General features: G+C 55.0%; 53 protein-coding genes (1 of these 53 only partly in view). 27 read left to right on the top strand and 26 right to left on the bottom strand.

All coding sequences use genetic code 11. The features are described 5' to 3' along the window. The first annotated feature begins 1 nt into the window (after window position 1). The 7 genes from IJT02_09400 to queA are packed head-to-tail and all read left to right on the top strand — an operon-like array spanning window position 2 to window position 7,779. Window positions 2–949, top strand: a complete 948-nt coding sequence (locus tag IJT02_09400; GenBank protein MBQ7545141.1) for an AEC family transporter — start codon at window positions 2–4, stop codon at window positions 947–949. 15 nt (window positions 950–964) lie between these two features. Next, window positions 965–3,355: a homocysteine S-methyltransferase family protein gene (locus IJT02_09395; GenBank protein MBQ7545140.1), complete on the top strand. Its 2,391-nt coding sequence runs from the start codon at window positions 965–967 to the stop codon at window positions 3,353–3,355. A gap of 24 nt (window positions 3,356–3,379) precedes the next feature. Next, entirely contained in the window at window positions 3,380–4,111 is a 732-nt protein-coding gene (gene nadE, locus IJT02_09390; protein ID MBQ7545139.1) for an NAD(+) synthase, read from the top strand. A gap of 7 nt (window positions 4,112–4,118) precedes the next feature. Beyond that, window positions 4,119–4,871 carry a YebC/PmpR family DNA-binding transcriptional regulator gene (locus IJT02_09385; protein MBQ7545138.1) on the top strand — a complete coding sequence of 251 codons (753 nt, stop codon included), beginning with the start codon at window positions 4,119–4,121 and terminating at the stop codon, window positions 4,869–4,871. Then, window positions 4,861–5,355 carry a crossover junction endodeoxyribonuclease RuvC gene (ruvC, locus tag IJT02_09380; protein MBQ7545137.1) on the top strand — a complete coding sequence of 165 codons (495 nt, stop codon included), beginning with the start codon at window positions 4,861–4,863 and terminating at the stop codon, window positions 5,353–5,355. The genes IJT02_09385 and ruvC overlap by 11 nt, the downstream gene beginning before the upstream one ends. Then, on the top strand, window positions 5,348–6,724 hold the full coding sequence (locus IJT02_09375; GenBank protein MBQ7545136.1) for a SpoIID/LytB domain-containing protein: 1,377 nt from the start codon (window positions 5,348–5,350) through the stop codon (window positions 6,722–6,724). Before ruvC ends, IJT02_09375 begins: the two co-directional genes overlap by 8 nt. Next, window positions 6,724–7,779, top strand: a complete 1,056-nt coding sequence (queA, locus tag IJT02_09370) for a tRNA preQ1(34) S-adenosylmethionine ribosyltransferase-isomerase QueA (protein ID MBQ7545135.1) — start codon at window positions 6,724–6,726, stop codon at window positions 7,777–7,779. Before IJT02_09375 ends, queA begins: the two co-directional genes overlap by 1 nt. Here the strand turns inward: queA and IJT02_09365 are convergent, their stop codons facing one another. From IJT02_09365 to IJT02_09340, 6 genes are read right to left on the bottom strand one after another with little or no spacing between them, the layout of a single operon-like run. After that, window positions 7,780–8,979 (bottom strand): ATP-binding protein, encoded by a 1,200-nt coding sequence (locus IJT02_09365; protein MBQ7545134.1) that lies wholly within the window; start codon window positions 8,977–8,979, stop codon window positions 7,780–7,782. It lies immediately after the preceding gene. A gap of 2 nt (window positions 8,980–8,981) precedes the next feature. Beyond that, window positions 8,982–9,740, bottom strand: coding sequence for a hypothetical protein (locus tag IJT02_09360; GenBank protein MBQ7545133.1), 759 nt, complete (start codon window positions 9,738–9,740; stop codon window positions 8,982–8,984). After that, window positions 9,740–10,522, bottom strand: coding sequence for a hypothetical protein (locus tag IJT02_09355; GenBank protein ID MBQ7545132.1), 783 nt, complete (start codon window positions 10,520–10,522; stop codon window positions 9,740–9,742). Before IJT02_09355 ends, IJT02_09360 begins: the two co-directional genes overlap by 1 nt. A 10-nt stretch (window positions 10,523–10,532) precedes the next feature. Beyond that, the gene (locus IJT02_09350) at window positions 10,533–11,822 is read right to left on the bottom strand and encodes a hypothetical protein (GenBank protein MBQ7545131.1); all 1,290 of its coding nucleotides are present in this window, start codon (window positions 11,820–11,822) and stop codon (window positions 10,533–10,535) included. A gap of 6 nt (window positions 11,823–11,828) precedes the next feature. Then, complete coding sequence (locus IJT02_09345) at window positions 11,829–12,872, bottom strand: hypothetical protein (protein MBQ7545130.1); 1,044 nt, start codon at window positions 12,870–12,872, stop codon at window positions 11,829–11,831. Further along, window positions 12,869–14,053 (bottom strand): hypothetical protein, encoded by a 1,185-nt coding sequence (locus tag IJT02_09340; GenBank protein ID MBQ7545129.1) that lies wholly within the window; start codon window positions 14,051–14,053, stop codon window positions 12,869–12,871. Before IJT02_09340 ends, IJT02_09345 begins: the two co-directional genes overlap by 4 nt. Window positions 14,054–14,197: 144 nt before the next feature. Here IJT02_09340 and IJT02_09335 point away from each other — a divergent pair, with 144 nt between their 5' ends. Both IJT02_09335 and IJT02_09330 read left to right on the top strand, forming a co-directional pair. Beyond that, window positions 14,198–14,545 (top strand): thioredoxin family protein, encoded by a 348-nt coding sequence (locus IJT02_09335; protein ID MBQ7545128.1) that lies wholly within the window; start codon window positions 14,198–14,200, stop codon window positions 14,543–14,545. 17 nt (window positions 14,546–14,562) lie between these two features. After that, window positions 14,563–15,975 (top strand): hypothetical protein, encoded by a 1,413-nt coding sequence (locus tag IJT02_09330; protein ID MBQ7545127.1) that lies wholly within the window; start codon window positions 14,563–14,565, stop codon window positions 15,973–15,975. Window positions 15,976–16,032: 57 nt separating this feature from the next. Here the strand turns inward: IJT02_09330 and IJT02_09325 are convergent, their stop codons facing one another. Beyond that, entirely contained in the window at window positions 16,033–17,295 is a 1,263-nt protein-coding gene (locus IJT02_09325) for a hypothetical protein (GenBank protein ID MBQ7545126.1), read from the bottom strand. Between the two features lie 88 nt (window positions 17,296–17,383). Here IJT02_09325 and IJT02_09320 point away from each other — a divergent pair, with 88 nt between their 5' ends. The 3 genes from IJT02_09320 to IJT02_09310 all read left to right on the top strand — a co-directional run bounded on the left by IJT02_09320 (window position 17,384) and on the right by IJT02_09310 (window position 20,857). After that, window positions 17,384–18,310 (top strand): sugar ABC transporter substrate-binding protein, encoded by a 927-nt coding sequence (locus IJT02_09320; GenBank protein ID MBQ7545125.1) that lies wholly within the window; start codon window positions 17,384–17,386, stop codon window positions 18,308–18,310. Between the two features lie 71 nt (window positions 18,311–18,381). Next, window positions 18,382–19,896 (top strand): sugar ABC transporter ATP-binding protein, encoded by a 1,515-nt coding sequence (locus IJT02_09315; GenBank protein MBQ7545124.1) that lies wholly within the window; start codon window positions 18,382–18,384, stop codon window positions 19,894–19,896. After that, the gene (locus IJT02_09310) at window positions 19,886–20,857 is read left to right on the top strand and encodes an ABC transporter permease (protein ID MBQ7545123.1); all 972 of its coding nucleotides are present in this window, start codon (window positions 19,886–19,888) and stop codon (window positions 20,855–20,857) included. The genes IJT02_09315 and IJT02_09310 overlap by 11 nt, the downstream gene beginning before the upstream one ends. Before the next feature lie 52 nt (window positions 20,858–20,909). Here the strand turns inward: IJT02_09310 and IJT02_09305 are convergent, their stop codons facing one another. After that, entirely contained in the window at window positions 20,910–22,139 is a 1,230-nt protein-coding gene (locus IJT02_09305) for a M20 family metallo-hydrolase (protein ID MBQ7545122.1), read from the bottom strand. A 66-nt stretch (window positions 22,140–22,205) separates the two neighbouring features. On the opposite strand from IJT02_09305, the gene IJT02_09300 reads away from it, so the two are divergent. From IJT02_09300 to IJT02_09275, 6 genes are all read left to right on the top strand, one after another. Beyond that, window positions 22,206–22,856 (top strand): hypothetical protein, encoded by a 651-nt coding sequence (locus IJT02_09300; GenBank protein ID MBQ7545121.1) that lies wholly within the window; start codon window positions 22,206–22,208, stop codon window positions 22,854–22,856. Window positions 22,857–22,945: 89 nt separating this feature from the next. Beyond that, the gene (locus IJT02_09295; protein MBQ7545120.1) at window positions 22,946–23,260 is read left to right on the top strand and encodes a hypothetical protein; all 315 of its coding nucleotides are present in this window, start codon (window positions 22,946–22,948) and stop codon (window positions 23,258–23,260) included. A 47-nt stretch (window positions 23,261–23,307) separates the two neighbouring features. Next, complete coding sequence (locus tag IJT02_09290) at window positions 23,308–23,856, top strand: glutathione peroxidase (GenBank protein ID MBQ7545119.1); 549 nt, start codon at window positions 23,308–23,310, stop codon at window positions 23,854–23,856. Between the two features lie 12 nt (window positions 23,857–23,868). Continuing rightward, a complete protein-coding gene (gene trxA, locus IJT02_09285) occupies window positions 23,869–24,183 on the top strand; it encodes a thioredoxin (GenBank protein MBQ7545118.1) in 315 nt (104 codons plus the stop codon). Between the two features lie 66 nt (window positions 24,184–24,249). Continuing rightward, window positions 24,250–24,696: a hypothetical protein gene (locus IJT02_09280; protein MBQ7545117.1), complete on the top strand. Its 447-nt coding sequence runs from the start codon at window positions 24,250–24,252 to the stop codon at window positions 24,694–24,696. Then, the gene (locus tag IJT02_09275) at window positions 24,693–24,950 is read left to right on the top strand and encodes a barstar family protein (GenBank protein MBQ7545116.1); all 258 of its coding nucleotides are present in this window, start codon (window positions 24,693–24,695) and stop codon (window positions 24,948–24,950) included. The genes IJT02_09280 and IJT02_09275 overlap by 4 nt, the downstream gene beginning before the upstream one ends. Window positions 24,951–25,002: 52 nt before the next feature. Here IJT02_09275 and IJT02_09270 read toward each other — a convergent pair whose 3' ends face one another. The 5 genes from IJT02_09270 to tig form a co-directional block, all read right to left on the bottom strand. Beyond that, complete coding sequence (locus IJT02_09270; GenBank protein MBQ7545115.1) at window positions 25,003–25,848, bottom strand: class I SAM-dependent methyltransferase; 846 nt, start codon at window positions 25,846–25,848, stop codon at window positions 25,003–25,005. A 142-nt stretch (window positions 25,849–25,990) separates the two neighbouring features. Further along, window positions 25,991–26,629 (bottom strand): YihA family ribosome biogenesis GTP-binding protein, encoded by a 639-nt coding sequence (locus IJT02_09265; protein MBQ7545114.1) that lies wholly within the window; start codon window positions 26,627–26,629, stop codon window positions 25,991–25,993. Then, a complete protein-coding gene (gene clpX, locus IJT02_09260; GenBank protein ID MBQ7545113.1) occupies window positions 26,622–27,944 on the bottom strand; it encodes an ATP-dependent Clp protease ATP-binding subunit ClpX in 1,323 nt (440 codons plus the stop codon). The genes IJT02_09265 and clpX overlap by 8 nt, the downstream gene beginning before the upstream one ends. 2 nt (window positions 27,945–27,946) lie before the next feature. Further along, on the bottom strand, window positions 27,947–28,531 hold the full coding sequence (clpP, locus tag IJT02_09255) for an ATP-dependent Clp endopeptidase proteolytic subunit ClpP (GenBank protein MBQ7545112.1): 585 nt from the start codon (window positions 28,529–28,531) through the stop codon (window positions 27,947–27,949). Then, the gene (tig, locus tag IJT02_09250; GenBank protein MBQ7545111.1) at window positions 28,531–29,904 is read right to left on the bottom strand and encodes a trigger factor; all 1,374 of its coding nucleotides are present in this window, start codon (window positions 29,902–29,904) and stop codon (window positions 28,531–28,533) included. The genes clpP and tig overlap by 1 nt, the downstream gene beginning before the upstream one ends. A gap of 192 nt (window positions 29,905–30,096) precedes the next feature. Here tig and IJT02_09245 point away from each other — a divergent pair, with 192 nt between their 5' ends. The 7 genes from IJT02_09245 (at window position 30,097) to IJT02_09215 (ending at window position 38,623) form a co-directional block, all read left to right on the top strand. Beyond that, window positions 30,097–31,473: a TrpB-like pyridoxal phosphate-dependent enzyme gene (locus IJT02_09245; GenBank protein MBQ7545110.1), complete on the top strand. Its 1,377-nt coding sequence runs from the start codon at window positions 30,097–30,099 to the stop codon at window positions 31,471–31,473. A gap of 92 nt (window positions 31,474–31,565) precedes the next feature. After that, window positions 31,566–33,368 (top strand): DUF262 domain-containing protein, encoded by a 1,803-nt coding sequence (locus tag IJT02_09240; GenBank protein ID MBQ7545109.1) that lies wholly within the window; start codon window positions 31,566–31,568, stop codon window positions 33,366–33,368. Window positions 33,369–33,411: 43 nt separating this feature from the next. After that, entirely contained in the window at window positions 33,412–35,289 is a 1,878-nt protein-coding gene (gene typA, locus IJT02_09235; GenBank protein MBQ7545108.1) for a translational GTPase TypA, read from the top strand. A gap of 92 nt (window positions 35,290–35,381) precedes the next feature. Next, complete coding sequence (locus tag IJT02_09230; protein ID MBQ7545107.1) at window positions 35,382–36,386, top strand: hypothetical protein; 1,005 nt, start codon at window positions 35,382–35,384, stop codon at window positions 36,384–36,386. A gap of 28 nt (window positions 36,387–36,414) precedes the next feature. Next, window positions 36,415–37,341: a WG repeat-containing protein gene (locus IJT02_09225; GenBank protein MBQ7545106.1), complete on the top strand. Its 927-nt coding sequence runs from the start codon at window positions 36,415–36,417 to the stop codon at window positions 37,339–37,341. Window positions 37,342–37,350: 9 nt separating this feature from the next. Continuing rightward, complete coding sequence (gene citX / locus IJT02_09220; protein MBQ7545105.1) at window positions 37,351–37,860, top strand: citrate lyase holo-[acyl-carrier protein] synthase; 510 nt, start codon at window positions 37,351–37,353, stop codon at window positions 37,858–37,860. After that, a complete protein-coding gene (locus IJT02_09215) occupies window positions 37,847–38,623 on the top strand; it encodes a tyrosine-protein phosphatase (GenBank protein ID MBQ7545104.1) in 777 nt (258 codons plus the stop codon). The genes citX and IJT02_09215 overlap by 14 nt, the downstream gene beginning before the upstream one ends. Before the next feature lie 36 nt (window positions 38,624–38,659). On the opposite strand, the gene rsfS is transcribed toward IJT02_09215, so the two are convergent. Together rsfS and IJT02_09205 are read right to left on the bottom strand one after the other, a co-directional pair. Continuing rightward, entirely contained in the window at window positions 38,660–38,974 is a 315-nt protein-coding gene (gene rsfS, locus IJT02_09210) for a ribosome silencing factor (protein ID MBQ7545103.1), read from the bottom strand. A gap of 25 nt (window positions 38,975–38,999) precedes the next feature. Beyond that, entirely contained in the window at window positions 39,000–40,181 is a 1,182-nt protein-coding gene (locus IJT02_09205; GenBank protein ID MBQ7545102.1) for a galactokinase, read from the bottom strand. A 101-nt stretch (window positions 40,182–40,282) separates the two neighbouring features. Here IJT02_09205 and IJT02_09200 point away from each other — a divergent pair, with 101 nt between their 5' ends. Further along, a complete protein-coding gene (locus IJT02_09200; protein MBQ7545101.1) occupies window positions 40,283–40,510 on the top strand; it encodes a hypothetical protein in 228 nt (75 codons plus the stop codon). 56 nt (window positions 40,511–40,566) lie between these two features. Here IJT02_09200 and mglC read toward each other — a convergent pair whose 3' ends face one another. From mglC to IJT02_09175, 5 genes are all read right to left on the bottom strand, one after another. Next, complete coding sequence (gene mglC, locus IJT02_09195) at window positions 40,567–41,793, bottom strand: galactose/methyl galactoside ABC transporter permease MglC (protein MBQ7545100.1); 1,227 nt, start codon at window positions 41,791–41,793, stop codon at window positions 40,567–40,569. Window positions 41,794–41,811: 18 nt separating this feature from the next. Then, window positions 41,812–43,347, bottom strand: a complete 1,536-nt coding sequence (locus IJT02_09190; GenBank protein ID MBQ7545099.1) for a sugar ABC transporter ATP-binding protein — start codon at window positions 43,345–43,347, stop codon at window positions 41,812–41,814. Continuing rightward, the gene (locus tag IJT02_09185) at window positions 43,344–44,321 is read right to left on the bottom strand and encodes a galactose ABC transporter substrate-binding protein (protein ID MBQ7545098.1); all 978 of its coding nucleotides are present in this window, start codon (window positions 44,319–44,321) and stop codon (window positions 43,344–43,346) included. The genes IJT02_09190 and IJT02_09185 overlap by 4 nt, the downstream gene beginning before the upstream one ends. A gap of 64 nt (window positions 44,322–44,385) precedes the next feature. Further along, the gene (locus tag IJT02_09180) at window positions 44,386–45,399 is read right to left on the bottom strand and encodes a galactose ABC transporter substrate-binding protein (GenBank protein MBQ7545097.1); all 1,014 of its coding nucleotides are present in this window, start codon (window positions 45,397–45,399) and stop codon (window positions 44,386–44,388) included. A 39-nt stretch (window positions 45,400–45,438) separates the two neighbouring features. After that, window positions 45,439–46,539 (bottom strand): CAP domain-containing protein, encoded by a 1,101-nt coding sequence (locus IJT02_09175; GenBank protein ID MBQ7545096.1) that lies wholly within the window; start codon window positions 46,537–46,539, stop codon window positions 45,439–45,441. Window positions 46,540–46,711: 172 nt separating this feature from the next. Here IJT02_09175 and IJT02_09170 point away from each other — a divergent pair, with 172 nt between their 5' ends. After that, entirely contained in the window at window positions 46,712–47,743 is a 1,032-nt protein-coding gene (locus IJT02_09170; protein ID MBQ7545095.1) for a hypothetical protein, read from the top strand. A gap of 46 nt (window positions 47,744–47,789) precedes the next feature. Here IJT02_09170 and IJT02_09165 read toward each other — a convergent pair whose 3' ends face one another. From IJT02_09165 to IJT02_09140, 6 genes are all read right to left on the bottom strand, one after another. Next, entirely contained in the window at window positions 47,790–50,423 is a 2,634-nt protein-coding gene (locus IJT02_09165; protein MBQ7545094.1) for a carboxylesterase family protein, read from the bottom strand. An 82-nt stretch (window positions 50,424–50,505) separates the two neighbouring features. Next, window positions 50,506–51,942 (bottom strand): NAD(P)/FAD-dependent oxidoreductase, encoded by a 1,437-nt coding sequence (locus IJT02_09160; GenBank protein ID MBQ7545093.1) that lies wholly within the window; start codon window positions 51,940–51,942, stop codon window positions 50,506–50,508. Window positions 51,943–52,051: 109 nt separating this feature from the next. Continuing rightward, window positions 52,052–53,254 carry a DUF2029 domain-containing protein gene (locus tag IJT02_09155; GenBank protein MBQ7545092.1) on the bottom strand — a complete coding sequence of 401 codons (1,203 nt, stop codon included), beginning with the start codon at window positions 53,252–53,254 and terminating at the stop codon, window positions 52,052–52,054. Window positions 53,255–53,321: 67 nt separating this feature from the next. Beyond that, the gene (gene fusA / locus IJT02_09150; protein MBQ7545091.1) at window positions 53,322–55,388 is read right to left on the bottom strand and encodes an elongation factor G; all 2,067 of its coding nucleotides are present in this window, start codon (window positions 55,386–55,388) and stop codon (window positions 53,322–53,324) included. A 99-nt stretch (window positions 55,389–55,487) separates the two neighbouring features. After that, window positions 55,488–56,177, bottom strand: a complete 690-nt coding sequence (locus IJT02_09145) for a response regulator (GenBank protein ID MBQ7545090.1) — start codon at window positions 56,175–56,177, stop codon at window positions 55,488–55,490. 10 nt (window positions 56,178–56,187) lie between these two features. After that, window positions 56,188–57,671, bottom strand: partial view of a response regulator gene (locus IJT02_09140; GenBank protein ID MBQ7545089.1) — the 3' portion only. Its footprint extends 1,564 nt past the window's final position; 1,484 of the gene's 3,048 nt are visible here — the last part of the coding sequence; its start codon lies beyond the right edge, outside the window — the gene reads right to left on this strand; it ends in the stop codon at window positions 56,188–56,190.

Here is a 57,671-nt window from a genome sequence, read left to right as displayed (position 1 = left end):
CATGAACTTGGACTTTTTTGTAGTGATGTCGAACCTCGTCAGCTTGTTCGTCATTATTGCTGTCGGTTATCTTGCTGTTAAGTCAGGAGTCTTGAAGCTCGAAGCATCAGCTGTGTTCTCGGCCTTCCTCCTGAAAATCACTCTGCCGTGCACTATCTTCATCTCTCTTGTGCAGAAGGACTATGACCCGTCGTTCATTCACGACAGCATGATAATCATCGCCGCCGGAATGGTCGCTTATCCCGCTATGCTCTACGTCTCGCGCATCTTGGCCGGGCCGCTCGGAGTTCCTGAGGGCTCGCGTGGAGTGTGGGCGTTCACCTGCGCGTACAACAACTGCGGGTTCATGGGCTTCCCGATTGCGCTGGCACTTCTCGGTGCGGAAGGCCTTGCGTTGTCGGTCATGCTCAACATCACGTTCAACCTCACAGCCTACACTATCGGAGCAATAGAGATAAGCCGCGACAATCCTTCCCATGAGGGCGGGAAGATGGACATCAAGGGAATACTCTTCAGCGGGATAAATGTTGCTCTTGTGCTGAGCCTGATATTCTACTTCGGACAGATAAAGCTGCCTGAGATGATTGCCGCGCCGATAAACTACATCTCGAACATCACGACTCCTCTCTCGATGGTAATTATAGGTATGGCACTTGCCCGCAGTCATGGGCTCGAAGTGCTCACGGACAAATACGCGTGGCTGTCTGCGGCGATGCGGCTTCTGGTGTACCCGGTGATAATCTGCCTTCTGCTGAGGGTGATTCCGCTGGGGAGCAATCCGATGGTAGGGGCGGTCTTCATCCTCATCATGGCAATGCCTGCCGCGAGCGTTACGCCTGTGCTGTGCGAGATGTACAACGGCAACATGGCATTCGCGGCTAAAATCATGTTCATTCAGAACGTCATGTGCATAGTTACGATACCTTTGGTGTGTATGCTTATAGGTTAAGGAGGAATAATGACGATGGTTACGGTTAATCCAGAGAAAATATACTTCTTTGACGGGGCGATGGGCACAATGCTTCAATCACGCGGGCTGAAGCTCCGTGAAGTTCCCGAGTCCCTGAACCTCACCAACCCCCACATGATAATGGACATTCACGCGGAATACCGGGACGCAGGAGCAGACTTCATCACCGCAAACACTTTCGGGGCGAATAGGTATAAGCTGGCCAAGTCCGGGCTGAGCGTTCAGGAAGTTGTACAGCGCGGGCTGACTTTGGCTGACGAGGCGGCGGGAAGGTACGCGTTCGTTGCGCTGGACATCGGCCCTACGGGGCGCGTAATGTCTCCGCTGGGGGATGCTTCGTTCAGCGAGGTCTACGATGCCGTTGCCGAGATGGTGATTGCCGGACAGGGACGGTGCGACGCGATTCTGCTTGAGACCTTCACGGATCTCTACGAGCTCAAAGCTGCTGTCCTTGCGGCACTGGAGAACGCCTCCGAGAACGTCCCTGTGTTCGCGACGATGAGCTTCGAGGCTTCGGGCAAAACGTTTTTCGGCACGAGCATTGAGTCGATGGTGTACACGCTTGAGGGCTTGGGGGTAAGTGCGCTCGGCGTGAACTGCTCACTTGGCCCGGCACAGCTGCTGCCTATTGTGCGCAGGGTGTGCGAGCTGTCTCACGTTCCCGTGATGGTTCAGCCCAACGCCGGGCTTCCGGTGATGCGGGACGGTGTTTCACACTATGACGTTACGCCTGAAGAGTTCGCGCGCGTCGCAAAAGAGTTCGCGGCTCTTGGAGTGAACATTCTCGGGGGCTGCTGCGGCACAACGCCTGAACACATCAAGCTGATGAAGCAGGCCGTCGGCAAAGAAGCAATGAAGCGCACCGTGAAGGATTCTACCGTTGTGTGTTCTGCGTCAAAGGCAGTAACGTTCGGGAAAAAGTTTGTGGTTATCGGCGAGAGGCTGAACCCGACGGGCAAAAAGATGCTGCAGAAGGCACTGCGCGAGGGAGACACAGAGTATCTTCTCCGTGAGGCGGTGAAGCAGCAGGAGCAGGGAGCAGACATCCTCGACCTCAACACCGGCCTTCCCGACATCGATGAAGCCTCCGTGCTGACGAGCTCGCTTGTTGAGATTCAGGGCATCGTTGACCTGCCGGTACAGATAGACAGCTCGAGCTTCGAGGCCTTAGAGGCCGCCGCCCGTGTCTACAACGGCAAGCCCCTCCTCAACTCCGTGAACGGCAAGCCCGAGAGCCTCGCGCACGTTCTGCCTGTCGCGAAGAAGTACGGTGCGTGTGTTCTTGGCCTGACGCTCGACGAAAATGGAATCCCCGAGACAGCGGAGGAACGGTTAGCGATTGCACGGCGAATCGTCGAGGAAGCGGAGAGGCTGGGCATTCCGCGCCGGAACGTGCTGATAGACTGCCTGACTCTTACAGCAAGCGCACAGCAAAAACTTGTGCCCGAGACATTGAGGGCAATCCGTCTCGTCAAGGAAGAACTCGGCGTGTGCACGGTTCTGGGTTTGAGCAATGTATCATTCGGCTTGCCGCGCCGTCCTCTCGTGAACAGAACGATGATGACTGCCGCAATGATGGCCGGGCTCGACAGCGCGATAATCAACCCGTCGGACAATGATCTTCAGGAGACGCTTCACGCGTGGAGGTTACTTACGGGCGGTGAAGAGGACATGCAGGACTACATAGCCTACTGCGAGAAGCACCCAGCAGGTACAGCATCCCCCGCAGCAGCGAAAACTTCCGCCTCTCAGGAAGTGAAACCAGAATCCACGCTGGAGTCTGCGATTGCGCGAGGCCTAAAGGACGAAGCCGCTGCCCTCACTCGCGAGCTCCTGAAAGCCAGCAAGCCCCTCGAGATAATCGAGCGTAACATTGTCCCTGCACTTGATTCTGTGGGCAAGGATTACGAATCGGGGAAAGTCTTTCTCCCTCAGCTAATAAAGTCTGCAGAGGCGGCCAAGTCTGCGTTCGGCGTTCTGTCTGAAGCTATGGAGAAGGGAGAAGCTCAGGGCAAGGCGAAGGGGCCGGTTGTGCTTGCGACGGTGTACGGGGATGTTCACGACATCGGCAAGAACATAGTACGCACTATCTTCGAGAACTACAACTTTGACGTTATCGACTTGGGCAGGGACGTTCCGCCGGAAAAAATAGTCGAGGCTGTGGAGAGCAGGAGCGTTCCTGTTGTGGGGTTGAGCGCACTGATGACCACGACGGTTGCAAGCATGAAGGAGACGATAGAGAAGCTCAAGGCTTCATGCCCTGATGTGAAGGTCATCGTAGGAGGGGCAGTGCTTACGCCTGACCTGGCCAAGTATGCCGGTGCGGATTACTACGCTAAGGACGCGATGGAGGGCGTGAGAATCTTAACGGGGCTGCTTGAATGAGTGTATAATACCTGAATATTCAGATTGAGAGGAAAACACAACTTGCGTAATACAATCATTCAGTGCGAACAATGGCTGCGTGATGAGGTTGCTTCTGCAGGAGCAAATGGAATCGTTCTCGGGCTCTCCGGCGGTATTGATTCGTCTGTACTGGCCGCACTTGGCCGCGAAGCTCTCGGGCGTGAAGGAGTGCTCGGCGTAATCATGCCCTGCCACAGCATCCCCGACGATGAAGAGGACGCGCGTCTTCTCGCTGAAGCCGTTGATGTGAAGTTTGAGCGCGCTGACCTGTCAGGAGTGTTCGACGCAATGTGCGCTCTCGCGGGCGGAAACTTGTCCTCCCTCACCACGTCCAACCTCAAGGCTCGTCTCCGCATGGTTACGCTCTACACCTTCGCGCAAAGCAGGAACTTCCTCGTGTGCGGGACAAGCAACAGATCAGAGTACGAGACCGGCTACTTCACCAAGTACGGGGACAGCGGCGTTGACCTTATGCCTCTCGCGGGCTTCCTCAAGCGCGAGATAAGAGCAATGGCACGCGAGCTCGGAGTTCCCGGCCGAATCATCACCAAAGCTCCCAGCGCAGGCCTCTACGACGGACAGACCGATGAGGGCGATATGGGCTTCACGTATGATGTTCTTGATGAGTATCTTGCATCAGGCAGAATCGATGACCCCAAAGCTAAAGAACGTATAGACGTAATGCGCAGACGAAGCGAACACAAACGCAAGCCGATTCCAATCTTCAGGAGGTAAACAATCCATGTCAGGACATTCAAAGTGGGCAAACATTAAGCACCGCAAGGCAGCACAGGACGCAAAGAGGGGCAACCTCTTTCAGAAGCTCGTACGCGCCATCATCATCGCAGCAAAAGACGGCGGCGGAGACCCCGCAATGAATATGCGCCTCAAGACAGCCATTGAGCGCGCAAAAGCCGTCAGTGTTCCCAACGACAACATCACCCGTGCCATAAAGCGCGGAACGGGCGAGCTCGGAGACATCTCCTACGACGAACTTACGTATGAAGTCATCGGGCCTGCAGGCATCGCCGTACTCGTAAACGTCATGACCGACAACCGCAACAGAACTACCCCCGAGATACGCGCACTCCTCGCACGCAACGGCGGGCAGATGGGCAGTGAAGGTTCTGTGGCGTGGATGTTTGACCGCAAAGGCGTAATCGAGGTCAAGGGCGAAGGCCTCGACGAGGACGCGTTAATGACCGTCGGGCTCGATGCGGGAATGTCCGACATGGAGGAGAGCGACGAGGGCTTCACGCTGTACTGCGAACCGTCAGACCTCGACGCGCTTCAGAAAGCTCTTGAGGCGGCAAAGTATGTCGTCGAGAGCGCAGAAGTCTCGATGATCGCGAAGACTCCTGTTGAGGTTGCTGATGTTGAGGCGGCGAAAAAGGTCATGAGGCTTGTTGATGCCCTCGAGGAACACGACGACGTTCAGAACGTGTATTCCAACTTCGAGATACCTGACGAGGTAGCCTCACAGCTTGAAGAATAGCGTTGTCTGTCTGGGCATTGATCCCGGGCTCGCAAGGCTGGGCTATGGAGCAGTCGAGCAGTCCGGGAACGGGCTTAGGGCACTGAACTACGGGTGCATAGAGACGAAGCCGGTGCTGAGCTTCACGGAAAGGCTGCTGCTGATTTACGGCCGGCTTCAGGAACAGATAGACGCTTGCAGGCCGGATTTCGTGTCGATAGAGCGGCTGTTCTTCGGCAAGAACGTCAAGACCGCCGAATATGTCTATCAGGCACGCGGAGTGATAATGTTCCTGATTGCGCAAAAAGGCCTAGAGGCTCTGGAGCCCACGCCTACACGGATAAAGCAGGTGGTCTGCGGAGACATCAAGGCCGACAAGCATACGGTTCAAGCGGCGGTGCGCGATGCCCTCTCGCTTGAGGAGATACCGAGACCCGACGACACTGCTGATGCATTAGCGGCGGCTGTTGCGGGTCTTTCGCTGTACATGAAGGGAGATGATTAGTATTCGGAGCAGAATTTTTGTCCTTGCGCTGGTGATTCTTGCGTGCCCGTTCGGGGCTGAGGCGCGGGACGTGTACGTGAGGCTGTCGGGAGGTTCTGTCTTCAACATAGGCAGCACAGCCGGAACTCTCACGATGGTTGACGCTGACGGACGGCTCGCGAATCTCGGAGAATCAGCGCACCTCACTGTCTCGGGCGGAAACGTGAACATCAGCGCGTTTTCGTTCCCGATGCCGGTGAGAATAACGAGCGCGGGACTCCTGAAGTTCAACGGCAGGACGTACAGGGGAGCGTTCCTGATCACGCAGAAGGCCGGGCTGCTTAATGCTGTTGACGTTGAGCAGTACCTGTGCGGGGTTCTTCCGGCAGAAGTCGGTGCATCTTGGCCGAGAGAGGCTCTGAGGGCACAGGCTATCTGCGCGCGAACCTACGTCCTCAAGCAGAGCATGAACAGAGCGAACAAGGGCTATGATGTTGTGGACACGGACGCTGACCAGGTCTACAAGGGAGCAGGTGTCGAGTCGGACAAGACCAATCAGGCAGTAGCCAGCACGGCCGGAGAGATTCTGACGTACGGCAAGGAGATAGCCTACACGTACTTTCACTCCGACAGCGGAGGGCACACGGCGGACATCTCGGACGTTTGGGGACAGAGCATCCCTTACCTTCAGGGCGTGCCGGAAGTCGTGAACTACAAGTCTCCTGTTGCTTCGTGGACGGCAAGGATTTCGGCGGCCAAGATTCAGAGTGCCATCACGAAAATTACGGGCACTGACATCGGGCCGATAAGCGCAGTTCAGGTCTCTGAGGTTGACGATGGAGGCCGCGCAGTAACTATGACGTTCACGGGCACGAAGGGCAGCAAGACCATCAAGGCGAGCCAGTTCCGCACAAACGTAGACCCGCGAACGCTGAAGAGCACGATGTTCACGCCGTCTGGAGGAGCTTTCAGGGTGAACAACACGACGACACCCAGCGGCCTCGTAACGCGTCAGGGCGGGCAGTCATCAGGCAGCGAGCTCACGTTTGAGGAGGAGCAGGCGATAGCGCGGATGACCGCCGAAGGAGTCTTCACGACGACGGAGATGATCGACATGCTGACTAATCCCGGCAAGAAGAAGCAGTACTACCAGGCCGGACTTGGCCGGACGAAGAAGACAGCCGCGCCCGCTCCGCAGAAGAAGCAGAGGAGCAAATACGGTTACGCGATCGAGAAGTCCGGGAACGAGTTTGTGTTTTACGGCAGAGGCTGGGGGCACGGAGTAGGAATGAGCCAGTGGGGAGCTATGGCGATGGCAGAGAAGGGCTACACTGCGGAGAAAATCCTCATGCACTACTATCCCGGCACGACCGTCAAGAAGTTCAAGTGATGGATATATACTCCCTGAGCTCCTACAGCTACGACCTTTCGCCCGAGAACATCGCGCAGTCTCCTGCTAACCCGCGAGATTCATCGAGGCTTCTTGTGTGGGACGTTAAGGCAGGTGCTGTCGAGTGGTCAAAGCATTTCCGCGACATAACGGAGTACCTGCGGCCTGATGACCTGCTTATCCTCAATGACACTAAGGTGATTCCTGCGCGGCTGACAGGAAGGAGGAAGACGGGCGGAAAGTTCGAGCTCTTGCTGCTACGGAATCTTTCGCCTGACTTCCTGACGTGGGAAGCCCTAGTAAAACCTGCACGCAAGCTCCGCGCCGGTGTCTCGGTGAACGTTGCGGGCGTGAACGCAGAGATTGTCGCCGACAAGCCTGAAGGCATCCGTGATGTGAGGTTCGGTCTGCCTGACCGCGAGGCGTTCCTGTCGTTCATTGATGAGGCGGGGAAAGTTCCTCTGCCTCCGTACATTCACGCGGGCGACGAGATGCGCACTGCGTACCAGACAGTTTTTGCGCGTCATGACGGTTCTGCGGCGGCACCGACCGCGAGCCTGCACTTCACGCCGGAGCTTCTCGAGAGAATCCGCACGCTCGGAGTGAGCATCGGGTACGTTACGCTTCACGTCGGGCTTGGGACGTTCAGGCCGGTGAAGACTGCGGACATCCGGGAGCACAGCATTCACACGGAACACTGCGAGCTTCCGGCCAAGACAGCCGCGATGATTCAGGAATGCAGAAAGCGTGGAGGCAGGGTTATCGCGTCAGGAACAACGGCGGCTCGTACGCTGGAGACTTTCGTGGGAGAGGCCGGAGAGGGAGATACCAGCCTCTACATCTATCCGGGCTACACGTTCAGTGCGGTTGACGCTCTCATCACGAATTTTCACCTGCCGGAAAGTTCGCTGCTTATGCTTGTTGCGGCGTTTGTTGCGGACAAATCCGGCAGGAACGGGGAAAAAGCGTTGAGGGAGCTTCTGGAGGTTTACGGGAAAGCAGCACGCGAAGGGTGGCGGTTCTTCTCGTTCGGTGATGCCATGCTGCTCGTGTAGCTAGACCTTCCGGCCAAGAAGATAGTCCACGTACTGACGTGCCGCACGACCGGTCATTCCTCCGTGCCGGAGCTCCCACCTGTCAGCCCCCGCAATCAGTGCGTCGTCAACCTCAAGCCCCGCCTTCTCCGCAAGTGCCCTCACAATAGCACGGTACTCCTCACGGCGCGGGCTCGAGTAGTTGATTGCCACGCCGAACCTCGATGCCAGAGACAGCTTCTCTTCCACCGTGTCCGAGCGGTGAATGTCCCCCTTGTGCTCCATGTCGTCCCTGTCCCGCCAGACCTCACGCACAATGTGCCGCCTGTTCGACGTTGCGTAAATCAATATGTTGTCCGGCCGCGTCTCTATTCCTCCCTCGATAACAGCCTTCAAATACTTGTACTCCACTTCTCCTTCCTCGAACGACAGGTCATCGATGAAGATTATGAATTTGCAGTTACGATCCCTCAGCATTTCGGTGAGCGGCAGGATGTCCCTGAACTGATGCTTGTATATCTCTATTACCCTTAATCCAGCGTCAGCGTACTCGTTCAAGATTGCCTTGATGCTCGTGGATTTCCCAGTGCCTCCGTCGCCGTAAAGCAGAACGTTATTCGCAGGCCTGCCAGCAAGGAACGCCTCAGTGTTCGCGACGAGCTCCGCCTTCTGCGGTTCGTACCCCACAATGTCCGCCAGCCTCACATCACCGACATGCTCGACCGGCAGCAGCTCCCTCCCGTCGAACCTGAACGCACGGCTGAATGCCAGTTTTCCCGCTCCGTGTCGGCGGTAGAAGTTCGTAACGATGTCGAAGATTCTTTGCGGGGTTGAGGCTTCCGCGATGGCCTTGCTTATCTCACACACCGGCGACGTGCAGCAGCTCTCACCCGTGAAGTTGTTGATGTAGTGCATGTGCTCATTGTCCAGCGCAAACAGCCTCTTGAAGCCATCGAAGTCGTGAAGTGCCACGTCCCTTAATGAACCTTGCGGAGGAGCACGTCGTTCGCACGCAAGCGAGAAGAAGTTTTCGTTGGTCAGGATGAAGTGCGTCAGGTAGTTCTGCCACAAGTTGCCGGACGCGTAGTGGTCTCTGTATGCCAGCGTAATAAGTTCGTGGAACAGTATGTGAACCTCGAGCGCATCGTTGCTGCTGAAAGCTGTGCTGAGCCGGACGATAAGGCTGTCCGCAGGTGCTTCGTAAGCGAATAGTACACACATGATTAATCACTCCTTTTTATGCTTATCTCTCCCAGCCAGTAATACCCCCACGCTTTCGCCTGCTGTGCGAGTATCGGCATGTCCTGTTCATACCACTTGAAGCCGGAGTCCCGGAGAAGTTTCCTCAGCGTCTGGTACTCGTGAAGTATCGCGGCGACCGGCGACTGTGATTCTTTGACGTTGACCTGATGCCAGCCTCTGCCTGTCCACGCGTAGATGACTTTCGGGCGGTTGCCTGACCACGCGACCGGCATAGCTGGATTGTTGAGCACGCCGATTCTGTCTACAGTACCCTTCCAGTTCCCGATAGCCATGAACGCCGGGCTGAACGTCCAGTCGGGAATGTATGTCGAGTAGTTCTGTCCCTGCGCCATCTGGTTGCGCGTGTAGCCCTTCTGCCTGACCTCGAGCGTCTCTGCTGTCGGGAGCTTCCTGAGCTCGGAGATCTGTGCGTCGCTTACCCACTTAGTGAGCCCGGCCATCGACGGCACAACAGACCCCACAACGTAATTCGTCGGCACGAGGTTAGGACCTTCGGAGGTGCCGTACACCCAAGTTCCGTCCGAGTTCTTGTGCACAGGGTAGCCGTCAAGCGTGATGTACCAGTCCGGCGGCATGTTGTAGGGGCGGTAGACGTAGAAGGTCATTCCCGCGTAAGGAGACTGCGGAACAAGAAGCGGCTCTGTTACGTAACGTTTTGCCTCAGAGCTCGAGGCAATTGCCGCAACAAGTGCGATTGCGAGCAGAAATTTTCTCTTCATCAGAAGTCCCCTCCCAGAAAGATTGAGCCCATCCACTTATAGCCCCACATAATCGAGTAGTGGGACAGCACGTGCGAGTCATCATCCGACCAGCGCAGCATGTTGACCTTGCGGATGTACCTCGTGAGATCGTAGAGTTCCCGCCGTAACGTGCTGAGTGCAGTAGCGTGCGCAGACTTTGCATCGAGCTGCTTCCACTGCAGGCCCGTCCATGCGTAGACGACTTCGGGATGTTCGCCTTTCCACGCGACGGGGATCATAGGCCTGTACGTTACGCCTATGCGGTCAATGCTCTTCTGCCATTTTCCCAGAGCCATAAAGTTAGAGTTGTGTATCCAGTCAGGATTGTACGGCGAGAGCCCGGCTGACGGTGATGCCTCGAAGCCCGAAGACGGAGGCATGTAGACAACGCGCGGGTACTTGGCCTCTGGCGGTGTGCCAGGTTCTGCCGCATCAGTCCCGAGAACCGGCGCAACGGAAGATATTTTCGTGGAGTAAGGCTTCAGCCTCACGACCGACGGAAGCACTGCCCCGACAACGTAATCTGTCCTCACAATGCCGCTCTTCTCCGCACTGCCGTAATTCCACACTCCCTTAGCGTTCTTGTAGACGAGGTAACCGTCAAACGTAACGTAGAAGTCTTTTGGTACGTTCACCGGCTTGTAAACGTAGAACTTCATGTCGCGGTAGGCTGGCTGTGTAACCTGTATGGGCTTCTCCGCCGACAAGGCACACGAGCTCAGGCCAAGAATCAGCGCAATTGCCGCAAAAAGTTTCTTCATGTCAATCACCTCACTGCTGGTTCACCGGCGGAATAGGCGTGTCGGGAATTGTTCCAGGGTCGGGTGCGTTCTGTCCTACCGGCGGAATATACGGTGTCTGCGGTACAGGCTCAGGCTCACGCGGAGGGGTTACGGGCTCAGGAGTCCTTGACGGTGCGGAAGGTGTCGCAGGCCTTGCGGGCGTAACGTCGCGCGAGGCTGGCTGAGCTGGGCGCGCTTGCGGAGTCGGAGCTTTGCGGGTTTTGGCGGCGGTCTTCTTCGGTGTCTGTCGGACTACTCTGCTCGCAGGAACGGAAGAAGATTGTCTCGGCGTGCTGACGGTCTGCGTCTTGGCCGGAGCTGCCTTCTTTGCCGGTGCTGGTGCAGACTGCTTCGTTACTTTCTGCGGTGTCGGAGCTTTCTCGCCGGGCTTCGGAGGAGTGTACAGCGGCTTGTCGGCTCTGCGCATCTCGTCCTGACGCGCTGGCACGGTCTGTCCCGGCACGTAGCCTTCCGGGTAACGCACAACAGGAATCTCCTGTACTTGCGGCGAAACCTGCGGGACTTCGGCGACTATCCCTGCCGGTTCTGGCGGAATGTACACAGGAGAATGTTCGCCCTCGTTCATCGCTTCTTCCGGCGACGGAGGAACGTACACTGCAGGACTCCACGCATCTCCGTCGAACGGTGCAGAGCCGGGCTCTGGAGGTGTGTACACAGGAACGTGAGGGAGCTCGGGGTCATTCGGTGCTGTCGGGAAGCTCGAGCGTCCTGCGGGAACAGTCGACAGCCCGCCGGTGCTCGCAACTTCGACGGGGTAAACGCGCGCCGGACGCTTCGGATCCCACAGCGGCGTCTTCTCGGGGTCTTCCGGGTAGAACACCACGCGCGACAACGGCTCAAATGCAGGGTCAATCGTTACTGCCTTGCTGTAGAAATACTGTGCCTGATGAAACCCTCCCGTCTTCTCGTGATATACCCCGTACCAGTACCACGCATTGGGGTCATTCCTGTTCTCCTGAATAGCTTTCAGCAGGTAAGGTTTTGCCTGCTCGTAACGTTCTTGCTGCATCAGTGCTATTCCCTGCTGAAGGCTCGATGGACGCGCAGGTGCACGCTGAACTGTCTTCTTCTGTGCCGGCTTCTTCGCGGGGGCTGGTTTCTTGGCCGGAGCTTTCTTCTTTGGGGCAGCTTTCTTTGCTGGTGCTGGCTGTGCCTTCGGCGGAGTTTCAGGGTAAGGCATGTAGGGCGTGCTGTCGTCGTCCGCTCCGAACGCCGGGCAGACCGCAAGCAGGGTTACCAGCAGAATCAATCTCTTCATCGTCTATCACTTCCCAGTCATTTTTGTGTGCTTAACTACAATGTCCTTCAGGGTTACGGGCTCGCTCTTGTTGTCCTTCACTACCCTCACTACGGCGTTGTCATCATAGACCTTGATGACCTTCACCTTGCCGACAACCTTAGGAAGAACAACAACCGGATCACTCGGCACAACGGTTACGTACGTGTCCGCCCTCACAACATCGAGGACTTCCCCCACCTTAACGCCGTCAAGCGCACCGTTCGCGAACCGTCCCAGCGAGATGATGTAATCGCGGCGTTTGCGTGTTGACGTTGCGGTAGGAGCAAGGATTCTCCCGACGGTCTCGTACGACGTGGAGAAGTTGTCGTTGGCGAGAAGCTGTGCGTCGGGTTCGTTGGAGCGTATAACGTTGCGTATCTGGTTCATCGATTCGTCGTAGGCCTGATTAATCGCGTTCTTTATGGCCTGCCAGTGCGAGCTTCCCTGAAACTGCGCCCACGTCAGGCGGCTCATCTTCTGCCCCTTGTAGTCCGTCTTAGTCAGCCCGAACAAGTCCAGCCCTCCCTCGAACGGAATCCCCAGTCCTGAGATTGCTCCGTCAAACCAGTACACGTCTTCATCGGAATCCAGCGTGAACCTCTTGTCGCTTCCCTTGACGTTCCTGACTGCTACAGTTCCTGCACGGCGCGAGTCGTACACCCTGAGCCTCAATAATACCTTCCCCGTATCGACAGTCCCGACTACGTGGCGTTCCTTCAAGCGCGCGGAATACATCTCAAGCTGTACGGCCATGTCATCGCCGCCCCTTGCTCCCGAAAGCCAGTGGTTCATTCCTGCTTCGTCGAGAGTGCGGGCTTCTATCAGCGGAGACCTCTTGTACAGTTCCTCGAGGTAGTTCGACATCTTCTGCTCAAGGACGTTATACGGATAATACTTGCTCTCCCAGATTTCGAGGCCGGTTGAATTTATCGTCGGGAAAATCACTACAGAGAGCCTGCGCTGTCCTTCTGCCTCTGCCGTTCCCATACACAACAGCAGAAGCACAACACACAATAACTTCTTCATCATCCCTCTATCAGCCCCGCAACCGTCCTCACGTAGGGCTTCAGCGTCTCGTACCACAGCCTGAACTGATGAGCCCAAAGAAGCCGCGTAATTGTGAAGAAGTCATCCTCAGCGTTTCCGCAGATGCTATTGTTCGCCAGAGCCTGCTTGTAGATGTCCGTCGGGATTAACAGCACCATGTCGCCGGTGTGTCTTGATGTCGGCATTCGCGGGACGCACCCGAAAGCCGTCATGCCCTCGTCAGCGTTCTCGTAGAAGGTTACGCGGTAAGGTACATCGCCGAGAGTTCCCGTGTTGAAGTCTATCCTACGTGAGCGCGAGAACCCCTCGTCCTGAAGCTCCTTGATGCTGTCGTCAGAGTACGCTATCTCCAGCTCGTGAATGTAGCTGCAGTGCCTGATGTAGGCGGTGAGCTTGTGCCCGAGCCGGAAGAGTCCCGCATCATGAAGCGAGATTTTCTTCACGGGAGCTCTCATCGCGACCTGCCCGAGCTGTGTGGGAGCTTTCTTCTCGCCTTCTGCCCAGATTTCGTCAGCAGTCTTTGTGCCGTCAGCTCCGCAGTACGAGAACCCCAGAAGCATCGCCGCCGCACTTACGCGCACGGGGTTCACCCAGCGTTCGGGGTTGGCTTCCTTGAGGGCGGCCAAGACACCGGTCTTCACGAGGCCGTCATAGGTCTTCATTGCCGGGCCGTCAATCAGAAGCCTCTCTTCTGAGGCTATCTCTGCCTCCTGCTCGTTCATCGGGAAGAACGGCCTGAAAACTCCCGTGTTCCTGTCCGCCGAGCAGTCCGCGATCCACAGGGCTGAACGTTTGTCCTCTGCCATCATTGCAAAGTCGGCTTTGGTGCTGGCGATTTCGGGGCGGTTCATTGCTTTCTCGAGGTCAAGGGCGAGCTTCAGGTACTTCGGCTTGAAGTTGGTCTTGGCCGCAAATCCTGCAAGTATCGTAGCTATTGCGCTCTCAAAGTCCCTCACGGTGTAGGTGATGTTTTCGCCGGGCTTCTTGCCGCTGATGGTTAATGTCCTGTCCAGCTTCTCCGTCCACGCAATATGTATCAGCTTGCGGGAGTTCTTGACCTTGTTGAAGATAGAGAGGCGCGGCGTACGCCCCCTTGTCCACATCTGGAGCGCAAGATTTTCATCAATGTCGCAGGTGCTGACAATCTTTCCTTGTTCGTTCATGCAGGAAGACTCTCCTTAATGTAAATTTTCGTGATGAATGTGAAGATTATAGCGCATCGAAAATTTAGTTATTATTGTGTATTGTGATTAACGCGCAAGGTTTTGTAGAATGCAGGCAAATTCATCATAAGGAAGTGTATTGCAATGAAGTTCAGCGTGAAGATGTTATCAGCTCTTGTGCTGGTGATGGTGTTGTGCGGTTGTGCATCGGCTGCTCTTCCTTCTGTAACTATGCTTTCGACGAAGACATGTCCGGCGTGTTCACAGATGGAGAAGGTCATGAAGCAGATAGACGCGAAATATCAGGGTAAAGTCTCGACGGCGCACATATTCCTCGAGGACAACCCCGACATTGCACGGAAGTACAATGTACGTTACGTGCCTACTCTGCTGTTCCGTGATGCCTCAGGCAAAGTAGTTGCGCAGGAAGTCGGCTACAAGAGTCTTGATGCAGTAGTCGCGGTGTTCAGGAAGGCCGGAATAAGGCTGTAGAGGAGGAGTTGTTGTACATGAGATTCAAGCTGTTATGTGCGGTTATAGTTGCGGTGTCGTTGTGTTCGTGCTCAGCGGCGGCGGATTTCGCGAACGGTCCTGCTGACTCTATCACGATGCCTCCGGGCAACAGAGTTTCACAGACACTGCTTGCGGGGGACAAGCTCGTAACCTTCCGTTCGTGGCTGGACATCCCCTACGTCAAGAACCCTGTTGAGCCCGAGTACCAGAGGCTGAATATCTACGTACCTGAGGAGTATTTTCACGGTGAGACCATCAACGGCTACACGGCCAAGACTGCGCCCATTCTGATGCCGAACGGAGTCGGCGGCTACCTGCCGGGCAAGCAGTTCATCCCAGCAAACGACACGCGGCACGGAACACCGAACGTTGCACTGTACGCACTCTCGAAGGGGTACGTTGTGATTTCTCCTGCGATTCGCGGACGCACTCTCGAGAACGGCAAAGCTCCCGCGTTAATCGTGGACTACAAGGCGGCAGTTCGCTGGGTACGCCATAACAAGGACAGGCTTCCTGCGGGCGACACGGAGAAGATTATCTCCGACGGACTGAGCGCGGGCGGAGCACTCTCTTCACTTCTCGGAGCAACCGGCAACGCAAAAGAGTACGAGCCCTACCTTCAGGCTATAGGTGCAGAGGAAGAACGCGACGATATTTTTGCGTCAGTCGTGTACTGCCCTATCACTAACCTCGAGAATGCTGACATGGCCTATGAATGGATATTCAACGGCGTGAACACCTACCACATGGGCCCGGCGCGCGAGATGGACGACAACATGAAGGCGGCCTCCGACGCGCTGAAGGCAGCTTTCCCCGCGTACCTCAACAGCCTTGAACTCGAGGGTTACGAGCTCGACGATGACGGCGACGGGTCGTTCAAGGAGTACATTGAGGGGCTGTACATTGCGGCGGCACAGAAGGCACTTGACGCAGGAGAGAACGTTCTCGGGCTCGAGTGGCTGGAGGTTGACGAGGATGAAGGCAAGGTTACCGGCGTTGACCTCGAGGAGTATGCGGAGTGGGCAACGAGAATGAAGGCCGCTCCTGCGTTCGACTCGCTGAACATGAAGAGCTTTGAGAACAACGAGTTTGCGGACGCACATTTCACTGCTTATGCTTTCGAGCATTCGACGGCGGAGAAGCCTGCGATGGCTGACGCAGATAAGATATACGTCATGAACCCGATGAACTTCATCGGCAAAGAGGGAGTCAGCACAGCAAAGTACTGGCGCATTCGGCACGGCGTTAAGGACAGGGACACTTCGCTGGCTATTCCGGCGATCCTTGCACTGAAGCTGAAGCAGGCGGGGTATGATGCTGATGTTGCGGCGGTGTGGAATGTTCCTCACGACGGGAATTACGACCTGCCGGAGCTGTTCGAGTGGCTGGACGGCATCTGCAAGAAGTAAGTTAGCTGAGAAGACGTAAGCCGGGATTCTGTGAGGGAGTCCCGGCTTTGTTGTGGGTTAGCGTGCCTCTATCGCGCACATCGCACACCCGCACGCCGCCTCTTCCGTGAACGCAGGAATCTCTACCTTCATCCCGAACATCTCGCCCGCAAGCCTCTGCATCAAGGGATTCTTCCGCATTCCGTTGCCAGAGCCTACAAGAACACTCGCCTTCCTGCCCGTCAAGCGCGTCATGACCTCGTACATTCCGTGAAGTTCGCCGAGAATCCCGCGAAGCACCCCCACTGTCAGCGACCCGACGCAGAAGTTCTCCTCGCTTATCCCGCGAATGCTCCCGCGCTTTTCCGGGTCTGACCTCGTTCCCATAAACGTAGTCTCAACCTCCCACGCTGTACCTCCGCCCTTCAGGAACTCTTCAGCCTTCTCCGCCATCAGCCCCCAGCACTCGCGCCCCGCCAGTTCCCGGCAAAACTTCTCCAGAATCGCGTAGGCTCTCCCTCCGCACAAAGCCGCTCCCGCCAGCACAAAGCCTTCACCGTAAGGCCGCAGCTCAACGTCCCCCGAAACATCGACGTATTCCCGCGATACAAACGACACCTGCGAGCCCGTCCCGACGTTCACGAGCAGCGAAGCCGCCTCGTCCTTCAGCGAGCCTTTCACCGCCGCCTGATTGTCGCCCATCGAACACACTACCGGCACTCCTGAAGCTGTTTCGCCAACAACAGCATAGCCTTTCAGCACGCGCGGAAGGTACGAGACATCTGCTCCGGCCTCAACTAGTCTGTCCGTCATGAACTCCCTGCGCCGGAGGTCAAAGCATCCCAGACTTGCCGCCATGTCGGAGGAGAGTACGGGCTCAGTGTTGCCGCACAAGGTCATTGCTATGTAGTCGCTTATTGTCGTGAACTTCACCGCCTCTGCCGGAATTTTGCCCGCGCGCTGAAGGTGAAGGTGAGTTGCCGTACCGTAACCCGACGAGACTTTCAGGCCGTGTCCGCGCAAAAGAGGAAGGCAGTCATCCCCGCAAGCGTCCTGCCACGTCCACAGCGGAGAAACTGCTTCACCCCTCGCGTTCACGTACAGTATGCCGTGCATCTGACCGGTGAAGCCTATCGCCGACGGCTGGCCAAGTTCACGCGTAAGGCCGTCAACTGCTTCGAGGACGAGGGACTTGATGCGCTCGGGGTTCTGGATTCTGCCGGGCAAAGGAAGAAAAGCGTTGTGGTTGATGGTTATGCTCTTGAGGAGTTCGCGGGCTTCACTGACGGCGGCTATGCTGATTGACGTTGTGCCTGTGTCTATTCCGAGATAGTAATTCATGCTGGTACACCTCACAATAAAATGTTGTATAATCCTAGCACCCATTTTTTTATTCACAATTCTATATCGTTGCAGGAGGTATTCTCTTATGAAGAAACTCTTTGTGTTGTTCCTCGCAGTACTCCTCGTTGTCGCATCGTTCAGCGTCGCAGGTGCTCAGGGCAGAAAGTTCGGCGCAACCTACATGACCATGAACAATCCGTTCTTCGGTGTCATGAACGACGCAATCAAGGCAGCAGTCGAAGCCAACGGCGATACCCTCATCACGCTTGACCCCGCGCTCGACGCAGTGAAGCAGATCAGCCAGATCGAGGACATGGTCGCTCAGGGCGTGGACGCAATCTTCCTCAACCCCGTAGACTGGCAGGCAGTCGCTCCCGGACTTCTTGCGGCTCACGAAGCGGGCATCCCCATCGTCAACGTTGACGCACCCGTCTACGATGAAGAGTACGTAGCCTGCATAGTCGCAAGCGACAACCTCGCGGCAGGGCTCGTCTGCGGAGAAGATATGCTCAAGCGTCTTCCGAAGGGCGGCAAGGCAGTCATTCTCGGCCATCCCACCACGAAGTCAGGCGTTGACAGAATCGCGAACTTCAAGAAGATCATCGAGGAGCACCCGGAGTTCACGATTGCTCAGGAAGACAGCAGCGAAGGCCAGCTCGAGATAGCGATGCCCAAGATGGAGAACATCATTCAGGCAATCCCCGACATGGCAGTCGTTATGTGCGTGAATGACCCGACAGCACTCGGCGTAATCCAGGCACTCCGCGCGGCGAACGCTCTTGAGGGCGTGCTCATCTACGGCGTTGACGGTTCGCCCGACGCGAAGAAGATGATCAAGGACGGCATGATGACCGGCACAGCGGCGCAGTCCCCCATCAACATCGGCAAGATCGGCGTAGAGATGGCGTACAAGATTCTCGCTGGCGAGAAGGTCGAGAAGCACGTACCCGTACCCGTAACGCTCATCACGGCAGAGAACGTTGACGAGTTCGGCGTTGACGGCTGGCAGTAGAATCTGACACACAGAGGCAGGATGCTTAACGGCTCTTGCCTCTTATTTATGTATGGAGGTGAAAATCTTTCATGGCAGAAGACAAGATACTGCTTGAAATGAAGCATATCCACAAGAAGTTTCCCGGCGTTTACGCGCTGAAGGACGTAAATTTTGAGCTGAGAGCCGGAGAAGTTCACGCACTGTTAGGCGAAAACGGAGCGGGCAAGTCAACCCTCATCAAGTGCTTGGCCGGAATATACATCCCCGAAGAAGGAGAAGTCATCGTCAAGGGCGAGTCCCACATCATGCGTAGCGTTGCGGACTCACAGGCTCACGGCATCAGCGTAATCCATCAGGAACTGTGCCTTGTGCCGTACCTGTCGATAGCGGAGAACATGTTTCTTGGCCGGGAGCGCAACGTCGGCGGCATCATCAAGCGCGGGCAGGAGAACGAGGAAGCTAGGAAGCTGCTTACCCGTCTAGGACTGGACTTTGACCCGAACACGCTCATCAAGGACTTGAGCATTGCACAGCAGCAGATGGTCGAGATCGCAAAGGCACTCTCCGTCGACGCGGACATCCTCGTGATGGACGAGCCCACAGCCTCACTCACCGACAAGGAGACAGAAGTACTCTTCGAGACGATGAGGCAGCTTAAGGCTGAGGGCATCGGCATAATCTACATCTCCCACAGAATGAGCGAGCTATTCGCCATCACGGACAGGGTTACGATTATGCGCGACGGCCAGTACGTCGGGACGGTCAACACCCGCGAGACCACCAACGACCAGCTTATAGCGATGATGGTCGGACGTGAGCTCACACAGCTGTACTTCAAGGACGCAGTTACGCCCGGCAAAGTTGTGCTTGAGGTCAAAGACCTTGTGAGCCCTCCTTTCGTGAACGGCGTATCCTTCGCGGTGCGTGAAGGCGAGATTGTCGGAATGTCCGGCCTCGTCGGTGCAGGCAGAAGCGAGACCTCACACTGCATCTTCGGGATTGACCCGAATTATACGGGACAAATCCTGATTGAGGGACAACCCGTGCACATCCGCTCGGTCAGGGACGCAATGAACAACGGAATAGCTCTCGTCCCCGAGAACCGCAAGGAAGAAGGCTTAGTGCTCATCAACTCCGTCGGGTACAACCTGACATTGACGATACTTCACGAGCTCTACAAGGGGCATCCGCTGGGCAACCCATCGCGCGAGGTAGAGGAGATTGCACGGCACATTCAGGAGCTCGCGATAAAGACACCGACACCCGACCAGCTCGCGGAGAACCTCAGCGGCGGAAACCAGCAGAAGATAGTCATTGCGAAGTGGCTGGCGACAAAACCGAAGCTCCTCATCCTTGACGAACCCACAAGAGGCGTTGACGTTGGCGCGAGGGCGGAGATTTACGGCTTCATGAACGAACTGGCCAAGCAGGGAGTAGCAATCCTGATGATAAGTTCAGACCTGCCGGAAGTAATCAACATGAGCGACAGGGTATTAGTCATGCACGAAGGAAGAGTTACGGCGAATCTCGGCAAGAACGAGCTGAGCCAGGAATTAATCATGCGTTACGCAACAGGAAACGGAGGAACTAGCAATGCCGCTTGAGAATAAAATTAAGGCACAGAACGGGGTAGTGCGCTACCTTAAGGACAACATGGGAACGCTGATAGGGTTACTGATAATGTGCGTAATCCTGTCATTCACGACAAACGGGGTATTCTATTCACAGCGCAACCTCGTGAACGTTCTGCGTCAGGTTTCGTCGAATGCGTGCCTTGCGTTCGGAATGACCTTCGCGATAATCACCGGCGGAATTGACCTTTCAGTCGGCTCAATCCTCGCAATCTCGGGAACTCTGAGCGCGGGTCTCATCGTCAAGAGCGGCTTCAGCGTTCCGGGCGCAGTCGCCACGTCAATCATCATCGGTACGGCTCTAGGTCTGTTCAACGGCTTCGTGATCGCGAAGACAACAATACCTCCCTTCATCGTAACTTTGGCGATGATGCAGATGGCCAGAGGTGCTGCGTACATCTACAGCAACGGCCAGCCCATCCGCGCAATGATTCCTGAGTACCAGATCATAGGGACGGGCTATCTCGGGCCGATACCGTACCCCGTAATCTACATGGCAGTGTTCCTGATAATCTGCGTGATTCTGCTCAGCAAGACGAGATTCGGGCGGCACGTCTACGCAGTCGGCGGCAACGACAAGGCGGCTATCTTCTCCGGCGTTAATGTTGCCCGCACGAAGATGCTGGTCTACACGATGAGCGGATTCCTTGCGGCGTTCACGGGAGTAGTTCTGTGCGCGCGCATGGCATCCGGTCAGCCCACAGCAGGACAGGCCTTCGAGATGGACGCGATTGCGGCAACGGTTCTGGGCGGAACGTCAATGTCCGGCGGTGTCGGCAAAATCGGCTCAACCTTCATCGGCGTACTCATCATCGGAGTCCTGAACAACGGCTTGAACCTTCTGGGGCTTAATTCATTCTGGCAGCAGATAGCGAAAGGCGTAGTTATCCTTCTCGCAGTGTATGTTGACATGCTGAAGAAGCAGAGGAAGTAATTAAGTGTAAACGGAAGCCCCCTCCGAATGTGTGAGGGGGTTTTTTGTGCAGTTATTCTCCGGCCATCATCAGCGCAAAAACTTTCGCGTTGTTCATGAGGTAATCTATGTCCGTGTACTCGTCGGGCTGGTGCGCAACTCCCCCGCTCTCCTGAGACCACACCACCGCAGGGATGCCCTTCCGCCTGAAGAACGCCGCGAACGTTCCTCCGCCGACTCCGCCTGTCTTGGGCTCAACGTTCAACACCTCACGAACGCACTTAACGAGCAGCCTGCACACCTCAGCATCAGGGCTAGTTACCGGCGCGGATTCTGCTATGTCGGGCTCAAGCGCAATCTTCGCCCCTGTAATTGCTTCGACGCGAGCACACGTCTTCTTGACGACATCAATCACATCATCAAGCGGCACAGATGGTAACACCCTGCAGTCGAACTCGAAGCGTTCACGTCCCGGCACGATGTTCACCGCAGGAACGTTGGCGGCTCTGCGCGTGGGCTCGAACGTCGAGAACGGCGGGTCAAACGTATCGTCCTTCTGCGTGAAGTTCTTGTGCAGTGCTTCATCAATCTCATACGCCAGCATGTTTGCGACACGGCAGGCGTTCAGCCCTCTGTGCGGAAGTGAGGCGTGTACCTGCTTGCCTGTAACCGTGAATGCCAGCCTAAGCATCGCCTTCTCCGCAATCTCGACGAAATCCCCCGCGTCATTCCCTGAATCAGGGACAACCACCAAATCATCACTCCTGAAGAGGTCTCCGCGCTCTAGCAGAGGTTCAAGCCCGTAATGGCTTCCCATCTCCTCGTCCGCAACAAACGCGAGAAGTATCGTGTATTCAGGTTCACCCCCAGCATCAAGCAGTGCCTTCAACGCATAGAGCGAACTCACTAAGCACGTTCCGTTGTCGCTGACTCCGCGCCCGTAGAGCCTCTCTCCTCTGACTTCCGGCGCAAAGGGATCAAGCGTCCACGCGCTGCGGTCTCCTTCCGGCACAACGTCGATGTGTGAGAGAATGCACAGTCTCTGCTTCTTCCTGCCGGGATACTCGAGGAGCAAGGAGGGGCGGTTTCCTGTTGGCGAGACTTCGTCGTCGACGCGCTCTATCTTCAGCGTTGCTCCCTTAAGGCCGAATGACTCGATTATCTTCTTGAGCTCCTGCAGCTTTGCTTCCTCGCCCGTGCCTCCGTTGTGCGGAGAAATCGCAGGGAATGTGCAGAGGTGAGAAAGTGTATCAACCATTGAGCCGCGAAGGAACTCCGCTTTCTGCAAAATCTTTGTACGCAATTAATTCACTGCCTCTCATTGGAATTGGTGTATTATTATCTCAAACTTTCACAAGGAGGTACACGGATGAATAAGCATTCTGTTGCGCTGATACTCCCTTACTACGGCAAGTTCCCGAACTATTTCCCGCTGTGGCTCAAGAGTGCGGGAGCTAACCCGTCGTTCACGTTCATGATCTTCACGGATATCGACATGTCAGGCTATAACATTCCTGCCAATGTTCAGGTTCACGCAATGACCCTCGAGGAGATAAGGAAGCGCGCGGCCAAGTACCTAGACTTTGAGCCGGTGCTGAACACTCCCTACAAGCTGTGCGACTACAGGCCTATGTACGGTCTTATCTTTGAGGACTATCTTGAAGGCTTCGACTTCTGGGGCTTCTGCGACTGCGACCTTGTCTGGGGAGACATGAGCAAATTCATCACTGATGACCTGCTCGACAGGTACAGCAGGTTATATCGGAACGGACACCTTCAGCTCCTCCGCAACACTGAGGACGTAAAACACTTTGCACTCCACAAGTTGCCGGGCTGGAACATCTCCTACAGGGACATATACAGAGTGCAGAGATATATAGGCCTCGATGAGTTTGCTCTGTCTGAAAACCTGTTCAGTACTTTTATGCACGGGTGGGGGGGCATTACTACGTACGGAACTACGCAGATATACACCCTATCACAAAAGAGTTCAGAGCTTTTGGCAATACTGAGGAGGTAATTCCCGCCTTCGTCTGGAGGAACGGAAAGATATACTCAATCCCCGCTGACGTAGACTCCGAAACAAGCCGCGAGTACCTTTACCTTCACATGCAGAAGAGGCTCATGAACTTCACGACCGGCATCGAGGACGAGAACAGCTTCATGATTATCCCCAACGCATTTATACAAGACCGTCCGCTCACTCAGGAAGATATAGCTTCGTTCATGTTCCCTGATCATGAATATGAGCAGGCAATGACAGCAAAATGCGGCGCAATATTCTGCAGGCTGAGCTATCGCGTCAATAACGGCATAAAGTCTCTGGTAAAACGCTGCCTCAGCAATGACCCTGATAAGATACTCAGGCTTAAGATGCGCTTTAACAGGCTCTTAAGGCGCAAACTCCCAACCAAATGGCTGTAAGTGTGCTGTATAATTGATGCACATATTCCCACAACGGAGGTTAAGACATGAGCACTGTATATGATTATTCCGTCTTCACGCCCAAAGGCGAAGAGGTCAAGCTCTCTGCCTTCAAGGGCAAAGTTCTGGTCATCGTCAACACAGCGACGGGCTGCGGCTTCACTCCCCAGTACGAGCCCCTCGAAAAAATGTACGAGGCTTATCACGACAGAGGCCTCGAGATCATTGATATCCCCTGCAACCAGTTCGGCGGGCAGGCACCCGGCTCTGATGACGAGATTCACGAGTTCTGCACCCTCAACTACGACACGCAGTTTGAGCAGTTCAAGAAGTCCAACGTGAACGGCCCGGATGAACTCCCTCTGTATACGTTCCTGAAGGCTCAGAAGGGCTTTGCTGGATTTGGCGAAGGACACAAGCTGGCGGCTGTACTTGATGACATGCTCGGCAAAGCTGACCCTGATTACGCGAAGAAGCCCGACATCAAGTGGAACTTCACTAAGTTCGTCGTTGACCGCGCAGGGAATGTTGTTGCGCGTTTCGAGCCTACTGCTGACATGAAGGCAGTAGAAGATTTCGTTGTGTCCCTGCTGTAGGAGGCGTGAACAATGGCAGTAAACGTTGTCGAGAATGATGATCTTTCTGCGGTAGAGGCAGCTCCCGTTGCTCTGCTGGATGTGTGGGCGACTTGGTGCGGGCCGTGCAAGATGATTGCGCCGGTCGTCGAGGCACTGTCTGAGGAGTTCGCGGACAAGGCGGCGTTCTTCAAGGCTGACGCTGACGAGAACAAAGGTATCGTGAAGAAGCTCCGTGTGATGAGCATCCCGAACATCGTGCTGTTCAAGGACGGCAAGGTAGCGGCTCGTCATGTGGGCTTCCAGACTGCGGACGAACTGCGCGAGTGGTTCACGTCGAACCTGTAATCTCACCAACTAAAACCCTCTCCTGAACAACGGGGAGGGTAAATTTTCCCTGAAAGGACAATACACATGATACGCAACACAAAGATTTTTCGTATGCTCGTGGTCTTGCTGCTGAGCTTCACGCTGGCGTTCTCGCTTGAGGCAGCACCGAGAGTTTACGTCGAGAAGGACGGCACATACACCTCGAAGGAGTACGTAGCCGCGTACATCAACAAGTTCGGGCATCTGCCGAGCAACTACATCACGAAGGAGCAGGCACGAAGGCTGGGCTGGGTGAGCTCACAGGGCAACCTCAACAAGGTAGCTCCGGGCAAGAGCATCGGCGGAGACAGGTTCGGGAACTACGAGCAGCTTCTTCCGACGAAAAAAGGTCGGCAGTACTACGAGTGCGACATAGATTACCGGGGCGGGCGGCGCAACGCGAAACGTATAATCTTCTCCAACGACGGGCTGATCTACTACACCGAAGACCACTACAACACGTTCGAGCTTCTTTACGGAAAGGGGAAATGACGATGAGGGTTGAGCTTGATGCCCTGAGGCTTCAGACGAAGGACGAAGCACACGAGTACTTGCGCGGGGCTCTGAATTTCCCGGAGTATTACGGCGGGAATCTCGACGCTCTTCATGACTGCTTAACGGAACTTGATGATGTACAGGTTGAGTTCGTGAACACGGAGAAAGTCAGCGGAAGTTACTTCGCCAGAGTGATGGAGGTCTTCAGGGACAGTGCGGAGGAGAATCCGGGCTTGAAGGTCTTGGCCTGAGTTCAGCAGGACAGAATGACCCTCTCCGGCACAACTGGGGAGGGCATAATTTTTACCGCCTCAACAGAGACTGTCCGACTCTCTTCACAGACCGCTTCGCCCTCTGCAGGAACGAGAACACCCTTGCGCTGCTCCTCTGCCTGAGGCTGCTCTTGAGGCCTTCTTTCAGCGTGATGGGATGCTTGAACATGTACTCCTGCACCTCCAGAACATCACAGAAGAATCTGTACTGCTCGGGCGAATAATACCGCTCGATTATCCTCCTGATGTCAGCCAGATCCCTGTCCAGAACATTGATGTTCCACGGGATTACCAGAGCTTCGAACAGGTTGCCGATGTGCCTGTCCATGACCTCAGAGACCTTGAACGCTCCGATGTTGGCGAACTTCCTGTCTTCTGCCTCAGGGCGCGGCGTAATCTTCGCTTCAGACACCACACTAGCGAACAAGTAGCGGCACGCAAGCGCGTAACGTGCCTCAGGACGCGTGAACAAGCTGATGTCATGAAGGACAGTCCACGAGTCCCGCTTCATGAACGGCAGGATACACAAGAAGTTCAGCGTCTCCCACGGGTGAGTGTGAACAGTGTCAAGCATGAGCAGGTCAATGTCTCCGCCGATCTCTTCGATGAAGCGCGAGACATCCCCTCCCCTGAAGACGTGCCATTTGTCCATGAGCTGCGGGAACTTTTCTTCGACAAGGAAGCCTGAAGGTTTGCCGGGATACCTGTACGATTTCTCCAGATAGTCGACGGAGTACAGTTCTGTTCCGTCAAGGTCAGATATTGCGTTGAGGATTATTGCGGTGCCTCCGCCGTTGGCCACTCCGACCTCGAGAATTTTTTTGGGCTTGAGGGCGCGTATTATGCCGTTGAGAAAGTAGCGTTCAGTTCTGCTCATCTCGGAGTACGGAGCAACAATGTCGTAGATGGGGTCAAGTCTTTCGCGCTCGAAATCTTCGAAGGGTTTATCGGGTAAAATTACAGGTGGCTTGTGGCTTGTGGCTTGTGGCTTGTATTATAGCCTCGTCAGTCAATTTTGTCTACCTCATTTCTTGGGAATTGTCCGCTATTATAGCACTGTCCTTCAGGAACTTCACTACAAATTCCCGCAGAGCATCTACTCCCTCGCGGCTCTCCGACGACGTAATCACCGGCACGTCGTACGAGTACAGCCCGTCCCTCACGTAGCCTTCACGCGTACTCTTCCACTTTCCGCGCGCAATCTTGTCCGCCTTCGTGAACACCACAAAGATACTCTTCCCTGCACTCCTCACCCACTCCTGAAGTTCGCGGTCGTTCTTCATGAGCCCGTGCCGGAAGTCCACAAGGTGCATCACCAGTCTCAATGCTTCCCTGCTCCGAACATACGCGGTTATGAGCCTCTGCCAGTCGTTGCGTTCGTCCGCGCTTCGTGCCGCGTAGCCGTAGCCCGGAAGGTCAACCAGCCTGAAGCTCACGCCTTCGGACGTGTCGACGCGGTAGAAGTTTATGCTCCGTGTCTTGCCGGGAGTCTTGCCGGTCTTGGCCAGCTTAACGTTCAGCAGAGCGTTGATGAGCGAGGACTTGCCGACGTTCGAGCGGCCAGCTATGGCGATTTCGGGCAGCTCTTCGGGTATAAGCTGGTCAGGCCTGAAGCACGTTGCCTCAAGCCTGACGTTCTTGAACTGTATGCTAGTCATGCAACAGCTGTTCCAGTGATGAGATACTTCCCTCTACAGCTTCGGGAGTGATGATTAACTTTTTGCCCTTCTTGTCGGTGTCGGGAAGCGACGGAAGCTCGTACTCTATATCGAGCATGAGGTTCTCCATTATCGAGCGGAGGCCTCTTGCGCCGGTCTTGCGGGCTACTGCCAGTTCAGCAATCTTGTCGAGCGCGTCAGGCGTGAACTCCAGCGTAACCCCGTCCATCGCTAACATGTGGCTGTACTGTTTCACCAGCGCGTTCTTGGGCTCCTGCAGAATACGGATGAACGCTTCCTTGTCGAGTTCCTCGAGCGCAACCAGCACGGGAATACGCCCGACAAGCTCGGGGATAAAGCCGTAAGTTACGAGGTCTTCAGGCTGTACCTTCCGCAGAATCTCATAGCTCCCCGACTTCTTGGCCAGCTCTCCGCCGAAACCCAGCGACTTCTGCAGTTCTCTTCTCGCTACGATGGGTTCAAGGCCGTCGAATGCCCCCCCGCAGATAAACAAGATGTTCTCTGTGTTGATCTGTATGAACTCTTGGTGAGGGTGCTTCCTGCCGCCTTTCGGGGGAATGTTCGAGATTGTGCCCTCGAGAATCTTCAGCAAGGCCTGCTGTACTCCCTCGCCGCTGACATCGCGCGTGATTGACGTTGACTCTGACTTGCGCGAAATCTTGTCTATCTCGTCAAGGTAGATTATTCCGCGTTCCGCCGCCTTAAGGTCGTAATCCGCCGCCTGCAGTAATCTTACAAGTATATTCTCTACGTCCTCGCCGACGTACCCCGCCTCAGTGAGCGTCGTAGCATCAGCAATCGCAAAAGGTACGTTCAGCTTCCGTGCGAGCGTCTGGGCTATGAGCGTCTTACCTGAACCAGTCGGGCCAAGAAGCAGAACGTTGCTCTTCTGCAGTTCAACATCAGCATTCTTCTGCTCGAGGTTGTTGCGTATTCTCTGGTAATGGTTGTACACAGCAACAGAGACGACTTTCTTCGCCCGCGACTGCCCGACTACGTACTGATCCAGATAACTGCTAAGCTCTCTGGGCTTTATCGCGGTTACTGAAGTCCTGCCCTTCTTCGGTGCTGCTGGAGCTTCCTCCTCAAGGTCGAACGGTGTAAGCATCTTCGGGATTGGAGTCTGTTCCTGCGGTTTCTTGCCGAGCATCATGATGCTGCACAGGGCTATGCACTGGTCGCAGATCCTCACGTTCCCGCCCGGCCCGTCGAACATGTCATCAACCATCGCGCGGGTCTTTCCGCAGAAAGAACACCTGTCATCCTCCGGCTTCTTTGTCTTGTTGTCGGGCATCGTTACCTTGCCTCTATAATCTTGTCGATAAGGCCGTACTTCATGGCTTCTTCCGCCGTCATGTAGTTGTCCCTGTCGGTGTCGCGCGCAACAGTCTCGTAGTCCTGCCCCGTGTGTTTGGCGAGTATGCGGTTCAAACGCTCCTTGACCTTGATGATGTTCTTGGCCTGTATCTCGATGTCGCTTGCCTGCCCCCGTGCTCCGCCTAAGGGCTGGTGAATCATAATCTCAGCGTTCGGCAGGGATAAGCGTTTGCCCTTCGCACCTCCGGCGAGAAGTACAGCCCCCATGCTCGCGGCCAAGCCCACGCAGATTGTGGAGACCTGCGGCTTGATGTACTGCATCGTGTCGTAGATCGCCATTCCTGCGGTTACGCTCCCGCCGGGACTGTTGACGTACAGGCTGATGTCCTTGTCGGGGTCTTCGCTCTCGAGGAAGAGAAGCTGTGCGACGACGGAATTAGCTACGTCGTCAGATATTTCTGTGCCCAGAAAGATTATTCTGTCCTTCAGAAGGCGGCTGTAGATGTCGTAACTGCGTTCGCCCCTGCCGGTCTGCTCGATTACGTAAGGAATGTAGTACGGCATTAATTGTTCTCCTGAGCTTCGGGCTGAGGCTGGGACAGCTCCGCTACTTCCTTAACCGTCATGTGTGCGATGATTGCATCAGCGATTTTCCCCCAGCGCAGTTCGTCTACGAGGCGGTCTAACTGCGTGCGGTTCTCGTAGAAGAATTTTGCCACGAATGCCTTGCTGACGTTGAGCTGGTCTGCCCTGCGCTGGAACTCTGCATCGAGATCTGCCTGTTCAAGGTGAACGTCGTACTTCTTGGCCACAGCGTCCATCACGAGGACGTTCTTCACGGCGGCTTCCGCTCTGTCGCGCAGCAGCTTCTCGTAGCCTGTCCTGCCCTCTTCCGTGTCGAGCGCGTATGCCTCTGTCAGGCTGATGTTGTTGCTGCGCGCCCACTCCTCGTCGTCGCGGCGCATTCCCTGTGCCTGACGCTCTATGAGGCTGTCGGGAACTTCAACAGCTGAAGCGTTCACTACCATTTCTACGGCGCGGTTCTGCAGGTCTGTCCTGCTCGTCTCCGCAACTTCCTTCTCAAGGTCTGTCCTCAGACGCGCACGGAAGGCTTCATTGTCCTTGATGTCCGTATCTTCGCCAAAAACCTTCTTGTAGAACTCCTCGTTTATCTCGGGAAGAATGTACTCCGAGACCGTCTCTACCTTCATCCTGTAGCTTACGTGCTTTCCGGCTAATGTTCTGTCAGCGTGTCCGGGCTCAACGTCGAAGCTCGCCGTAACCTCATCACCGCGCGACTTGCCGATGAGTGCTTCACGCACCTGAACGCGTATAGTCTCGTCCGCCAGGTTAATCTTCTCGTGCGAAACGCCGGGCTTGGGCTGTTCGGCTTCTTCGCTTCCGTCGTCGTTGAGGGTAACTATCGACAGATCGATGTCCACCAGGTCGCCGTCCTGTATCGGCCTGTCAGTCTCCTTGATGTCCGCAAGCTGAACCTGTATCCTCTTCGCCAGCTTGTCGACGGCCTCATCGTTGACCTCGCTAATCGGCTTCTCTATCTCCATGCCGTCAATGTCCGGCAGAGTTACTTCCGGGCGGACCTCAAATACCAGCTCGCCTGTTACGGGCTTGCCTTCCTCTATCTTCGCGTCGAGCTTAAGTTCCGGCTGTTCGAGAAGGTCAAGGTCGTAATCTTCAACGGCCTGCTTGATCTGGTCGGGAATAATCTTGTCGAGTGCTTCATTGTAGATTGACTCGCGGCCGTAACGGAGCTCGAGGACGCTGCGCTTTACGTGCCCTTTGCGGAAACCCGGAATGTTTACCTGCTGTGAAAGTTCGGAAAGTGTTTTGTTGAGGGCTCTGGTAAATTCGCTGGCTTCGATCTCGATCTTGATGCGGACAATATTTTTTTCCTGCCCCAGCAATTCGGTTCTCATGTTAGATTCAGGACTCCTTCTTTGCCCTGAACTGTCAACAGGGCATAATAATTGATTGTTGTAAGAGATTGGGAAATTCTATCACAAATCAAAGGGGGTGTAAAAAACGCTCCCTCCTCTCAATTATGCTACACAGAAAATGTTCGCCTGCTTTATAATTACCCTCACACAAAGCAAGGAGGATATATATTCGTGAGCAAACTTGATGTGCCTTACAAGATATACCTTGAAGAGAGCGAGATACCGTCTTCGTGGTACAACGTCCGCGCAGACATGAAGACCAAGCCCGCGCCGCTGATTCATCCCGGAACGCTGAAGCCCTTAACGTTCGAGGAGATGCGTCCGATTTTCTGCGACGAGCTTATCCGTCAGGAACTCGACGACACGACCGCGTACATTCCCATTCCCGACGAAATTCTGAGTGCGTATAAGATGTACAGGCCTTCCCCGCTGGTTCATGCAGTGTTCCTCGAGAAGCTGCTGGGGACTCCTGCGCACATCTTCTACAAGTTCGAGGGCAACAACACATCAGGAAGCCACAAGCTGAACTCTGCGATGGCTCAGGCGTATTACGCGAAGATGCAGGGCCTCAAGGGCGTAACGACGGAGACAGGTGCGGGGCAGTGGGGAACTGCGCTTGCGATGGCGTGTTCGTTCTTCGGGCTTGAGTGCAAGGTCTACATGGTGAAAGTCTCCTACGAGCAGAAACCTTTCAGGCGTGAAGTCATGCGTACTTACGGAGCGAGCGTAACTCCTTCGCCGTCGATGGACACGAACATTGGCAGGAAGATCAACGCTGAGCACCCCAACACTACCGGCTCACTCGGTTGCGCAATCTCTGAGGCTGTCGAGGTCGCAACATCAACTGAGGGCTACCGCTACGTTCTCGGGAGCGTGCTGAATCAGGTACTGCTTCACCAGTCTGTTATAGGTCTCGAGACTAAGGCGGCCTGCAAGAAGTTCGGCATCAAGCCCGACGTAATCATAGGCTGTGCCGGCGGCGGGTCGAATCTCGGCGGCTTAATCTCTCCGTTCATGGGCGAGAAACTCAGGGGAGAAGCTGACTATCAGATTATCGCCGTTGAACCTGCGAGCTGCCCGAGTTTTACTAGGGGGAAATTCGCGTATGATTTCTGCGACACCGGCAAGGTCTGCCCGATGGCCAAGATGTACACATTGGGACATGACTTCATCCCGAGTGCGAACCACGCGGGAGGACTGCGCTATCACGGAATGAGCAGCATACTTTCCCAGCTGTACCACGACGGGCTGATGGAGGCTGTTGCGGTTGAACAGACCAGCGTTTTCGAGGCGGCGGAGATGTTCGCGCGCGTTGAGGGTATACTTCCTGCGCCAGAGAGCTCACACGCAATCAGGGTAGCGATTGACGAGGCTCTGAAGTGCAAGGAGACAGGCGAAGAGAAGACGATAATCTTCGGGCTTACGGGGACGGGGTATTTCGACATGGTAGCCTACGAGAAATACAACGACGGAACAATGACGGACTACATTCCGACGGACGAGGACTTGGCGAAAGGTTTTGCTACGATTCCGAATGTGAACTTGTAAGGCTTCTCGTGCATAAAGATTAAGGGCGGGCTTTGTGGTATATTACTGCGAACACCCGCCTTTAACTTTATCAACGAGGAGCAGGAATTTTCATGGATGCTATTTTCTACACGACTGAATTTACGGTAGCCCAGCTCATCGAGAAGATTGACACGGGAGAACTTGGCCTGCCGGAGCTTCAGAGGCCGTTCGTCTGGAAGAATACGAAGATACGCGACCTGTTCGACTCCATGATGAGCGGTTACCCGGTCGGTTACCTGATGCTGTGGGAATGTCCCGATCTGGACAAAAGCAAATCAATCGGCCTCGAAGGCAAGAGCTACGACGAGCCTAAAGAAGTGATAATAGACGGACAGCAGAGACTTACGTCATTATATGCGGTGATGAAGGGGAAGCCTGTTGTTGCTTCGGACTTCAAGGAGAAGAGTATAGTAATCTCGTTCAGCCCCCTTGAAGGCAGATTCGAGGTAGGGACTGCGGCCATAAAGAATAATCCAGAGTGGATCTACAATCTCAGCGAGCTGTTCACTTCCGCAACGTCCTCAAAGTACATCCGCAAATTCATGAAGGCTCTTGAGGATCACAGAGCACTAGCAGGCCTCGAACTTTCCGACGAAGAGCAGGAAACTATAGAGGTGAATATAGAGGCGGTGTTCAGCCTGAAGAACTACAAGTTTCCCGTGTTCATGATAAAGTCAAACGCAGAAGAAGAAGCCGTCTCGCAGGTTTTTGTGCGCATAAATTCCAGCGGGACACCGTTAAGGCAGAATGACTTTATCCTTACACTGCTTTCTGTGCACTGGGAAGAAGGCCGCAGGGAGATAGAGCGTTTCTGCAAAGAGTCAGGCGAATATTCGCCGGGAGTCGCGACTTCCTTCAACAGCATGGGCATAGAGATTTCAGCGCAGGACATAATCCGTACGGTAATGGCGTATGCTTTCGGCCGGGCACGTCTGATGTACGGCTACAAGCTGCTGAGGGGAGCAGACCTGAACAGCAGAAACACAATCACTCCTGAACTCAGAGAGCGCAATTTCTCGATACTCAAGGCGAAACTTCCTGACGTTATGAGCGTGAACAACTGGCACGAGTTCCTGAAGGCGATAATGAATGCGGGCTATCTTTCGGACTCTATGATACTGTCGAAGAACGCAATATATTACACGTATTCCATGTACCTTATCGCGCGGGATAGGTTCAACGCTCCGAACAGCGACAACAAAGCGTTATCGTCTCTGTGGTTCTTCCACGCCGCATTGACCTCGCTGTACTCGAACTCTCCAGAGACTGTCGCAGAAAACCACCTCAACGCAATTTCCCGCCTGTCTTCTCTGGAAGAATACCGGCAGTTCATTCTGTCGCGTGTTTCCGAGAGGCTGACAGACGATTACTTCAACATAACTCTTCCCGGCTCTGAGGGTCTGGCAGTGTCCGGCTCGGGTAATAACGCGTGGTTTGCCTACGTCGCATCGCTGAATATTCTCGGCACGAAGCCTCTGTTCTCACGCAGCAGCCTCCCGGTTTCGACGTTATTCATGCCCGGTGCTGACGGGTCGCGCAAGTCCCTCGAGAAGCATCACCTGTTCCCCAAAGCACACCTGAAGGAGAAAGGCTACGCTGACACGCAGATTAACCAGATGGCCAATTACGCCTATATAGACTGGAACGACAACATGAAGATTCTCGATGAAGCTCCTGCGGTGTATTACCCTGCTGTGTGCGAGGGAATGACTCACGAAGAGATTACGCAGATGGAGGAGGAGAATGCACTTCCTCACGGCTGGGAAAGCATGAGTTATGAGGAGTTCCTTATGCAGAGACGCAGGCTTATGGCACAGATAATCAGGCGGGCATTCGTAGTTCTCAGGGGCAGGGCAGAAAACAGCATGTGCTAAAATTGCGGGAAAAAATTTATGATAACAGGACTGAAAATTTTTCATGCACTCACAAGACGCTAAACACATCCGCAACCTTGCCATAGTCGCACACATAGATCACGGCAAAACCACACTCATCGACTCCATCTTCCGCGCCGCACAGACCTTCGCCGCACACACACAAGTAGCCGAGCGCGTAATGGACTCCAACCCCCTCGAACGCGAGCGCGGCATCACAATCCGCAGCAAGCCCTGTACAGTCGAGTGGAAGGGCTACCAGATAAACATCATCGACACTCCCGGACACGCAGACTTTTCCGGCGAAGTTGAACGCATACTCTCGACCGTCGACAGCGTAATACTCATCGTTGACGCGAATGAAGGCCCGATGCCCCAGACACGCTACGTTCTACAGCACGCACTCTCGATAGGGATGCGTCCGCTGGTCTTCATCAACAAGGTAGACCGTGAAGGTGCTGACCCCAACCGCGCGCTGAATCTCACGTTCGACCTGTTCTTTGAGCTCGGAGCAAGCGATGAGCAGGCAGATTTCCCGGTGCTTTACGGCTCGGGGCTTAACGGCTGGGCGGTTAGTGACCTCAGCAAGCCCCATGAAGGAATGGATGACCTCTTCCAAGCGATAATAGACCACGTTCCTGCTCCTGACGTTGACCCGGACAAGCCTTTCTTGATGCAGGTAAGTACGCTCGCGTGGAATGAGTACGTCGGGCGAATCGGGTGCGGGAAAATTCTTCAGGGGCACATCAGCAAGGGAGCTCCGTTCGTGAGAGTTTCTACGAAGTGGAACAGCACCGACCACACAGGAGACGACTGGCAAATCACCGGCAAGGAGAACGCCAAAGTAGCACAGCTCTGGGTAACGCGCGGGCTTGACCGTACGGAAGTCGACAGCGTAAGTGCGGGAGATATTGTGTGGCTGACCGGGCCGAACGAGATCGACATAGGAGATACTTTCTGCGCAGAAGAAATCTCTGACGCACCGCTCAAGCCTTTATCCATTGAGGAGCCTACGGTGTCAATGTTCTTCCTCGTGAACTCAGGGCCTTTCGCTGGACGTGAAGGTCAGGCGGTAACCCTCCGCCAGCTTAAGGCACGTTTACAGCGTGAAATGCACGTTAATGTGTCGCTTCGTATGGAGGACTTGGGACGGCCCGACGGCGTGAAGATTTCAGGCAGAGGCGAGCTACAGCTGGGGATTCTCATTGAGGAGATGAGGCGCGAGGGTATGGAGTTCTGCGTGTCGAAGCCTGAAGTAATCGTAGAGTACAAGGACGGCGTTAAGTGCGAGCCGTACGAGCTTGTTACTATTGATGTACCTGAAGAGTATCAGGGTATAGTGTTCGAGAAGATGACGCGGCGGAAGGGCAAAATCCTCAACATCGACAACCCTGACAGAGGATTGCTGCGCATCGAGATAGAGATTCCGACGAGGGGATTAATCGGTTACAGGGGAGAGTTCCTGACGGACACGCGCGGGCTCGGGATAATGTCTAATTGTTTCAGCGGCTATAAGGAGTGGGCAGGAGACCTCGTAACGCGCAACAGAGGTTCACTCGTCAGCATGGACACCGGCGAAGCTACAGCCTACCAGCTCGAGAACCTGCAGAGCAGGGGCGTGCTGTTCATCTCGCCGCTCGAGCAGGTCTACAACGGAATGATTATCGGTGAATGCTCGCGTCCCGGAGACATTCCCTGCAACCCGACGAAGAAGAAGCAGCAGACTAACCACCGCTCGGCGACGAAGGAGCTCACGACGAAGCTGGATGTTCCGCGCAGGATGTCCCTCGAGAAGGCGATGGAGTGGATAGAGACGGACGAACTAGTAGAGGTTACGCCGCAGTCAGTGAGATTGAGGAAGGCGATTCTCGATGAGCTGGAGAGGCGCAAGGCTCAGAGAAGGCAGCCTCAAGAAGCATAAAGGAGGAAGTAAGTATAATGACACAAGAAGCACTACGTAATTCACGGGGGGGGGGGGTAGATAAATCTTACTGTATGAGCTCTTATTTAGCATTGAGATACATTGAGGACGACAGCAGGGATTTCTACCCGGGACTTCATCACCAGAACATTAAGCCTGTTCCTGATGAGCAGAGAATCAGAGTCAGAACAGCGCAGGACATCGACAGCGCAATACGTTCGCAGACGGAAACATTCCGGGACATGAAGAAGGGAGTCCTGCTGTCCGGCGGAATGGACTCGGCTATCGTTGCGTCGTACCTGTCGGGTGCGGATGCGTACACGTTCCGTTTTCTGGGCGGCAGCTATCAGAGTGAGGAGCTTGCGCGCGCGGAGTATTACGCGGAAGTTTACGGCTTAAGGCTGCATTACGTGGACATTTCGTGGAACACAGTAACACAGTATCTCACGCCCGTCATGAAGGCCAAGTGCGCACCTGTTCACTCGATAGAGCCGCAGATTTACCAGGCAGCACTTCAGGCGGAAGCTGACGGCGTGGAAGTTATGTTTGTAGGTGAGAGCAGTGATCTTGTCTTCGGCGGAATGGATAAGCTGCTCTCTAAGGACTGGAGCTTTGACGAGTTCATGAACAGATACACTTTCACCCGCCCTGAAGATGTTTTGCGTGAGCCCGTGTCGATGCAGTACGTCTTTGAACGTTACCGGCTCGACGGAGACAGGATAGACTTCTTGGCCTTCATGGATGACGTGTTTTCTGTAGAGTCTTCAAGCTCATACATGAATGCTTTTGCCGCCGCAGGAATAAGCTATTATGACCCGTACGCAAGGCTAAAGATGTCAGAGCCCCTTGACCTCCAGAGAGTCCGTAACGGAGAGTCCAAGTACCTTATCCGCGAACTGTTCAGGATGCGCTATCCCGATGTCAGAGTCCCCGAGAAGATTCCGATGCCGCGCCCTGTAGATGCATACTTCAAGGACTGGCAGGGAGCTTCACGCCCGGAGTTCAGGAGTGATATTGACCTCTCAAGTTTCACCGGCAACCAGAAATGGCAGATATACTGTCTCGAACAATTCCTTAACATGCATGATGGCATATAATATCCCCTGAAAGGATATGATGCTCACCATGAAACTTAAACCTTTGGCTGTTGTTGTGCTCCTGCTCCTGTGCACAGCCGCCGATGCCGCCAACACAAAGCCTCCGGCAATCGTTATCCCCTACACCTACGAGGACGCTCGGGAGTTCCACGAAGGCCTCGCCGCCGTAAAGTCCAATGACCGATGGGGCTACATCGACTATCTCGGCAGAATCGCAATCCCCTTCGTTCACCGCGTCCCGGAGGCCGGAGACTTCTCCGACGGGTTCGCGTTTGTCGGAGACCACTACATAGACACATACGGCAACCCTGCATTTGTTGTGATTGACGAGGACACCGACGAGCGCACGGAAAAATTCTTCACCAACGGCCTGCCGTTCAGCGAAGGGTTAGCGGCTGTGCAGTCAGGAGGACAGTGGGGATTTATAGACCTCATGGGGAATTACGTTATTGCTCCGTCATTCCAGCGCGCAGGCTCATTCGTTGACGGCCTAGCTCCCGCAATGAAGAAGGGGCTGTGGGGGTATATCAACGTCAGGGGAGTGTTCGTGATTGAGCCGCGCTTCACGAGGGCACGGAACTTCTGCGAGGGCCTCGCGGCTGTGTACGTTGACGGACGCTGGGGCTACATCAACAAGGAAGGCAAGTTCGCGATTCGGCCAAGTTACCACGAGGCGGGAGATTTCTCCGGCGGACTTGCGGCAGTCAGGACGCGCACGAACTATCGGGGCTGGGGTTACCTGAGTCCTCGCGGGAGGTTCACGATACCGAGACGCTACAACAGCGCAGGAGCATTCGGGGACGGGCTCGCACCTGTTGCCGGAGACAGGCGGTGGGGTTACGTGAACATTCGCGGTGAGTGGGAGATACCTTCGCAGTTCGACGATGCACGGCCTTTCAGCGAGGGGCTTGCGGCAGTGAAGCGCGAAAAACGCTGGGGCTACATCAGGCCTTAAGGTGCAGACATGGAAGGCAACACAGTCGACTTAGCGCAGATGCTCGCCAGACGTGAGGCACGTTCTCACGAACAGCGGGCATTTCTGCAGAAGCATTCCTCACCGCTTGTGTCGTTCAGCATGAACATTCCCGGCCCGGTCAAGACCAACGAGCTCATACGCAGAGCCTTCATCAGGGGCAGAGACTCCCTTCTCGAACGGCTCAAGGAAGCAGGAGCTGTAATTCTCGACTCCTCAGAGGTTCACGAGGATACGGGAGATGAGCTGCTGCTCTCTGTCGGCAACGCTGATCCTTCAAAGCTGAAGGATATTGCCACAGAGATAGAGGAGGCCTCAACGGTCGGAAGGCTCTATGATATTGATGTTATTGACGTTCAAGGAAACAAGCTCTCTAGGCCAAGTTTCAGGAAGTGCCTTATCTGCGACCGTCAGGCTCAGGAGTGCGCAAGGTCAAGAACTCACACGGTCAAGGAGATGCAGGACGCAATAGAGAGGATGCTCAGCGATGAAGAGATGTAGGCTTATCACGGCAATACTTCTCGTGCTGATGCTGTGCCTGAGTGCTGAGGCCTCAGAGTACAGCAGGAACTTCTACAAGAGCCTTTCACGCAGGCTCGGCAGGGAGAGGACGGATTACCCTTCTCTAACTGATGAGGAGTTCGCGAATTTCCGCATGGTCAGGACGACGGGCATCGGCAAAGGGAAGCTGTACCGTTCTTCCTCACCCATAAGTACTTGGGGGAACAGAAACGTTATCGCCGACAAAGCAGCGCAGAAGGCAGGAGTGAGGACGTTCTTGAACTTGGCCGACGCTGACCCGAGAGAGCATGCAGGCTACGAAGGCAGCTACTACAGCACGCAGAAAATTATTGCGCTTGGGCTGGGAATGAAGTACCAGAGCAAGACTTTCCGCGACAGCCTCGCGCGGGGAATAACCCTCATGGCACGGAGCGAACCTCCTTTCCTGATTCACTGCTCGCTGGGTAAGGACAGAGCAGGGTTCGTGTGCGCACTTGTTGAGTGCTTGTGCGGAGCAACCCTCGATGAGGTCATTAGCGACTACCTTGTGTCGTTCACAAATTACTTCGGGATTCAGAAAGGCAGCAGGGAGTATGACACTGTCGTTGAGTGTGAGATAACGCGCTTCCTCGCTGAGGCTTTCGGCGTGAAGACCAGCGACCTCGCACACATCAACCTTGCTGACGCGGGAGAACGATACTTTAGGGGAATAGGGGTTAGAGTTGAGGATATAGAAGAACTCCGAGAAAAGCTGATACAGTAAAAATTTCCCCTCCTGACGAACTGGAGGGGATTTCTGTTACTCTTCCCAGAGACGCTCCAGCCTGTAGAACTCTCTGCCCTTGTGGCTGAACACGTGAACCACCACGTCCCCGCCGTCAAGAAGCCGCCAGTTCGAGCTCTCTGCTCCCTCAGTGCGGCACTTCCTGCCCAGACGCAGCAGAACTTCCTCCGCCGCATCAGTCAGCGTGCGCATGTGCGTCTCAGAATTTCCCGTAACCAGCACGAACGCATCCGCCAGTCCTCCGCGCCCCTTGAGGTCGAGCGTGAGGATGTCCTCGCCGTTCTTGGCCTCCAGTGCTTCAGTGATGTTATCAAGTATATTGCTGTCCATTCACTCAGCTCCTCTCATGCGGATATTATAGTGCTATCCTCCCTGCTCCGTCAGCACAACCTGTCGTGTAGAAACTCGCCTTGCGCCCGGTTCTTGCCTCGTACTCACGGCCTACGTTCGCGATGAACTCATCAGCATGATCGTTCTCGACGATGCTCACCGTGCACCCCCCGAACCCTCCGCCGGTCATCCTTGAGCCGACTACGCCGGGCTGTTCCCACGCAAGGGAAGCCAGAACGTCAAGCTCCGGCACTGTAACCTGATAGTTGTCCCTCAGGGAGACGTGAGAGGCATTCATCAGCCGCCCGAACGTGATGAAGTCTCCGGCCTGGAGGGATTCTGCGGCACGTTTCGCGCGGGCGTTCTCGCTGACGGCATGGACTGCGCGCCTGAGGTTGACGGGGTCTTTCACGAGGTACGAGAACTCGTCAAGGTCTTCGGGAGTCAGGCCGCATAGGCAGGAGATCTTCCTCACCTTCTTGATGTCCGCCAGAGCTGCCTCGCACTGCTGGCGGCGTAAGTTGTACTCGCTGCCTACGAGTGAGTGCGGAACGTTGGAGTTGGTGATGATGATCTTGCTGCTGCCGAGCGAAAGCGGGGCGTACGAGTAATCGAGCGTCGAGCAGTTCAGGAGGACGGCGTGGTCTTTCCTGCCCATGCTGACGGCAAACTGATCCATTATGCCACAGTGCATCCCGACAAAGTCATTCTCTGCCTCCTGTGAGTAGAGAGCCGCCTTCACCCCGTCAATCTTTAGCCTCAGCAGGTCGCTGAAGATTCTCACGGTGAGAACCTCGAGAGCCGCCGAAGACGAGAGTCCTGCGCCGTCAGGAAGGTTTCCGCTGTAGAGAACGTCAATGCCGGACGCTAGGCTGAAGCCGTGCTTGGCAAGTACGCTGGCGATGCCTAAGGGGTAGTTCACCCACGTGCGAGAACCCGTGAGCTTCTCCCGTATCTCGGAGTAAGGAATCTCGAACGGCACGGCGTATTCCCCGTCAAAGTTCATGGAGTAGAGGCGGAGTGAGGCGGTGTCGTTCTTGCGTGCTAGGGCGTAAATGCCGAAGTCTATTGCGCAGGGAAAGACGTAGCCGCCTTCGTGGTCTGTGTGTTCGCCGATGAGGTTGACGCGGCCGGGAGAGAAGAAGGCGTGCGGGTCAGAACCCGTGCCGAATATGCGCGCGAATGTCTGTCTCATTGTCTCTATCATTAATTAACCCTCCAAGAAAATATCCTTCGCTTGAATTATACATTCTTTGTTGACAGAAACCACATCGCGTTGTATAAACTATAAAGGAGGTGAGTATGTTCATGAAGAGATTTTTCAAGGTGTTGGCTGTTGTGCTCATGCTCGGTGTTTTTGCTCCCGCGTATGCGCCCGATGCGTCTGAGACATTTATGGCCAGAGGAGAAGTGCACTACAGGTGTCATTATTGCGGAAAGACCGTTGCATCACACGAAATCCCCCGTGCCGTGAAGGGACGCTGCAATAAGAGCCCGGATCGCAAGCATCATTTCGGGTCTTGCGGAAGATGGTAGTAATTGAGAATCACAAAGCCCCTTCTTGTTCAGAGGGGGCTTTTGCTTTTCAGGAGCTACTTCCTGCGGTACTTCGTCATGTCTATTGCGACTGCCACCGCGATAATTACTCCCTTAATTACCTGCTGCCACATCGGCGAAACGTTGATGAACTGCAGGCCGTACTGAATCACCGTGAAGATAAGCACGCCCATCACGATACCGCCGACTTTTCCGATACCGCCGCTCATCGACACTCCTCCGACAACGCACGCCGCTATAGCGTCAGTCTCGTAGCCCAGTCCGTAATTGTTCGTCGCTCCGGCTGTTCTGGCTGCCTCGAGGACTCCCGCGATGCCGTACAGCAATGACGCAAGGATGAAGATGAACATGATGTTACGGAAAACGTTGATGCCCGCAACTACTGCCGCTTCACGGTTGCCGCCGATTGCGTAGACGTTCTTGCCGAACACCGTCTTGTTCAGGATGAACCAGATGATTATGCAGATTACGATTGCTATCGGGATGAGAATTGAGATGCCGGGAAATCCCTTCCACAGTCCGTTGAAGAGCCTCAGCTGTCCTATCTGCGCGAAGTCAGGCCTGATGCCTCCGATGGGCTGTGAGTTGTTGGGGGGCATGTCGAAATACAGCGAGCACACTCCGTAGATGATGACCTGCGTCGCCAGCGTCGCAATGAACGGGTGCATCTCGTACTTGGCCACGATAAAGCCGTTCAGCGCGCCGAACAGCATACACGCAGCGATTGCGGCCGCTATCGGTATCCACAGAGGAAGCTGCGGAAGATCGGGGAAGAATCTATTTGCGTAGGTCGCAGTCTGCATCATCGACGCGGAGATTACCGCCGCAAGTCCGACCATACGGCCCGCGCTGAGGTCTGTACCCGCAATCAGCAGGGCGAAGCAGATTCCCAGTGCCATGATGAGCTTCGGGGACGACTGCGTGAGAATATCCAGTGCGACGCGTATCTGCATGAAGCGGGGCTGAAGGATGCAGATAACCACAACCAGCACAAGCATAGCCAGAAGTATCGCGTTGTTCGTCAGGAACTCGGTGAAGGTCTTGCCGGCAAGGGCTGCCTCCTCCTCCGTCTTCTCCTTCGCCATGAAACCCCTAACGGCAAAGCATATCCCGATGATGATCAGGAATACCGGCAGGTCATAGATCTTGCGGTTGAGGCCCATCGGTGCCTTCAGGAAGTAGAGGATTACTCCGAGAATGAGGCACACAATTCCTCCCGTTGTCATTAAACGCTTTGAACGTGATGCTGTTTTTTCCGCCATAATTTATTGTCCTCCTTGTTATGCGGCTGTGCTGTCCTTGCGCCCGGCGAACTGCGTCGCAAGTGCCATTATCTTTTCCTGTGTGTATTCTCCCTTGTTCAGGAAGCCCGTTACCCTGCCTTCGCACATGACCATAATTCTATCGCTCATGCCCATAAGCTCCGGCATTTCGGACGAAATCATGATTATGCTCTTGCCCTGCGCAATCTGCTCGAGCATGATGTTATAGATCTCGTACTTCGCTCCCACGTCGATTCCTCTGGTGGGTTCGTCGAGTATCAGGATGTCGGAGTTCGTGAGAAGCCAGCGCGCAATCAAGACTTTCTGCTGGTTTCCGCCCGACAGGTTCTGAATCAGCGTGTTGAGGGACGGTGTCTTGACGTTGAGCTTGCGGCACTCCTCGTCCGCGTCTTTTGCCCTGCGGCTGTCGTTGAGCACTCCGAAATGCGCATAGCTCCGCTGGTTAGCGATGACTGTGTTCTCGAGGATGGGAAGGATGCCGAAGATTCCCGTTGCCCTGCGTTCCTCCGTGAGGAGTGCGAGGCCTCTGGATTTCGCGAAGCCCGGCGATCTGTTCGTGTAACGTGCTCCGTTGAGCATAATTTCTCCTGAGGCAATTCCGCGAAGCCCGAACAGTGCCTCGACAAATTCCGTCCTCTGTGCTCCGACAAGTCCGCCGATGCCTAAAATCTCCTGCTTGTGCAGCTCAAAGCTGACATCCTGGAAGGACTTTCTCAGCGGCGAGCACACATGCTCAACCTTCAGCACGACTTCACTGCCCGGCTTGCCGTCGCGCGGCGGGAACTGGTTAGTCATCTCACGCCCGACCATCTGCTTGATGATAAAGTCTATGGTGAGCTTCTCGCCCTTGTCGTCGGTTACCGGCCAAGTTCCTACGTACGTGCCGTCCCTCATGACCGTAATTTCGTCGGAAATCTCCAGAATCTCCTTCATCTTGTGCGAAATGTAGATGAACGCAACTCCCTGCGCACGAAGCCTGTTGATGATCTTGAAGAGGTGGTCAACTTCACGGTCAGACAGCGAGCTTGTCGGCTCGTCGAGGATTATTATCTTGGCCTTCATGTCGACGGCACGCGCAATCTCCATCATCTGCAGGATAGCCGCGCTCTGGTCGCCTGCCAACGCTAACGGGTCAACGTCGAGCTCAAGGTCCTCGAAGAGTGCTTTTGTGCGCTCGTACATCGCTTTGTGGTCAACAACTCCCATGTGGCCGGGAAATCTCCCTAAGTACACGTTCTCCATAACAGAGCGGAAGCGTATCGGGTGAAGTTCCTGATGAACCATCGCGATACCGTTGTCCATTGCCTGCCGCGCCGAGTGAATCTCGACCTTCTTGCCCTCGAGACATATCTCGCCCTCGTTGGGTTCGTAGATTCCGAAGAGACACTTCATCAGCGTCGACTTCCCTGCGCCGTTCTCTCCCATAAGGGCATGGACAGTACCTTTGCGGACGTTGAGGCTTACGTTGTCGAGTGCTTTAACGCCCGGGAAAGTCTTGGTGATGTTCTTCATCTCAAGCAGATAATCGCTCACTGTTTCTCACCTCTCGTAACTTTCTGGTAGGGTATCCAGATATATTTTCCGTCAGCACCTTCTGCGCTTCCGTTCTTGGCCAGAGAGACCGCCAGCTTCACTGCCGCACTGCCCTGACCGTCAGCGTCATTCAGGACTGTGCCGAGCATTTCGCCCCTGTCCATCGCGTCGAGTGCTGAAGCGTTCGCGTCAACTCCGACGACGGGGATGTACATTTCAGCATTGCCCTTGTTGTAGTCCTGAGCCTTAAGGGCTTCGACCGCACCAAGTGCCATCTCGTCGTTGTTGGCGATTACGGCTTCGATGTTCTCCGGGCCGATTGACATCAGAAACGCGTTCATCATGGTCATTGCCTGTAGCTTGTCCCAGTTCGCTATTGCGCTCGCGATCTCCACAGGTTCAACACCAGCGGCCTGAAGTGCCTCGACTGAGTACTTGCTTCTTGCGATCATGTCCTGATGCCCGTTCTCGCCCTTCAGCATGATGAACTGCAGCTTTCCGTCCTTGTTCTTGTCGGCTTCGGGGTGTGCCTTGAAGTACGCGGCTACGAGCTCTCCGGCCTCAGTGCCCGACTCCTCCGGCTTCGCTCCGACGTAATACGCTTTCTCGTAGGACGCAAGCATCTCCTCCGTCGGCTCTCTGTTGATGAACACAACAGGAATACCGGCGGCCTTCGCTTTGTCGATTATGCCCTGCGAGGCCATGCGGTCAACAGGGTTGATGACGAGAACGTTCACTCCGCTCGCAATGAAGTCATCAACCTGCGCGTCCTGCGTGGTCTGGTCGTTCTGCGAGTCCGCGATGATAAGTGCAACTCCGGCCTTCGCGGCTTCATCAGCCATCGCGTTCCTGAACCTCAGCATAAAGGCATCACTGAACCTGTAGATACACGCGCCGATTTTCACGTCATCAGCATGAGCACAGGCTCCGAATGCCAGCATCAGCATCAATGCAACAATTAACACTTTACGCAAAAATATTCACCTCTCATGAATAAAATGAACCCCCGCGCAAAACGGGGGCATGATTCTACATTCTCTACTTCATGAACTCCTTGTAGTTCTCGACGGTAACGGGGCGGTAAGGTATCCAGATGTATTTCCCGTCAGTGATCGTGTAGCCGATTGCTTCGTCGGTTACGGGCTTGTCATCCGCCGCAACAACTGCGACTTTCACGGCCGCGAAGCCCTGATTGTCCGCGTCGTTGAGGACTGTACCGAGCATCTCGCCCTTGCTCATTGCCTCGAGTGCCGGTGCCGTCGCGTCAACTCCTACGACAGGAATATACTTGTCGGGGTCGCCCATGTTGTAGCCTTCAGCCTTGAGTGCCTCGATCGCGCCGAGTGCCATGTCGTCATTGTTTGCGAGGACTGCCTCGATGTTGTCGATGCCGACTGCGCTGATGAAGCCCTTCATCTTGTCGGTTGCCTGAACCTTGTCCCAGTTGGCTGTGTCGTTGCCGAGCTCCACAACCTCAAAGCCTGCGTCCTTGATTGCCTTGAGCGAGTACTCAGTCCTGAGCGTCGCGTCCTGGTGTCCCTGCTCGCCCCTGATCATGATGTACTGAATCTTTCCGTCGCCGTTGCGGTCAGCCTTCGGGTTGGCCTTGAAGTAGTCGACGATTATCTGTCCCGACTGAGTGCCGGACTCCTCTGCCTTTGCGCCGACGTACCAGATTTTGTCGTAGGCCGCCATGACATCAGCGTAGGGCTCGCGGTTCACGAACACTATCGGGAGACCTTCGGCCTTTGCCTTCTGCATGAGGGGTTCAGCGGCTGTGCGGTCGACGGGGTTGACGATGAGGGCGTTCGCACCCTTCGAGATGTACGCGTCAACCTGGTCGTTCTGGGTGGGCTGGCGGTTCTGGCTGTCGACGATCTCGAGCTCTCCGCCTTCCTTCTCCATCTGCGCGCGCATTGCGTTGCGGACACCCGTCATGAACGTGTCGTCGAACTTGTAGATGCATGCTCCGACGAGGGCATCACTGGCGGCAAATGCTGCGACTGCCGTTACTGCGAGAACTGCTGCGATAAGTACTGCAAACTTCTTCACGATGATAACCTCCTGTGAAAATATATATTCCAGCGCGTACTATTTTCTTATGCGCGGGATTCCGAAAACCAAGAGTGCCATGAATGCCGGAAACGTCATAACTCCGCACCCTCCTTCGTCAGAGTCTTCACTGCCCTGCCTGTTGTAAGGAGTATCCTCCTCGTAGCCTGTAGTTTCCCCAGTGAATGTTACCCTGTACGATATGCTTCCTGTTCCTCCGTCTTTGCGGGCAAGGCCGGACACTTCTACGCTCCATGTCTCACCGTTATTGTAGCTTGTGATTCCGTCGGGGCGGAAGATTATGCACTGGTCGTAAGCAACTTCCCCCTTGCTCACGGCAAAATAACCATCACTGCTGCTTCTGCTGAACTTCCACGTTCTGCCGTCGCTGTTCCGCGTAAGCACAACCTTCACAGAACTAGCGTCAGTATCATCGAAGACATCTCTGTTCAGGGTTACGGACCACGCAGTGTCAGCCTCAAAGTACGTCAGAGGATGAGGATGCCTGCCCGTCGGCCAAGTTATGAACTCATCTGACACCGGCCACTTCAGCCATTCAAGGTAGCGTTCGTACTCCTCCTGCGTCAAGGTGTTGCCTTCCCCTGAATGCTCGAACTCCTCAATGACATACGTAGCCGCGAAACCGCCTCTTGTGCTTATGCCGAAACCTGTCTGCTTGAGTCTGGGGTTCATGAGCCACCTGCGATGCCCAAGCCGCGATATGTTGGAGCTGTCAGAATCGTGCATGCAAAGTTTTGTGCTGAGCTTCAGCGTCATTTCTGAAGAGCCCCACGACAAATTGCTGTGAGTCGTTGCGTCATACCCGAGCTCATAGAACGACTGGCTCATGTCTGACGGTCTGGACGGTGTATGCGTGAGAGTTCCGACCGCGTCAAGAAGGACTGCCCCGTGCTGTGCTTTGCGGGTGTATTCAGCATTAAGGGTTACGTTGTTCGGCACGCCTATCAGCCAGCGTATGTAGTTCAGTTCCTGCAGTGCTTCATTGAGGACGGCACTCTTGACAGAACCGGCATAATACGGCGAGAACGTCGGCTCAGAATCATATATGCTGTCTGCATATGCCGATGACGAAAGCATAAACACAACGACGAGAACTGCCGGAAAAATTTTCAGCCTCAACTGTTGCAGCCTCCAGAGTAAATTTTCAAGTCTCATGCGGATGTGAATATTATAGTGAAAACTCGGGGAAAAAAATTGCGTAAGTCATTCGAATTTTTGCGGTTTGCAACGAAAGATTGACGGGCTATAATCACTCCATCCTAGACACTAACTTTTCTCGGAGGAGTAAATCATGCCTGAAGACAGCATCACACAAGGCTTGAGGGATGTCGCAGACCTGTCCTCAAAGCGTTCTGACCATTCGTCGGACTCATCCTCAGAACCGGCCAAGAACAACGTTCCTGAGTTTCTTGCGCTGAAGTCGACGTTTACGCCGAGCAGGGGGGACATGGGCGGAGGTTTCTGCATAATCTTTGAGGGCAAGACGGGAAAGACAGTGTTTCAGGCGTTCTGGCTGGCGCGGCCGTACAAGACCGGCGTACTGGTGGAGTCCTCGCAGGTGTGGAGGAAGTTCGTCAACAGCCTTCCGCAGATGGGGCCGCTGGACAAGGATTGGGCGGAGAAGCTGCAGGCTCAGCTGAAGGACATCATGAGGATCGAGGAGAAGAAGAAGCTATTTGAGAACTACACGCGCGCCAAACTCAGGCAGATAGAGAGCATGATTCGCCGGCGCTTTGAGGGAGTTGCGCAGTGCGTGTTCAGCTCTACCACCGACGCAGAACCTGTCTCACGCACGGAACTTGAGCGCGCAAAGATAATCAAGCCTCTTCCGCCGACTGCCGCCGAAATGGCTCAGATGCAGCGCGAGCAGGAAGAACGCGAGAAGGCCGAAGAGGAAACGAACATCCGCGACAGCTCAAACTTCGAGGGCACGATAATAATGTGTACGCCTGTAGTTGACCCTGTGAGGGGCAAGGCCTCGTCAGAGATTACGCCGGGAGACATTATCGGCGTGAACATCGAGGGCGAGGGCACGAGCGCACTGGTCAAGAAGTTCATGGAGGAGAACAACATCGAGCCGCTGTTCCCTGTCGTTGAGATTCGCGACACTGCGGGCAAGAAATTCCTGTACGTGAAGATAAGCGACGAAATCAGGGGGGCAGTCAGCATCACGAAGGACATCAAGATTAAGGTGAAGGAGGATAACCCGCCGGAACAGCCCAACGCTCACGGGGTGTCGTTCTTGGGGGATATGTTGTTCTTCGGAGTGCTGGGGCTTGCGCTTGTGGCTCTGCTCTTCGTGATAAGGTACTTCTTCCTGTAGACAAACAAAAACCCTCCCCGTTCTCAGAGGAGGGTATATTCATGCCTTAAGCTCTCTTCTTGATGAAATACACTACTGCAGCAAGACCCCAAAGCGTGAAGCCAGTGCTGCACCCGCCGCCTCCTCTGGAAGCCCCCAATTCGTAGGAGAGAGGCTCAGTAACGTCCGGGCTGGTCTGCGGCTGTGCGTCGGGCGAAGTGTCGTTGTCTTCGTTGAGTGCCGCCATTCCGCTGATAAGCTCGCGTCCCGAGAGACCGTACTTCAGCAGAGGACTCACGAGAGCGTAACGTTCGGCCAAGTGCCCGTAGCTGACCGACGGAGAAGACTTGATGAGCATCGTTGCGCGGGTCGTGGTGTTGTACTCCTGCCAAGCATCAGAAGGACTGCCAGTCTTCGCGAAACTCACCCACATGCTCTGCACCTTGTCCGCCAAGTCCTGGCTGAGCTCGAACGGCACATAATTTTTCGGGAAGCTCAGCATCTCCGGCAGGTTGAGCACGTAAGGGATGTCGAGAGCGTGGCACGCGCCAAGCCCTGCGATTCCGACCGAACTGTCCCAGTAGTACAGGTACTTTTTGCCCGCGTAGTTCTCCAGCTCAGCGAGTGCCGGAACCCTGAACAGCGTATCGTTCAGGAACTGGCAGACTGCCTCAAGCTCCGTCGCGCCGTCGTGAGTGCTCATGTACGCCGCCACGAACTGCTCGGGAATCTTTCCGTCGTCGCTGTTGACCGCGCTTATTCCCTCTGCAATCTGGTAGAACGCCGCCGGAATGAACTGCGCGAAATTCTCACTCCCCAGAGCAAGCATCCAGTAATTCACCTCGTCAGCCATAGTTCCTGACATTATGCTGAAGTTCGGCGAGTTTGTCGCAAATGCCTCGAAAGGATTTGCCGCAACGTGAACACCGTCGCGTATGGGGAAGTTCGTGTAGGCCTGCAGTTTTTCCGCCGCCGCAAGAAGGTCATTCGACGACAAAGCCAGAAGGTCAGTCATGCTCGTCGCGCCGGTGAGCTGAACGAGTGCCTGAGTGAGGGGCGCGGCATCCTCGACGCTCTGTGTCATCGAGACTGCACCGCTCTGCGTGATTGCCCTCTGGAACAGCCCGGCCGCCTGAGGCATCGCCATCACGAGCGAGACTGCCGCAGAACCCGACGACTGCCCGAACACCGTAACGTTCTCCGGGTTTCCGCCGAACGCCTTGATGTTCTGCTTTATCCAGCGCAGAGCCTGAACGATGTCGAGAAGGCCTAAGTTGCCACTGTCGGGATAATCGCTTCCGCCCGCAAGCCCGGAGTGTACGAAGTCGATGAAGCCCATCAGTCCGACCCTGTAGCCGACGCTCACGAGAATGACATCATTATGTGCCTCGATGAACTTTCTGCCGTCGTAGTCGGGATTTGACGTTCCGCCGCTGTTGAACGAACCACCGTGCACCCAAACCATCACGGGCTTGAGGTCAGAGGATGCCGTGTTGTTCCAGACGTTGAGGGCTAAGCACTCCTCACCGCGCGGCATTATGGACGGAGGATTGTGGGCACTCGTGTGCTGGATCGGGGCGGGTGCGAACGTTACGGCTGCGCGGACGTCAGTAGAATCTTCGGGAGCTTCGGGAGCTTTCCAGCGCAATGAACCTACGGGCTGTTTCGCGTAGGGTATGCCCTTCCACATCAGGATGCTGCCTTCTGACGTGCCCTGAAAGACTCCGTTGGAGCATGAAGCGAGCGTCTTAGGAGCTTCGTCTGTCTGCTGTGTAACGCTCAGCTTGACGTTCTCGCTGCCTGTGTCGTAATCGTAGCGCACAAACGCCGGAGTAGCACTAAATTTCTCCGCCGAGCCGAAGCCTAAGAACGTAACCGGCTTTCCCGAAGCGTCAAGTGCCGTAACATTGCTGATTCTGTCGGTGCTTTCGACACCAGAGAAGAAATCGCTTCCGCTGAGGAACGTGCTGACGTTAACCGGTGAAGCAAAATTGTTGCCGTAGCAGAGAAGCTCTACGAGGGAGGCCTGCCCCGACAGATCGAGCGAAGTCAGCCCGTCGTTCCAGCACCACAAACGCCGGAGCTCAGGAAGGCCGCTGACGTTGAGGCCGTTCGCCGCAAGGTTGAGGTCTCTGCAGATGAGGTACTTCAAGGCGGGATTCTTGCTGAGGTTCAGGGAGGTGATGTTGTTGCCGCTGACATCGAGGTACTCAAGCTCGGAGTTCCACGAGAGGTCGATAGCGGAGAGCCTGTTCGAGGCGCAGTCGAGCGACACAAGAGCTGTGTTGTGGCTTACGTTGAGGATGTCGAGACTGTTGACAGAACAGTACAGCTCCTTGAGGCTCGGGCATCTGCTCACGTCGAGGGCGGCAAGTTTGTTGTTGTTGCAGACGAGAGTCTCGAGGAGATCGTTGCTGCTGAGGTCAAGAGCCGCGATATCGTTGCTGGCACATTCCAGCCTTGTTATGGCGGTGAAAACCTCTATGCCCTTCAGCGAAGAGATACCTAAGCCGGATGCGTAGACCGCACTAACAGAAGCAATCTCGCTGTCCGTGAGTGTTTCGTCACGATTGGGGTCAATGTTCTTGACGACTTCCCTGAATGCAGGATCAGGGAAAACTGTGCTGTCTATCGATGTGTCTGCCCACGAACACGAGGCCGCGAGGGCAAGCACAAACATAGCTGCTAGTAACTTCTTCAAATGTACTACCTCTTTCCGCTTGGAATTATGCATGCAGATTGTAGCAGAAAAATTCCCCCCTGATAATTCAGAGGGGACAAAGTTATTTGCTCTCGTGGTATTCCTTCTCGGTGTTGACGTTCCAGACCGGGGATTTGTCCGTGCTTCCTGAGAGGACGCACCTCACCGCCTCGAAAGCCGTGCACATCGAGTGGTCAATGTTGTTGTAGCGGTGCTGTCCGTTGCGGCCGATGCAGTAGAGGTTAGCGATGCCGTCGAGCCACGCGCGGAGTTCGTCCATGCGCGCATACGTGTCGAAGTAGGCGGGATAAGCCTTTCTGACTCGTTCGGCGTGGGTGTCGAGAACATCATCACGCGAAGCGATGAGCCCCATCCTGAGCATCTCGGTTATGCCCAGCTCCGCGAACTCCTCATCAGTCATGCTCCACAAGGAGTCTCCCTCACTGCAGAAGTACTCGAGGCCGAGCCACACGGAATGTTCAATGTCCTTGACCATGTACGGCGACCAGTTGTTGAAGACCTGAATACGCCCCATCTTCACGCTCTTGTCATGGACATATATCCAGTTGTCGGGGATTATGCCGCTGAGCGTCTTGATGCTGGTTTCGTTGCGGAGGGCAAGTTTCTTCACGAGGACTCCGAGCGTCATATAGTCCCTGTACGGCAGGCCGGAAGCAATCTCCGCGATTTCCGACGGTACGCCGTTCATTCCGCCGACCAAGTCTTTGACGGGCATTGAGGAAATCACAACGCCTCCCGCTTCCGTGAACTCCTGCCCGTCTTTCTGGTACATCAGCCCAGTGATGTTTTGCCCTGACAACTTGAGGCCTGTAACCTTTGCGCCGGTGATAATTTTTCCGCCCATGCGTGTAATTTCGTCGGCCGTAATCTCCCAAAGCTGGCCGGGCCCTAATTTCGGGTAAGAGAACTCCTCGATTAACGAGGTCTCTACCTTGCGGTAATGCAGGTGAAAGATTTTCCCGAAGATGTCGCGGAGTATTGCGGTGATTGAGAGTCCCTTAACTCTCTGTGCTCCCCATTCAGGGGAAATGTCGCGCGGATGCCTTCCCCACAAGTTCAGCGTGTAGTTCTCGAAAAACATGCTGTAGAGCTTATAGCCGAACCTGTTGATGTAGAAGTCCTCAAGGGATTTTTCCTCGCGCTTGAACATTGCGGCCTTGAGGTAGCTGAACCCTGCTGCTATCGTTGTGAAAAGCCCCATGTTTCGGATTGTTGCGGGCTTCATCGAGATTGGGTAGTCGAAGAACTTGCGGTTGAAGAATATACGGCTGAGCCTGTTACGCCGGAGCATGACGCGGTCAGTCTGTTCCGGGTCCGGGCCTCCGGGCGTGAGCTGTGAAGTGCGGCCGAGCGTTCTGTCGTCGTAAGGCAGTGCACCCTGAGAGGGCATCATGTTCTGCCACCAGTCGTTGACGGCCTGAACCTTCGAGAAGAAGCGATGTCCGCCCATGTCCATGCGGTTGCCGTTGTGGCAGACGGTGCGGGAGATGCCGCCCATGTACGTGCTCTCCTCAAAGACTGTTACAGTGTAGTCCCCCCCCCCGTACGTAGAATTTCGTATGCTGCTGTGAGGCCGGCCGGGCCTGCTCCTATGATGAGAACTTTCTTCATGAGCTTGCCTCTCTGTATATGCGCCTGAGTTCAACGCAGATTACTATTCCCAGAATTATAATGCCGACTTCGTTCAGGGTACGCGCTATATCGTAGGCTTTGTAGTAGCCGATGTCGGCATAAGCTCTCATCAGCACCCTGCAGACCGCACTCCTGAAGAATGCACCGCTCACGCAGAACAGCCCCCACAGCATCCAGCCCCAGAACTCCCTCCGTGAACTGCTCCTGAACATCAGCCACAGGCACAGGCACGCGGGAACAATCAGCACGTAACTGTCCAGAGCCCATGAATAACACCAGAAAGTTACGGCCATGAAAGCGGGGTATATCTTGAAGATTCCCGGCATTTCTGCGGGAAGCGAACGGTAAACCCAAAACAGGAATATTATTCCGAACACCATGCTTGCTGCCGTCGCGTACAGAAAATTATCGGACACAAGAGAGAATATCCCAGCGAATGGTCTCGCCTCCGAAGAACCGACAGGCAGAGCGTTAGGGGCAAACAGAAATTCCTGAAGTAGCTCCAGCATTCCGCGCTTCAGGAGCAAAGATGAGACCAGCCATGCAGCAACGTCAATCACAGCTGCCACAACAACCGAAAGAACTTTCTTCATCAGGAGAAGCGCGATGCAAACGATAGCGGCATCTTGCGGCTTGACCATCGCGAAGCCGATGAGTATTCCCGAAGTGTACGGATGCTCCTCAAGAATGAGCCACGCGATAACTAGAAAAGCACAGATCATTCCTCCTGCGTTGCCCTCGTGCGTCGATATGAAGAAGTTCACCGATGTCAGAGACACCAAGAACGACATTATTCCCAGTTCCTGAGAGAGTTTTGCTGTCTTCTGGTACAGCAGGCAAGACGCAATGACAATCACTGCTATGTTGAGCGCAATGAAGTATATTTTTGCGGCATTGAACGGCAGAAAACCTCCGTAGAACAGATTTTCCAGCACAAGCCCGAAAGGCGAAGCGTGGAAGCCCTCGCTTATTGCTCCGATCTCCGGCAGATAATCAGCTGTTCCCCTGAACGAGTATATATCCATGCCGCGAAGAGTATACACGCATATCCGCCACTGAGTCGGGAAATCCGTCCAAGTAGCTCCGTCATGAAACATCCACCATACTCCCGCTGTGCCAAGTCCGGCAAAAAGTATCATCAGCAGATAATGGTGCGCGGAAAACTTAACATTAGCCATAAACTATTACACCTCTGCATAATAATACCCCCCTGCTTCAAGAACAGGAGGGCGCAAAACTTTACTGCTACTCCTCGTCCTCGTCTTCCTTCTTGTGCGCCGCAATAACCTTCTTCGCGATGTCGCCCGGAACTTCCTCGTAGTGAGAATACTCCATCGAGAACGAACCCTCGCCGCTCGTCATCGACCTCAGGATTATCGCGTACCTGAACATTTCAGCAAGCGGGCACTGCGCCTTCACGACCTGCAGCTTACCGTGTCCTTCCATGCCCATGATGCGGCCTCTGCGGCTGTTGAAGTCGCCCATAACGTCGCCCATGAACCTTTCAGGCACAGTAACTTCAACATCCATAACGGGCTCAAGCAGGACAGGATTCGCGTCCATAATGCCCTTGCGGAAAGAAAGCCTCGTTGCGAGCTTGAAGGACATTTCCGAGCTGTCAACGTCGTGATAGCTTCCGTAGTAGAGTTCTGCGCTGAAGTCCACAACCGGGAATCCCGCGAGAGGCCCTGCGGTCATGTACTCACGAAGTCCCTTCTCGACCGCCGGAATGAAGTTGCGCGGTACTGCTCCGCCGACTACGCTGTCAATGAACTCGAACCCTGCGCCGCGCTCAAGAGGCCTGTACCTGATGTACACATCTCCGTACTGCCCGTGCCCGCCGGACTGCTTCTTATGTTTGCCCTGAGCTTCTGCAACCTTGCGGATGGTCTCGCGGTAAGGCACCTGCGGGGTTCTGGTCTCGAGGTCAACGCCGTAACGTTCCTTCATCTTGGCCAGCACTATGTCTATGTGCATGTCTCCCATTCCTGAGAGTACGTTATCCCTTGTCTCCGCGTTCTTCTCGAACGTCAGCGAGCAGTCTTCTTCGAGCGTGCGGGAAATTGCGTTGCCGAGCTTGTCCTCGTCGGCTCTGGTCTTGGCCACAACCGCGACACTGTATACCGGCTTCGGGAACTCTATCGGCTTGAACTGCCCGGAGAAACCGCCCTTTGTCGCGAGAGTGTGTCCTACGCGCGCGCTCTGGAGCTTCGGTATCGCTACGATGTCTCCGGCTATGACTTCCTTAACGTCCTTTCCGTCCTTGCCGGTCATCAGCTTGAAGGAGGAGATGCGCTCTTCTTCGCCCTTGCTGACGTTGTAGATGCTGCTGCCTTCGGAGGAGAGAGTTCCCGAGTACACGCGGATGAACGACAGCTTCCCGACGAACGCATCAGCCATAACCTTGAAGCACAGTGCGGAGAAAGGTGCGTCGGTCTTGGGCTCTGCACCCTCGACAGCTCCGATGTCCACAGGCGACGGGAAGTAGTCCGCCACAAAGTCCATGAACTGCGGAACTCCGATGTTCGCGGTCGCTGAGAGTGCTACGACGGGCATTATCCTTCGTGCCGCAACAGCCAGCTTCAGGGTGCGTTCAAGGTCTGCCTCGCTGACTGCTTCGCCCTCTAAGTACTTCTCCATCAGAGCATCATCCATCTCGACGGCGGCTTCAATGAGTGCTTCACGCGCGCTCTCCGCTTCTCCGGCCAAGTCCGCAGGAATTTCGCCCTCCGTGAATTTTCCGCTCCCGTCCGGCTTGTAGGTGTAGGCTTTGCCCTTGAGGACATCGACGACTCCCGTGAACTTCTCCGCACTCCCGATAGGAAGCAGCACAGGAAGAGCGTTCTTGGAGAACTGGCTCTGAATGTCGTCAAGCACTTTCTCGAAGTCTGCATTTTCCCTGTCCATCTTCGAGACCACGAACGACACAGGAGCGTTGTGGTGCTCTGCGTACTCCCAAGCCTTGCTGGTCTGTACCTCGATGCCGCCGACACTGCTCACGAGAATCACTGCTGTGTCCGCGACACGGATTGCCGCGCTCATTTCGCCGGTGAAGTCTGCGTAGCCGGGTGCGTCAAGGACGAAGAACGTTTTGCCTTTGCGTTCGAGGGTCATTAGTGAGGTGGAGATTGAGATGCTGCGCTTCTGTTCCTCTGACTGGAAATCGCTTACTGTGTTGCCGTTCTGGACACTGCCCATCCTGCCGATATTGCCGTTGTCGAAAAGCATTGCTTCGGCCAGTGAGGTCTTGCCTGCCCCGCCGTGCGCACATAATGCGAAACTGCGGGTATCTTCGGGTTTACGTACCCCCATAGTGGATAAACACCTTCCCTTGATGATTGTTGTGAAAACTTTGGATGAGTGTATTATAGTACAAATCCCCCCTGCTGTACTGCAAGGGGGCTGTGTGGTCTACTTTCCGTCAAAGAATTTCTGAATGATAGCCTTTATCTCCCGTAATGGCAAAGTCTTCAGCATGTGCCCCTGAGGCTTCAAGGCTTCGATCAGCGAGATGCTCCCCAAGTCGTTCTTGGCCGTAAGGAACATCACAGGAATCCCGGCCGTCTCCTCCTTAGCCCTGAGAGTCGCAAGAACTTCCGGCCCGGTCATTTCCGGCATCTCGTAATCCAGCAGAATCAGGTCAGGCTTCGTGCGTTCGAGAATCTTCAGCGCATTCGTCCCGGAGTTCGCGGGAAGCACCTTGTAGCTCGTGCTCAGCCCCTCGCGCAGTGTCCGAATCATCACAGCGTCATCGTCCACCAGCAGCAAGGTCTTCTGCGCCTCTCCTGTCTGAGACAAACCCTCCAGCTTCTCCCGAATCTCCTTCGCGTTGAACGGCCTGATTAACTTTTCTGATCCGGCAATGTCCGACGCATCAGCCTCTGCCTGATTGCCCAGAAGGAATATCTTTGCGCCGGTGAAAGCCTTTACCCTCTCCGAACTCTCGAGCCCGGCCAGATTCACGAGGACGATTCCCGGCACATGCTTTATCTCGTCGCTGCTGCGTGCCTTCAGAATCTCGAACTCATCCCCAAGCGTCTTGATGAGCATATCTGCTCCCATCGAAGGCCTGTCGCTTACGTACAAAACTTTCTGCTTCATGCAATCCCTCCTATACGTTCTTCAATGCTTCTTCAAGACCGCCCCAGTCCGCAGCATCCGCACATGAAGCTATGACGTTGAAGCGTTCGGCCTCGTCGCTGGGAATCCTGTACTCCCGCAGCATTGATATTATTCCGTCTATAGAATCACTATCGAACATCGCCGTAAATTCCTTTATCGCCTCGTATGCCTCATGAAGCCTCTCGGGTTCGATCAGCGGTGCATCATCGTCCTTCTTGTAGAGCGGTTCGAGCTTGCCGAGATACTCACCGTAGCGTTCAAGGAGTGCCGGTGTCCTGGCCGCAATTTCGTCGAGATCCCCGGCGTTCCCGCAGTCCTCGAGATGCCGTGCCATGTCGGAGAGTTCCTGCGCACCGATTAACCTTGCCGAGCTCTTGAGGGCGTGTACCTTAATGGTGTAGTTGGGGATGTCCTGTTCCTCAAAGAACTTGCTGATGTCCCGCAGGTTGTTGGCTATGGAGTTGTAGAACTGCTGCAGGGTCTTGGCGAGAATCTCTTCTGTCGCGCAGTTCTTGACGGCTTCCGCGTAATCCAGCCCCTCAGTCTGCGAGTAGAACTCCTCGAGAGGCGAGAGTCCCTGCGGTTCTGCCTGTTCTTCCTCTGCTTCTTCCTGCACAATGATTTTCTCGTCGGGAAGATATTTTATCAGGGCAGCTTCAAGGTTCGGGCCGTCAACGGGCTTCGACAGGTAGTCAGTAAAACCCTGCTCTATGTACTTTGCTCGTGCTCCGCTAACTGCGTCGGCAGTCAGGCAGATTATCGGCGTGTCCGCGTTCAGCCCGCCGTCCTGCGCACGGATGTTGTTCATGGTCTGGGTTCCGTCCATTCCGGGCATACGGTGATCCATCAGAATCAGGTCGTACTTCTTCTGTGTCGTGAAGCCCAGTGCTTCCTGTCCGCTCGATGCTGTGTCAAGGTTTATCTCCGTCTTGCTGAGCAGCCCCTCAATCACCGTCAAGTTCATGTCCGTATCGTCGACGACAAGAAGGAACGCATCAGGAGCTTTGAAGGACTCCCTGTAGGCCTTGAGGGCGTGGACGTAACGCTCAAACTTTTCGTGGAAGTTGCCGATGGGTTCGGGAGAGATGATTTTCTGCGGAAGGTGAATCGTGAACGTCGAGCCCTGACCGTAAACGCTCTCAACGCTGACATGTCCGCCCATCATACGCAGGAGGTTCTGCGTTATCGACAGGCCGAGCCCCGTGCCCTCTACTGTGTTGTTCTTGACGAGGTCAACCCGCTCGAACTTCTTGAACAGCTTGGGCAGGTCGTCTTCCTTGATGCCGATGCCCGTGTCCGTTATGCGTATCACGAGCTCAATGCTCTCCTCCGCAGTCATCTCGCCGCTCACGTCCATTGTTACGCTGCCTTCATGGGTGTACTTCACGGCGTTGTTGAGGATGTTCGTGATAACCTGCCTCACCCTGACTTCGTCGCCGAAAAGTCCGTCCGGCAGTGCCTCGTCAACGTTCA

This window comes from Synergistaceae bacterium (genome assembly GCA_017450125.1).
Lineage (GTDB): Bacteria > Synergistota > Synergistia > Synergistales > Aminobacteriaceae > JAFUXM01.
The sequence above is the reverse complement of the archived record's forward strand: the minus strand, read 5'-3'. Positions and strand labels throughout refer to the sequence as shown.

Excerpts from the sequence above, each read along its gene's own strand:
- IJT02_09400 (MBQ7545141.1), top strand. The coding sequence starts at position 2 with ATGAACTTGGACTTTTTTGTAGTGATGTCGAACCTCGTCAGCTTGTTC.
- IJT02_09395 (MBQ7545140.1), top strand. The coding sequence starts at position 965 with ATGGTTACGGTTAATCCAGAGAAAATATACTTCTTTGACGGGGCGATG.
- IJT02_09385 (MBQ7545138.1), top strand. The coding sequence starts at position 4,119 with ATGTCAGGACATTCAAAGTGGGCAAACATTAAGCACCGCAAGGCAGCA.
- IJT02_09375 (MBQ7545136.1), top strand. The coding sequence starts at position 5,348 with ATGATTAGTATTCGGAGCAGAATTTTTGTCCTTGCGCTGGTGATTCTT.
- queA (MBQ7545135.1), top strand. The coding sequence starts at position 6,724 with ATGGATATATACTCCCTGAGCTCCTACAGCTACGACCTTTCGCCCGAG.
- IJT02_09365 (MBQ7545134.1), bottom strand. The coding sequence starts at position 8,979 with ATGTGTGTACTATTCGCTTACGAAGCACCTGCGGACAGCCTTATCGTC.
- IJT02_09360 (MBQ7545133.1), bottom strand. The coding sequence starts at position 9,740 with ATGAAGAGAAAATTTCTGCTCGCAATCGCACTTGTTGCGGCAATTGCC.
- IJT02_09355 (MBQ7545132.1), bottom strand. The coding sequence starts at position 10,522 with ATGAAGAAACTTTTTGCGGCAATTGCGCTGATTCTTGGCCTGAGCTCG.
- IJT02_09350 (MBQ7545131.1), bottom strand. The coding sequence starts at position 11,822 with ATGAAGAGATTGATTCTGCTGGTAACCCTGCTTGCGGTCTGCCCGGCG.
- IJT02_09345 (MBQ7545130.1), bottom strand. The coding sequence starts at position 12,872 with ATGATGAAGAAGTTATTGTGTGTTGTGCTTCTGCTGTTGTGTATGGGA.
- IJT02_09340 (MBQ7545129.1), bottom strand. The coding sequence starts at position 14,053 with ATGAACGAACAAGGAAAGATTGTCAGCACCTGCGACATTGATGAAAAT.
- IJT02_09335 (MBQ7545128.1), top strand. The coding sequence starts at position 14,198 with ATGAAGTTCAGCGTGAAGATGTTATCAGCTCTTGTGCTGGTGATGGTG.
- IJT02_09330 (MBQ7545127.1), top strand. The coding sequence starts at position 14,563 with ATGAGATTCAAGCTGTTATGTGCGGTTATAGTTGCGGTGTCGTTGTGT.
- IJT02_09325 (MBQ7545126.1), bottom strand. The coding sequence starts at position 17,295 with ATGAATTACTATCTCGGAATAGACACAGGCACAACGTCAATCAGCATA.
- IJT02_09320 (MBQ7545125.1), top strand. The coding sequence starts at position 17,384 with ATGAAGAAACTCTTTGTGTTGTTCCTCGCAGTACTCCTCGTTGTCGCA.
- IJT02_09315 (MBQ7545124.1), top strand. The coding sequence starts at position 18,382 with ATGGCAGAAGACAAGATACTGCTTGAAATGAAGCATATCCACAAGAAG.
- IJT02_09310 (MBQ7545123.1), top strand. The coding sequence starts at position 19,886 with ATGCCGCTTGAGAATAAAATTAAGGCACAGAACGGGGTAGTGCGCTAC.
- IJT02_09300 (MBQ7545121.1), top strand. The coding sequence starts at position 22,206 with ATGAATAAGCATTCTGTTGCGCTGATACTCCCTTACTACGGCAAGTTC.
- IJT02_09295 (MBQ7545120.1), top strand. The coding sequence starts at position 22,946 with ATGCAGAAGAGGCTCATGAACTTCACGACCGGCATCGAGGACGAGAAC.
- IJT02_09290 (MBQ7545119.1), top strand. The coding sequence starts at position 23,308 with ATGAGCACTGTATATGATTATTCCGTCTTCACGCCCAAAGGCGAAGAG.
- trxA (MBQ7545118.1), top strand. The coding sequence starts at position 23,869 with ATGGCAGTAAACGTTGTCGAGAATGATGATCTTTCTGCGGTAGAGGCA.
- IJT02_09280 (MBQ7545117.1), top strand. The coding sequence starts at position 24,250 with ATGATACGCAACACAAAGATTTTTCGTATGCTCGTGGTCTTGCTGCTG.
- IJT02_09275 (MBQ7545116.1), top strand. The coding sequence starts at position 24,693 with ATGACGATGAGGGTTGAGCTTGATGCCCTGAGGCTTCAGACGAAGGAC.
- IJT02_09270 (MBQ7545115.1), bottom strand. The coding sequence starts at position 25,848 with ATGAGCAGAACTGAACGCTACTTTCTCAACGGCATAATACGCGCCCTC.
- IJT02_09265 (MBQ7545114.1), bottom strand. The coding sequence starts at position 26,629 with ATGACTAGCATACAGTTCAAGAACGTCAGGCTTGAGGCAACGTGCTTC.
- clpX (MBQ7545113.1), bottom strand. The coding sequence starts at position 27,944 with ATGCCCGACAACAAGACAAAGAAGCCGGAGGATGACAGGTGTTCTTTC.
- clpP (MBQ7545112.1), bottom strand. The coding sequence starts at position 28,531 with ATGCCGTACTACATTCCTTACGTAATCGAGCAGACCGGCAGGGGCGAA.
- tig (MBQ7545111.1), bottom strand. The coding sequence starts at position 29,904 with ATGAGAACCGAATTGCTGGGGCAGGAAAAAAATATTGTCCGCATCAAG.
- IJT02_09240 (MBQ7545109.1), top strand. The coding sequence starts at position 31,566 with ATGGATGCTATTTTCTACACGACTGAATTTACGGTAGCCCAGCTCATC.
- typA (MBQ7545108.1), top strand. The coding sequence starts at position 33,412 with ATGCACTCACAAGACGCTAAACACATCCGCAACCTTGCCATAGTCGCA.
- IJT02_09225 (MBQ7545106.1), top strand. The coding sequence starts at position 36,415 with ATGAAACTTAAACCTTTGGCTGTTGTTGTGCTCCTGCTCCTGTGCACA.
- citX (MBQ7545105.1), top strand. The coding sequence starts at position 37,351 with ATGGAAGGCAACACAGTCGACTTAGCGCAGATGCTCGCCAGACGTGAG.
- IJT02_09215 (MBQ7545104.1), top strand. The coding sequence starts at position 37,847 with ATGAAGAGATGTAGGCTTATCACGGCAATACTTCTCGTGCTGATGCTG.
- rsfS (MBQ7545103.1), bottom strand. The coding sequence starts at position 38,974 with ATGGACAGCAATATACTTGATAACATCACTGAAGCACTGGAGGCCAAG.
- IJT02_09205 (MBQ7545102.1), bottom strand. The coding sequence starts at position 40,181 with ATGATAGAGACAATGAGACAGACATTCGCGCGCATATTCGGCACGGGT.
- IJT02_09200 (MBQ7545101.1), top strand. The coding sequence starts at position 40,283 with ATGAAGAGATTTTTCAAGGTGTTGGCTGTTGTGCTCATGCTCGGTGTT.
- mglC (MBQ7545100.1), bottom strand. The coding sequence starts at position 41,793 with ATGGCGGAAAAAACAGCATCACGTTCAAAGCGTTTAATGACAACGGGA.
- IJT02_09170 (MBQ7545095.1), top strand. The coding sequence starts at position 46,712 with ATGCCTGAAGACAGCATCACACAAGGCTTGAGGGATGTCGCAGACCTG.
- IJT02_09160 (MBQ7545093.1), bottom strand. The coding sequence starts at position 51,942 with ATGGGCGGCATCTCCCGCACCGTCTGCCACAACGGCAACCGCATGGAC.
- IJT02_09155 (MBQ7545092.1), bottom strand. The coding sequence starts at position 53,254 with ATGGCTAATGTTAAGTTTTCCGCGCACCATTATCTGCTGATGATACTT.
- fusA (MBQ7545091.1), bottom strand. The coding sequence starts at position 55,388 with ATGGGGGTACGTAAACCCGAAGATACCCGCAGTTTCGCATTATGTGCG.
- IJT02_09145 (MBQ7545090.1), bottom strand. The coding sequence starts at position 56,177 with ATGAAGCAGAAAGTTTTGTACGTAAGCGACAGGCCTTCGATGGGAGCA.